The sequence below is a fragment of the Shewanella sp. M16 genome (assembly GCF_018224605.1).
Classification (GTDB): Bacteria; Pseudomonadota; Gammaproteobacteria; order Enterobacterales; family Shewanellaceae; genus Shewanella; species Shewanella oncorhynchi.
In genome coordinates this window covers 57672-115342 of record NZ_JAGTUL010000017.1, presented here as the reverse complement: position 1 = coordinate 115342, position 57671 = coordinate 57672, and the positions used below count along the sequence as shown (strand labels likewise).

The window sequence follows — 57671 nt, the reverse complement described above, 5'->3', positions numbered from 1 at the left end:
ACCCGCCTTAGTGAAAAGACAACAGGAGGAATACAACGGGCGCTTAGATAACTTAAGTAACCAACTTGAGATCCTCGTACGTCAAATTCAACAAAGACAGCAAGAAATTGATGATCTCGCCTCTAAAACAACGACATTAACGACGAGCATGCAACTAATATCCCGCGAGCTTGAACTCACTCGACCTTTAGCCAAAAAAGGTATTGTTCCTGAAGTTGAGTTACTCAAACTCGAACGCACGGTAAACGACTTGCAAGGTGAATTGAATTCAATGCGTTTACTCCGCCCTAAAGTAAAAGCGGCATTAGATGAGGCTATCTTAAAACGCCGTGAAGCCGTATTTGTTTACGCTGCAGAGCTGCGCGCGCAGCTCAATGAAACTCAAACCCGCCTCTCTCGCATGAATGAAGCACAAGTTGGCGCGCAAGATAAAGTCAGTAAGGCGATTATCACCTCCCCTGTTAATGGCACCATTAAAACCACGCATATCAATACACTGGGTGGTGTAGTGCAACCTGGGATCGATATTATTGAGATAGTACCATCGGAAGATCAACTGCTGATAGAAACTAAAATCTTGCCTAAAGATATCGCTTTCTTACATCCAGGATTACCCGCCGTAGTTAAAATTACCGCCTATGATTTTACCCGCTATGGCGGCCTTAAAGGAACTGTCGAACATATTAGTGCCGACACTTCTCAAGATGAAGAAGGCAATAGTTTTTATCTCATCAGAGTTAGGACAGCAGAATCTAGTTTAACCAAAAACGATGGCACACAGATGCCAATTATTCCGGGGATGTTAACTTCAGTTGACGTTATCACGGGGCAAAGATCCATACTTGAGTACATTTTAAATCCAATTTTAAGGGCTAAGGACACAGCGCTCAGAGAGCACTAAGCCTTTTTTTATTAACCGGGAGGTTGGTCATGAAGACTTCAGCAATACGACAATTTCAATGTTCAAAGATAGCCATAGTGCTGTCATTAATCCTGTTACCTTTATCGGCTCAAAGTCAGACGTTAGAACAAGCCGTTGCACATACGCTAGATACAAACCCAGATTTACGAGTGGCATTCAACCGCTTTAAAGCGCGAGAAGAACAAGTTAATCAAGCGATAGCAGGCTATATGCCAACTATTGATGTCAATGGTGGCTACGGTTATGAACAAACCGACAGCGTATCGACACGTAGACGACCCAATATCGGCGAAGTCGATAGCAAAGGGGTGGCTGAATTAAATCCCGGAGAGTTTGGTGTTAGCATAAAACAAATGCTTTTCGATGGTTTCTACACCAGCAGTGAAGTTGATCGTTATAGTTTTGAAGCTAGCGCAGACCAGTGGGCACTGCTTGCTGCAGCTGAAGATATGGCACTCGATGTCAGTAAAGTCTATCTCAACTATTTACGCACCGATGAAGTGTTAAAATTAGCCGAGAAAAACCTTAACAGCCATAAAGAAATTTATGACCAGATTAAACAACGTACTGACTCAGGTTTAGGCTCAATCGCAGACCTATCACAAATCTCGGGACGTTTGGCGCGTGCTAATGCTAACGTTATTTCTGCTCGCAACAATTTACTTGATGCAAAAGCACAGTACGTCAAAATTGTAGCGTCGGCTCCGGCAGACTTAATATTACCAGTGCCAGATGCAGACATGCTGCCAAAGGATCTTAGCTCTGGCATTATTGTTGCGCAAGAGAATCACCCCATACTCAAATCTGCAGCAAACGATATTAGTGCCGCTGAAAATGAACGCTCTTCAGTACAATCCAATTACTATCCTCAGGTTTCTTTAGAACTGAATGGTAACTGGAATAACGATATTAGCGGCGAAGATGGAATATCGGGTGCTGGTGCTTTCCGCAGTGATGTGGGTGGTCATAGTAACGATCTCGTCGCCATGGTGAGGGTGAGATACAACTTATTTGCGGGTGGTAAAGATCTTGCCCGTGAAAAAGAAACTGCTTACAAGTTAGGTGAAGCAAAAGAAATCCGCCAACGTGCCCAACGTGAAGTTGTTGAAGGGGTAAACCTAGCTTGGAACGCATTTGAAATGCTAGCGCCGCAAAAACAATATATTCGCGATCATGTCGTGGCCGCAAAGGATACTCAAACAGCCTATGCACAACAGTTCAACTTAGGCCAACGCAGTCTACTCGACTTATTAGATACCGAAAATGAGCTCTTCGAGGCGCGTAAAGACTACTTACAAGCTGAATATGATGAAGTTATTGCTAAGTATCGCGTGCTCAATTCTACAGGGCGATTATTAGACTCACTTAAAGTCACTAGACCTGATGCGTGGCGCGGAGAGCGCAATTATGAAGGAGGAGCTAACAAATGAAAACTCTCACATTTTTTCTAAGTGTCACTCTTTTAGCTGGTTGTTCGATGCGCGATACGGTTAATATTGACGAAATGGTCACAACTCAAACCTATGATCTATCTGATAAAGATAGCGATGGTGTCATTGAAGCCCGTGAACGCTGCAACGACACAGCCCAAGGGGCAGGTATTGATAACTATGGCTGTGGCAAAATAAAAGCGATTAACGAGCGAAAGGAAATAAATATTTTATTCCCGAATGACTCTGCTTATATTGCGCCTGAGTACTATCCTCAAATTGAAGAGGTGGCTATTTTTCTACGTCAGTATCCAACGACCAAAGTGACTATCGAAGGTCACACGAGTCGCACAGGAACCGATGAACGAAATACAGTATTATCTCAAGAACGTGCAAATGCTGTCACCGCAGTACTGGCTGAACGCTTTAGTATTGATAGAAGTCGATTAACTGCTATTGGATATGGGTCTAGCCGCCCAATTGTTTTAGAACAGACGCCGGAAGCAGAAATTCGTAACCGTCGTGTTGTTGCAGAAGTCACTGGTGATGATACGGCAGCAGACATGAAATGGACAATTTACTCGGTCGATGACAACTCAAAATAAAGGACTAACACATTAGGTTATGAACGGCAGACTTGATTATAAAGATTCATTATTGCGAGTCTGCCGCTTTAGCCTAATAGCGTCAGCCCTAGGCATATGTTGCCTATATGCGGCCCCCACACAAAACCTTGATGAAGTGAAGATAACTTCAACCCTAGAAAAACATTACGGCGAACGTGCTGGAATGCGAGCAAGGGCTTGGTTCAAAGTGTTATCGGAAGCGAGTACGCTAGATGAAAAAGAAAAGTTATTGAAGGTGAATAACTTTTTTAATTTATTCCGTTTTGTGGATGACAGTAAATTATGGGGAGACTCGAATTATTGGGCAACGCCGATGGAGTTTATTGGTGTGAATGGCGGTGATTGTGAAGACTTTTCGATCGCAAAATACTTCACCCTACTCCAACTTGGTGTTCAAGAGGACAAGATGCGGATCACTATGGTTAAAGCCACTACGGTTAATCAATACCATATGGTATTGGCTTACTATGAAACACCATCATCAATTCCTTTAGTGCTCGATAATCTTGACCATGAAATAAAACCCGCCACAAAAAGAAAAGATCTACTGCCTGTTTATAGCTTTAACGGTAAACAGTTATGGCTCAATAAAGAGCAAGGTCGAGGCGTACTGGCAGGGTCCTCAAAACGATTAGAAAAATGGAACGATCTTAACCATAGATTAGGTGTTGACCGTCTTAGGCAACCAAAATTAAAACTGGAGTAGCACCAAAAATGACACTGTTTAGACAGATTTATTCGCTGCTTTTTAGCCTGTTCTTGCTTGTAGTTGCAAGCCTTGGCTATGTGCAATTCACTGAGACTCAAAGCTTTTTAACAAAGCAAATGGAGTCCGATCTAAACAATGCCAGCACTTCACTCGGTCTAATGCTTACCCCAGCACTCGAAGCTGGCGATACCGCAGCGGCAGAAACCTTAGTGAATGTTATTTTTGAAGGTGGTTACTATCAAAATGTAAAATTGACTTGGATGGTCGATGGTAAGCAACAAGAGTGGAATAATCCTTTAAAAATTGAAGATGTCCCTCAATGGTTTATAAATCTAGATCTGTTTAAAACCATCAAAAAACAAAGCACTATCACCTCAGGTTGGCTGCAGCTAGCACAGCTTGAAATCACTGCTCATCCTGGTTTTGGTTATCATGAACTATGGCGAATCATGTCCAATACCATCATCGCCTTTTCACTACTTTTTCTCGTTGCTATTTTTACAGCAAGAGTAGGCTTAACATGGATATTGAAACCTCTCCACACCCTGTCTGAACACGCGAAAAGTATCGCAGCACGCCAATTTGGTCCAGACATGGCACTACCCAAAACAACCGAATTAAAAGACTTAGTGACTGCATTTAACAGCATGTCAGCTCAATTGAAACAAGTGTTCCATTCTCTTGACGAAGAGGTTGGCGCGTTACGTAAGAAGAATCTTGTCGATCCGGCGTCAGGCCTGCCTAACCGCCAATATGTAGTAAGCCGTTTAAATGGTTGGTTAAGTGAACCTAGCAGCGGCGCTTTATTCCTCGCCAAGCTCGACTGGCTCGAAGAAGTGCACAGTAAATATGGCTATCAAGTTCGAGATGAAACCATACGGATCCTCGCAGAAAAGTTTCAACAACAATTAAACGAAATAACGCCTTCGGTCATAGGGCGTATTGCAGCCTATGAATTTGCATTTTTAGTGACCGATGTTGAACACGATCAGATCAGCAAATATTTACAAACACTTATCCGTACCATCAATCAAGAAATGTCAAAAGCAGGCTGTAAGCCCAACGAAGACTTTGCTATCGGTATTGCGGAACGTATTGGGCAAATGAATGTGTCGGATATTTTGGCCCAAGCCGACAATGCCCTTCAAAAAGCGTTACAAGAAAATAAAACCTTCCACTGGTTTGAAACCACAGAGCAGCAATTATTCACCCGCGAGCAATGGCGCGATAACCTCAGCCATGCTATCAGCAATAAGAAGTTTAAGTTTAGATGGCAACCCATCCAATTTTGCGATGGTGATGGCATAGCGCAACGGGAATTGTATTGCCAATTAGAGCTTGGTGATCAACTCGCCCATGCAGGGCAATTTATGCCGTATATCGAGTTATTATCACTTGGTGCCTTACTCGATAAATGCTTAATTGAAACTGTCTACGAGCAAAAACTGCTCGAGCGGAGCTATGAACCGCTCGCAATTAACTTAACCCACCAAAGTATTAACGATCCTCAGTTCCATGAGTGGCTAAATCAATTTTTGCGAAATGCCACATTTATTGAGCGCATCTGCTTCGAAATCCCTGAGGCTGGTGTTTATAGTGATCTTAAGTCATGCCAGCACTTATGTAACATCATTCGCGATAACGGTGCTAAGTTTGGTATTGACCACTTTGGTCGTCAGTTTGGCTCTATGTCTTATCTACAGGAATTAAGACCTAGCTATGTGAAGCTGGATCAATCCTTCGCCTACTATGATGAGACACACCACAATAGCGAATTGTGCCGCGCCCTAATCAACGTAGCAAAAGGATTGGACATTCAAGTCATAGTGACGGGTATTCAAGAAAAGGCTCAGCTAGAACGTTTTAACGAGCTTAGAACAGATGCCTATCAAGGCTTTATCGCCCCGCCAGTGAATCTTGATTAAGCCGTATTCTTAAGAAGTCATTTTGCAAACAAAAAAGCTTCGTAAGGAGCTTTTTGTTTTTCTACGGTTGAGTGACTATGCCAATACAGTTCTGCAAGTCTGCCAGGTGTAATTAAGAACTGTAGCCAACTTCTATACTCATTGAGGATGCGCTATCAAGCGACAACAAACATGATAATGTCAGTGAGTAAGTTCCATTTCGCCAATGCAAAAAAGCCTCAGTGTATTCATTAATGAATGCTGAGGCTTTTCTACTTATTTGGTCGGTGATAGAGGATTCGAACCTCTGACCCTCTGGTCCCAAACCAGATGCGCTACCGGACTGCGCTAATCACCGTAAATTTTGCACTATTGTTTACATACGCTTTAGAAGGTTAACCCTCTCGTCCACTTTCATCCAAAACATCAGGATGCGCTATCGGACTGCGCTAATCACCGTAAAATATTAACTATTACCTAACTTACATTAAGCTCGCTAGTCATGCGAAGAATTTGGTCGGTGATAGAGGATTCGAACCTCTGACCCTCTGGTCCCAAACCAGATGCGCTACCGGACTGCGCTAATCACCGAGAATGAAAATCTTTATATCAAAGTAAATGAATGGGGTGACTGATGGGGCTCGAACCCACGACAACCGGAATCACAATCCGGGACTCTACCAACTGAGCTACAATCACCACTGATTTTCACTTACTTTGCTAACCTTAAAGCTCACAACTCTGTTCGGAAGTGGTGCGCCCAAAAGGATTCGAACCTTCGGCCTCACCCTCCGGAGGGGTGCGCTCTATCCAGCTGAGCTATGGGCGCTCGCCTTGGTTAGCGCCGCATATACTAGGGTCAAATCCCCTTTGAGTCTATAGCTGTTTTGCACTTTTTTTACTGACTGCTCAAGTTTTATCACATTAGCTGACTTTTAAAGCGGAATGCAGCCAAAATATGACTTGGATGTTACAGTATTTCATGCTAATTATAGACTTTGGTAAAAGCAAACATATATTTAACTAGTGAGTATCATGTTTAAGGATGAAGATGAAACTGGCCAGCCGCGTGTGAGTGAAACTGAACGCTTACGCAAAAAAATTATTCGCTTAAAACAATTAGCGCATAAATATAAGCATGCTGAGATCATTCAAAACGCATTACTCGAAATATCCAATATTGCGACCCATGCTTCTTCACTCGAAGAATTCTATGTCGGCGTACATAGCCATCTAAAACAGCTGATTCCCGCTGATAATTTTTTTATTTCAACCCTAGATACTCACACAGGTGAACTTGCCATCCCCTTTTTCGCTGATGAGAAAGATGCCCATCCAGCGGAGCTTTATCCTGAACAATCACTATCTACATTATTACAGCAAGGATTAACAGGCTACGTACTCAGAACTGGGAAAGCGTTGTTGTGTAACAATGACACAGTCAATGAACTGATTGCCGCTGGAGAAATTGTTAATTTAGGTTCTCCCTGTCATCTGTGGCTGGGCGTGCCCATCAAACAAGATGACATAGTAACGGGTGTGTTAGTGGTGCAAACCTATGACACAAACATCAGTTATGGTGAAATCGAACTCGAGTTAATGACGTTCATTTGTCACCATATTGCTGGGGTAATGGAACGGCTAAAACATCAAGAACAATTAGAACAAGCTATCCAGCAAAGGACAAAAGAACTCAGCCAAGCCTACGATAAGTTAAAACTAGAAGTCTATGAACGGCGTAGAGCTGAACGCTTACAAAAATCACTGTTCGAAATCGCCGAGCTAGCAAGTTCCAGTGCAGACAACCCAGACTTTTATGCCCAATTGCATAATGTTATTCGACACCTCATTCCCGCCAACAATTGCTATATCGCGCTTTTGGATGACACAGAAACCCACCTCACGTTTCCTTTTTATGTATCGCAATTAGCCAATAAGCACCCAGGCACTCGGCCGCTACAAGACGGCTTAACCGAATATGTGCTCAAACATAAGCGCCCACTATTGCTAGATCAAAGCAGTATCAATGCATTAATTGCCTCTGGTGAGCTGTATTCCCAAGCACCAGCGTTAAATCATACTCAAACCATGCATCAGTGGATCGGTATTCCGCTTTTTATCCATGATCAGGTTCGTGGTGCGTTAACGATTTACAGTTTTAGCATGACACAGAATTACCAAGTTAAAGACTTAGAATTACTGACATTTGTATCACAACATATAGGCTCAGCTATCGAGAAAAAGCTGTCCGCAGAGTCCTTACAACGCAGTTATGAAGAGCTAGAAGAAAAGGTTATTGATCGTACCAAAGCATTAGCCGAACTGAATAAAAGTCTTGAGAAAGAAATTCAACAACGCCGTAGTATGGAAGCCAAGCTAGTTCACGATGCCAAACATGATGCACTTACAGGCCTGCCTAATCGCGCTATGTTTATGGAGCGTTTATCTCAAGCGATCAAGCATGTTCGTCGCCATAGCTTAGAACAGTTTGCCCTACTGTTTATCGACCTCGACCGCTTCAAACAGATTAACGACACTATGGGACACCTAGAGGGTGATAAATTCTTAATTGAGACGGCAAGCCGCCTCAAGTCCTGCATTCGTGATAACGACACCTTAGCGCGACTCGGTGGCGATGAGTTTGTGATACTGCTCGATAGCATTAACAACATCAACGACGCGAAAGATATATCAGAAAGAGTGATCCAAAAAATATCCCAGCCCTATCGACTTGGCACAATGGAATTTAGTTCTGGAGCCAGTATCGGTATCACCATCAGTGGCAAGCACAGAATTGATACCAGTGAATCTATGTTACGTAATGCAGATACTGCCATGTATCAGGCGAAAGCCAATGGTAAAGGCTGCTATGTTATTTTTGATGATAACGCCCAACATCAGGCCATGCAGGATGTCGAGTTAGAAACTGAATTTAGACATGCATTACACCATGCTGAAATCCAGCTTAGTTACTTACCAGTAGTCAATTTTAAAACAGGTCAAGTGCATGCATTAGAAAGCCGCCTGTTCTGGCAACATCCGCAACGTGGGCTCTTACAGCAGGAACAACTTAGCACGCTTGCTGAACAGTCACACCTTACCGTTGAGCTCGATAAATATACGATCAGCATCATAGATAGCAGCTATCCCCAACTCCTCAAGCAATATGATGAATCTGTTGAATTACATGTCATGCTTTCGAGCCAACATCTCAAGCATAAGCATGTACTGCGCAGTTTGAAAAACACTCTCAAGCAAACCCAGTTAAACCTGAGCCATTTGTGGTTATTCTTCAATGAAAAAGCCCTAGTGCAGGAAACTGAAAATCATATCAATGGCTTTGAATTGTTGCAGAAACTCGGGGTAAAACTCGGCATCAGCCAATACGGTAGCGGCTATAGTGCCTTAAATAGCTTATTGTTTCTGCCGATAAAAGGCTTAAAACTCGATGCCAACCTCACCAAACAAATACAAGGCGAGCAACAGCTTAAGTTAATGTCTGCCTATCAAAAAACGGCATCAACCTTAGAACTGCAAACCTTTGTCGATGGCATTGATAACCCTGAACAAAAACGTATCTTCAGTGAACTGGGTTATCAACTGGGTCAGGGGGCTGCTTTAGCCGACACTTTTACCTTATGTGAAACCCAATCACAGAGCTGTGCTCAGCTCGAATATGCCTAGTAAAAAATAAGTAGCTGATTTAAAAGAATAGTAAGCGAAACCGCTCGCTATTTTTTAAACATATCTCTTAAGCTAGAAATATTTGCCCGCCCCGTTTGCATCCGTTCCTGTTCCGTTTGTTGTGGCTTACGATTTTCCCACACCACATCATCTTGAGGTAACTCAAGTAAGAAACGGCTTGGTTCACAACGCATGGTTTCACCAAATTGGCGCCTTTCGCGGCAGAGGGTGAACCAAAGCTCTCGTTGAGCTCGAGTGATACCCACATATGCCAACCGACGCTCCTCATCGACGTTATCTTCGTCTATGCTGGTTTGATGGGGCAAAATACGCTCTTCTACTCCAACCATAAACACGAAGGGAAACTCTAAGCCCTTAGAAGCATGCAAGGTCATCAACTGCACCTGATCGCCGCCTTCATCCTCACTATTGCGCTCCATCATGTCCCTGAGCGTCAATCGAGTCACCACCTCTGGTAGAGTCATAGCTTCATCTAACTCATCACCCGCGAGCATCTCAGTCACCCAACGGTAAAGCTCTGAGATATTCTTCATCCGCATTTCAGCGGCCTTGGCACTGGTGCTGGTTTCGTATAAATAATCTTCATAATTGATCTTACGGATCAAATGCTTCACCGCCTCGACGGGTTCACCACGTTCGGCATGATCCCCAGTCTCCACGATAAAACGACCAAACTGATACAAAGATGACATAGCCGCAGGCGGTAAATGATGATTCAGTTCAGGCTCAAAAATCGCCGCAAACATAGAAATATGCTTCTCGTTGGCAAAATTACCTAAACGTTCTAAGGTTGATGGACCTATGCCACGTTTAGGCAAATTAACGATGCGCAGGAAAGCATTATCGTCATCGGGATTCACCACGAGCTTTAGATAGCCCATGATGTCTTTAATTTCAGCACGAGCAAAAAATGACGTACCACCACTCAATTTATAAGGAATACGGTTCGTCATCAGTGCGCGTTCGAGTAACCGTGATTGATGGTTGCCCCGATACAGAATCGCATAGTCGCCAAACTGAGTACGGCCGACAAACTTGTGCCGCACAATTTCGGCAACAACACGTTCAGCCTCTTGCTCCTCATTGGCGGCAAACAGCACCCGCAACGGCTCACCATAGGCAAGCTCGCTAAACAGGGCTTTATCGTAAACATGGGGATTATTAGCGATAAGAATGTTAGCAGCCCGTAGGATCCGCTGGCTAGAACGGTAGTTCTGCTCCAGTTTAATCAGCTTAAGCTGCGGAAAATCTTTACCCAATAACACGAGGTTTTGTGGCTTAGCACCGCGCCATGAATAGATAGACTGATCGTCGTCCCCCACCACAGTAAAGCGTGCCCGATCACCCACTAACAGCTTTACCATTTCATATTGGCTGGTATTCGTATCTTGATATTCGTCCACCAGCAAATATTGGATCTTGGTTTGCCAGCGCGTCCGCACTTCTTCATGGTGGCGCAACAATAGGGTTGGCATCAGGATTAAATCGTCAAAATCTAAAGCGTTATAGGCTTTCATATGTTGAGCATAACGCTGATACAACATAGCAAATAAGTGCTGTTGCTCATCTTTAGCGATTTTGCGTGCATGCTCGGGAATAATTAAGCCACCCTTCCAGTTTGAAATCGTACTGGCAAGCGCTTTGAGTAAATCTTTATCTTCATCCAACTCGTCTTGGGTTAACTCTTTGAGCAGTGCCAAGGTATCTTGATCATCAAACAGCGAAAAACCCGGTTTTAAACCTAAGACCTTATGCTCGCGTTTAATGATCTCAAGCCCTAAAGTATGGAAGGTTGAAATCCACAGACCTCTGGCTTCCTTGCGGCCCATCGACTGAGCGACCCGCTCTTTCATCTCGCGGGCAGCCTTATTGGTAAAGGTCACCGCCGCGATATTACGCGCCTTATAGCCACATTTTTCGACCAAGTAAGCGATTTTATTGATAATTACGCGCGTTTTACCACTACCCGCACCCGCCAAGACTAGGCAAGGGCCTGAAACATAATGAACAGCATCGTTTTGGGCGGGATTGAGTTTCATCTTTGCGCAATATCCAAACAAGTCGACAGAAAGGGATGGGATCATAGCAGAATCGACAGTTTTAAGGCTAACAAATCCCCGCTTAGGTTGAGCAGAACTCAACTCTGTAGATAAGCTTCTCCGTGATATAAACCCCAACAACAGCCAACTAAAGTGTTCACGCGTCTGCTTTACTTTTGAAAGCTAACGTACTGAGTTACAATCGAGCTATTCAGTAAAGAGGCGGACAAGATTATGATCAATCCAAAGAAAATCGAAGAAATGGCGAAACAATTGAGCGAAAGTTTGCCCAGCGGTCTAAAGCAATTTGCCGGTGAATTTGAAGAGCGCAGTAAGCAAGTACTGCAAAATCAATTGCTCAAGTTGGATATGGTTTCCCGTGAAGAATTTGATGTGCAGCAACATGTACTACTGAAAACCCGCGAAAAATTAGAAGCCCTACAAGCTCAAGTCAATGAGTTAGAAAAAAAGCTCAACGCGGCGGGCTAACTTATCATGCATGTTTGAAAGAGCACAGTTAGCGATAGCGCAGCTGTGCTTTTTGTTTTTAACACTTCAAGCATTGAGTCACTTGGGGAAATAATGCAACAACTCGCCAGCTATATCCTTGCTATTGAAAGCTATCCAAGCCCTGTCTACGTGGTAAGCCAATCAAACGAGCAGCAAACCTATCACGATGATAATGTGGAGATTTGTGAGTCCATAACGCTTTATCACTTCGATAACGGGGTTGTGATTAGCAAGCTAAGCGAGCAAGATAAACAAGCTTATGAGTCAGACATGGTTTGTGAAGATTATTGGCTCAGCTATCGGGTTGTAACAGCTCATATTGCGATTTCGCCGCAGCAAAAATCCTTTAGCAATCTATGTCAGCAAAGCTTTTGGCTTAAGATGCAGCAAGGGCTGGCAGTAAAGCCACCGCTGCAACCAGAGCATAAACAGACTTAATGCTTTAGCGTCGAACAATCAAGGAATGAAGCTACAATGGATGTCACAATCAGCACACACTATCAGGACTATCTTCTTTGGGGATTATTGTTGCTTGGTGGCCTGCCGCTACTCACTTATCCCGGTGTGCTTCTCGCCAGTTTGATGGGACTGGCCAGTCAATCAAGCATTAAACCCGCTTTTATCTATCGATTGATGAATCAGTGTTTTCTATGGGGAAGCCTAATTTATCCCGCCGTGTATATCCCCTGTTATCGCATTACTAGCGATAGTGCTGCGACTTCTTCATCTTTAGTCATTGCTGCGTTGCCACTGCTGTATCTAATCTTACTGTATGGCTGCTTTAGCTTTATGGATGCTCCAACTAAAGAGACAAATAGTTAAAGCTTTTGTTGGCGAGCATACTTTTGCTTAAGGCCTTTATGGTTAGCCTTAACTAACTTCCAGCGGTCACAGCCATTGAAACGAGCATATTCACTGACTGCGATATCAAAGGCCGCACAGAAATCCTCATCTAAGCCATTCACCATCATGCCCTCTTCTAAGGTCAATTGCTGTAATAGCAATAGGTTAGCTTGGCGATCGGCTTTAACATCCACGCGGCCAACAAAAGTGTCGCGCCACAGAATCGCTAAAGAATAATAACCATACTGACGCTTTTCGGCTGGGACATAGACTTCAATTTGATAATCAAAATCAAACCATTGCTTTAATCTTTGCCGTTGGATCAATAAATTATCGAAGGGATTAAGCAGCCACACTTTATTAGGTAATAGTGCATTTAGCTGTAATGAAGGGCGATAAAAGTAGCTTTGGCCCGCCGTCTTAAAACACGCTAATAACCCGTGAGCTAACAACTCTGCCAATTCTTGGGCTACTGCTGATTTCATACCTTTGCGTAAATAAGCCATTTGCGCCGCAGTACCGAAGGCGTGGGCATCGAGATAACGATCAATCAAATAGCGCGTAAACTCACTATCTGTCGGTGCTTTGGCATTTATATCTTGTGGCAACACTCGCGCGGTAAGATCGTAAACCTTTTGAAATTTCTCCCGCCGCACCACCATCAACTCACCACGCATAAACAGCTGCTCTAGGGCTTTCTTCGCGGGCTTCCAATCCCACCAGGTACCGTTTTTAGCTTCACTATGTTCGAAATCACTGGCCTTGAGTGGCCCTTCTGCAAGGATTCGCGCCCGCACTTCCTGCATTATTTTATCGTCGGGCTCAAACCAATGCTTACCGCCATTTTGCAGCTGCTGTTTACGCTGCAAACTAAAACGGTAATCGGCAATCGGTAAATAAGCTGCCGCATGGGACCAATATTCGAAGACCTCTCCTTTGGCTAGAGCCATATCGAGCATCTTTGGCTGATATTCTGGCATACGACTATGCAGCACATGATGATGCGCTCGCTCAACCACGTTGATAGAGTCAATTTGTACATAACTGAGACGTGAAATTGCCTCGGTGACAGAGGTATATGGTTGCAATAATCCTTGCTGCTGCATATTTAATTGCAGCCACTCGCGAGGTGAAAAGGGATTAGACATCGATTCTCCAAATTCAACGACAAGCAAATACCAAACCAGAGTAAAAAACATAACATACTGAAAATAAAAGCATTTTGCACACTATTCAATGAGTAGGTTTGTGAAATGTACGCACAAGTCTACTCACTAGGCAGTATCTTCGGATAACATAAGCCATTTATACCTTAACGGCTATCGGTTTACCTGCCCGTTAGTTTCACGACTCGAAATAGAGCCTATCTGGCATAGGCTCTTCATTAAGGATTGATGATGAATATCTACTATCGCCAAGCACAACTCTGCGGCCGTAAAACGGGTAATGGCACTAAGCTGCCATTTTTGATGAATATCTTGTATTCACTTGCTGCTAAAAATGGCGATCACCAGCCCTTTTCAATGGATGACATTAACGCCGTACTGTTTAATCAGCATCAGTCGATTGGTTGCTCTATCGAGGCGCCGCTACCGATAGTGAGTTGGCGCACCGAAGCGATAGAGTATGAGTTATTTAAAGGCGAAGAGCTGGTGTACCTGCCCCAATGTATCATCTTTAGCAATGGCGCCATTGCCTATGTCATTGTCGTCATGGGTGATGAGTATGAGCTACGTATTTGGCCTGATTACAGTAACCGTGATCGAGAAAAACACCACTGGTTTTCCCACCATGCCGTAGTCTATTCCGCAGAACTTGACGTCTTTAAACAAAGCTTCGAAGCACTGCTCAAGCATATTAAAAAAGAAAATGACTACGAGAAAAAACACCCCAAATTTAGCAAAGACACCCCACTATCAGATTCATAAACTTGAATAATGAGTATAGGTTTAGCGGCAATCGCCATAATGTTGCCACTATTGATCAGCAACTTGCCCGCAACTTTTGTAAGAAAATCTGTTTTAATACCAGCCGTGATACCGAGTTAACTCTGCACAATCTTAGCGGATAAGTCTCGGTCGTATTTCATAGGGAATGAAATTCAATGTTCAGCATTATTTTCTGGGTACTCACCCTACTTAGTTTGGCCTTATTTGGTAGCGCAGCCTATTTAGTGGTGCGCGCACTCCTCAAAAAATTTAATCGAAGTCAAGGAATCGATATGTCAGCACAAGAACCGTTGGCAGTAGCCACCGCAAAGGGAACTGCATTAAAAAACACCACCTTATTAAAAGCCTTAACCATTGGCATACTGTCAATCCTCGCGTTGATCCCGCTGGGGATCATTATGGATATGACTTCTGATCGCCAAGCCCTTTACCACAGCGTTGTCGATGAAATCGGCCGTTCATGGGGTGAGCAGCAAACCCTCTCAGGTCCTGCGCTGGTGATCCCTTACAGCTATTTTGTGTTACAAGAAGAAGTCAGTAACGACGGTAAAACTCGCCATGAAGTGAAGCGTACCTATCAAGATGAGCTAGTGATCCTACCGAAAAAGCTCACCCTCGACTTAGACCTAAAACATGATTTTCGCACCCGTGGCATTTATCAATCGCTGGTGTATAACGCAGCTCTACAAGGTCAGGCCGACTTCAGCCTTAACCGTTATGATATTCCTAACCTTATCGCCTTCGATAACAAAAATGCCCGGTTAGTCTTTGGGGTGTCATCGAATCAAGCAATTGATAAAGTAGAAAAAATTGAAATCACCGGTGAATCGACATTACTCTCTGGATCACTGATGTCGGGCACGGGGTTAACCACTGGCGGTTTAGAAAAAGGCTTTAATCAAAAGATCCAAGTCAGCGAAGCGAGTGATTTTAGTGTGGATTTTGCCATGACACTACGCGGCTCTCAGTCTATCAGCGCATTGCCACTAGGCGAGCAAACGCTAATCAATATTCGCGCCGACTGGCCGCATCCAAGCTTTAAGGGATTATTACCCGCAGAACGGGACATCAACGCGCAAGGCTTTACTGCAAGTTGGAATATCAGCCACTTAACCCGTAACTATCCACAAGAGTTTATTAAGAGTAATCAATCGACTCTCACTGAAGTGTCGGCCAATGCGATTTTATTCGAACCAGTGACTCACTACGGCAAGATTGATCGCTCGGTAAAATACGGCCTACTGTTTATCGTGCTGACTTTTATCATGTTGTTTATCTTCGAAATCGGACAAAAAACCAGCCTAAGCACGATTCAATATGTGTTAGTCGGCAGCGCCATGGCCTTGTTCTATTTGCTACTACTCTCGCTATCTGAGCATCTAGCCTTCTTGCATGCCTATTTAATTGCCGCCTGTATTCCCGTGCTGTCGATATCGGCTTATGTAGGGAGTGCCACAGCAAGTATTAAGCGCGGTGCATTAGTGGGCATTATGCTGGTGAGTTTATATGCCGTGCTGTACTCGATACTGCAACTGGAAGATTACGCCCTATTGATGGGTTCAGGTTTACTGTTAGTCGTACTGTTGATTTTGATGTTCGTGACTAGGCATCACCCTAAGAACACGGCGCAATAGCGCCCTACCGATCCACCCTTGAAGACCCCCGACAGCGCCATCTTTTGCTGTCGGGATTTTTTTATTGGCAAAACCATTGCCGCGTTGTAGCCTATGGCGTTTTATGAAGAGGCTTATATTTTGACCCATAGCGTCTATCTTTTACGCCGTTTAGGTTTAGCTTGGATACTGTTGGCAACCATTCCGGGCTTACTATTACTGACACAGAATCAGCTGTTTCCACTGATCGATCTGCACTCTACCTTAGCCAAAACCTTATATTGGATTACCATGACTGGCACTGCACCCTATGGCGTCGCAACAGTCTTGTTTGTATTGGCGATCGTCTATCGTCATATGCCTAAACCACTCTTTATAAGTTTATTTTTTGCCATCAGCCTCAGCCAAGTTATCAGTTTAGGCTTAAGCCACACCCTCAAATCCTATTTTAAAGAACCCAGACCTAATCTCGTTTTTCTAGCAGAACAAGCACTGCCTAAGCATGAACCGCTTTCACTCGATGCCTTTTATCAATTGGATAAACAGTCACGTTCAAAGACAATTGCCAATGCACTCGATGGCTTGATCGCTGCAGAACCTGCCTTGAAACTCGACTCACGGATCCATCAGCATTGGGAAAATGAAATCGGCTATTCTTTTCCTTCGGGACATACCATTTTTGCTGTGACGCTAGTGCTTACCGCCAGCTACTATTTGCTACTCGCTGGATTACCTAGCTTAGTCATGGCGTTATGGAGCTGGGGATTTTTGATGGGATTAAGCCGTATGCTGCTTGGCATGCATTGGCCACAGGATGTACTGTTTTCAACCTTTTTAGCCGCCATCATCAGCGGATGTAGCGTGTTCTTTGTCAGTAAGTTGCGTCCACTCTCGCATGCGTTTGCTAAAGGATCTGAGCGCTAACGCTGTTAATTCAGCGTCTGGATTTGGCTGTCGACTCACATACGACAGCTTCAAACACTATGAAGTTAAATACTTAGGCATTGCTAAGCACTGCCTAAGTATTTTGCTACTAGAGCCTGATAAATTCCATTGGCCTTAATTCTAGCGAGCCCTTGATTGAAAGTATCCCGCGCCACTGAGTTGTGGAACACCATTCGATAGGATGTTGGGGGGAAAATAAAGTGGTAGCTTAATGCTTGCTGGGTATCAACATCATCCTCAACGAACTTATTCAGTTGAGCGAATATATAACGATCGGCAATCACAGTATTAATGCGACCTAAGTACAACATACGGTTCTGGCTTAATTGGCTATCGACTTCACGATAAATAGTCTGTTGCGCTACGGCATTAAACTCAGGGCCAAGTAAGAAGCGAGCATTTTCAAAAGCGGCGACACTGTACTTTTTAAGATCCACAATACGTGTTATTTCAAGGTGTTGTTCGGCCAAACTGATCGCCACATTGGTATATTCAACATAATCATTGGACCAATAACCATCAACGCCATTTGCAGGGTTCATCGTCATCACAGCATCTAATCGATCTTTATTGAAATATAAAACTTGGCGTTTACGAGAGTAGAATTTAAAGTTGACTGGCTGCCCCATTTCCTTAAACGCGGCCTTAATAATATCGATCTCAAGCCCTGATTCAGCATCTTCGATAATATAAGGCGGTCGATTTAGAGCGCTACCAATGGTTAACGATGCAGAAAATGCATAAGTCGGTAATATGAATAAGCAGATTAGCAACAAACTCAAGCGCATACAGTGTCTCACTCTTATTAGTATCATAACAATAGCGGTAAATAACGGGAGTTCCAAACAGCACGACTCCCAAAATCTCTATCCGTTATCACTGTCACAACCTTAAAATGTCTCATTTGATCAAGATTTTTGGCAAAGTCCGCTAAGACTGGCAAACTAGAGGCTGACTCAGTTAAACCTAAGCTTTCAATGACAGACACTCACCCCTACAAACTCGATCAACTCGATTTAACGATTCTGCGCTTACTGCAAACCCACGGCAGATTATCGAATCTCGAACTGGCCAATAAAGTCGGACTATCGCCATCTCCTTGCTCGCGCCGTGTTAAAGCCTTAGAAGAAGCGGGTTATATTGCCGATTATGCAACGCGTCTGTCGGCGGATAAGTTCAACCTGCATTTGACCGCGTATATCCATGTTCGAATGGAGAAACATACGCCGGCGATTCTCAATCAATTTGAAACCAATGCACTCGCCTACGAAGAAGTCCAAGAATGCGCGCTGATCACTGGCTCAGAGGCCGACTACCAACTTAAAGTGCTAGTACAAGATATGACGCACTTTCGCACTTTCCTGTTAGATAAACTCACGACCAACGTGCATATCGCAGGGGTGCATTCCAGCTTTGTCCTCAAAAAGGTTAAGGACCACACGGCCATTCCCTTAGGGCACGTCAACATTCAAGCATAAGCCAACACTCAACAGTCACAGCAAACACCACAAACAAGACATCGGCACAAGTAACAGTCATAGCACAAAATAGCGGTTAGACATCTGCCATACGGTATTTTTTGACCATAAGATCACAATTCAATGAATTTTTATCATCGCAATGATTCGCCAAATCTCGACCATCCGCCGCACCTGATAGCAATAAAATCTCGCACAAAACAGATAGGCAGCACACAACATTAACTTATAGCCAAAAAACGATAAATTATTGCCAATTAACACCAAATTAACGCACTAAAATTGCGTTGAAATCCTAATTTATCCGCCTAAGATACGCCTTCTTTTTACGGGAGGCACAATGCAATCGGCCAATACAAGTTCAACTAACCACTTCAGCTCACGCTTGGGTTTTATCATGGCGGCCGCAGGTAGCGCCGTTGGCGTCGGCAACATTTGGGGATTCCCCACCCAAGCAGCCACCCATGGTGGCGGCGCCTTTCTACTGGTGTACCTAGTGCTGATTTTCATCCTAGGCATTCCCATGCTGATGGCCGAACTTATGATAGGTCGCCACGGGCAAACCAACCCCGCCGATGCCATGGGCAAACTCGGCTTCAACTCGCTCACCCGCGGTTTAGGCAAGACCATAGGTTTGCTTTCCATAGTGACAGCGGGATTGATTTATACCTTCTACAGTATTCTCTCCGGCTGGTTTGTCAGCTTTGCCATCGCGCCTATCGCCACAGCCTTTGGCTCGAATGATACCGCCGCTTGGCTAGTGGATTTTTCGCTGTCACGTAATCTGGTGTTTACACTGATCTTCAGCACGCTGGTTTTTCTGGTATTACTGCAAGGCGTGCAAGAAGGCATAGAAAAATGGTCGAAACGCTTAATGCCGTTATTACTGATCATGCTGATCGCGGGCGTGGCGTATATCTTCACCCTAAATGGTGCGAGCGAAGGGATAAGCGCGCTACTAACGCCTAACTTTACCAAGGCACTGGCGCCAGATACCTTGATCAGCGCGCTCGGACAGACCTTCTTCTCCCTCACCATAGGCACAGGTGCCATGATGGTGTACGGCAGTTATCTGGGCCAAAAAGAGAATATTGCCAAACTGACCGTCTGGGTTGCCTTTACCGACAGCGGTATCGCCTTTCTCGCCGCCTTTTTAATCATCCCAGCCATGTATGTCGCCCAGCACAATGGCGTGCAGATTTTTAACGCTGAGGGCAAGTTACTCGATTCGGATGCATTGGTGTTTACTGTCTTACCCGCGTTATTTTCGACCTTAGGCGATACGGCCAACCTTATCATCAGCGTGATTTTCTTTATTCTGCTGATCATCGCAGGCTTAACCTCGGCCATATCCATCGCCGAAGTGCCGACTAGCTATGTGATGCAAAAATTCGGACTCAGCCGCCAACGCGCCACCTTGATCATAGGCCTATTACTGACCTCATTATCCCTATTACTGGCGGTATTTTTTGAGACGCTATTTAGTTTCACCGTCACGCTGACCACCCAAATCGCCCAGCCGCTGGTCGCCCTCGGTATTGCGGTTTACTTAGGTTGGATTTGGCGCCAAACCCAGCTGCTCAAGGCAATTCGTGGGCAGGAAGGCGTCGATAGCACAGGACTTTTTTGGCGCATTTGGCCAAGGTATGTGAAGTATGTTTGCCCTGTGCTGATTATCGCCATAGCCATCAGACAATTTGTGTAACCCTTTGAACAACTAAAAAATCCCCGCTAAGTGCGGGGATTTTTTATTTAGCAATTGATGCACTAATTAACTACTTTAAAATAATCAGCAAAGTCTTGCTGCCGCCAATAGTGAATGCGATGACAGCCGGATTTTTTCAATCTATCGATGACGTTGAACTGTTAGGGTAAGGCTGGATTGAAACGAAAGGGGATGTAAACAGCAGCCTTAAGAGATTAAGGCTGCTTTAAACACTGAGCTGATTACTGTTCGATACCCACAATTAACCAAGGTGAATTGGCTTGTGTTACGTTACGCTCTAAATGCCAGATTTCCTTAATGTCCTCTTCTACGCCTTCAACAGTATCGCGATAGCGGCCGCTAAATTTAACACTCACTTCCGCAAGATTTGCATTGTGTGTGGCGCGGACAAGTTCTGCATCCAAAAACATCACTTCTGTGTGCTGATCGCCAACTAACTCGCGACGTTGGTTGCTGAGTTCATTGTAAAGATCAATAGAAACATAGTCTTGGATTTTGCTTAAGTCGTTTTCATTCCAAGCCAATTGTAGAGTTTTGTAATGACTGCGAGCGCCTTCCAAAAAGCCGGGTAAATCAAAACCCGCAGGTAAATTAAAGGGCACATCACTTGTCGCTTGGCCAAAACCATTGCTGCCGCTGTTTGCATTGGTAGCAAAACCTGTTTGTTCAGTCTGTTGGCGTTGTAGATTAGGACTTGGCTGACTCGTCCCTGCATAGGCAGGTCTTGGCTGCGCACCCGCTTTTGAGGCCATCACAGTACGGACGATTTTGAATAGCACGAATGCCAGCAAACCGATAATCAAAATATCCATGATTTGAATATTTTCAAAACCACCGCCCATAAACAGCGCAGCCAATAAGCCACCTGCTAATAAACCGCCTAACATGCCGCCCATCATACCTTTTTTGCCCGGTGCTCCCGCTGGCGCAGTAGTCGGTGTGTTGGTCGCCGCTGGTTGAGCCGGAGCCGTTTGGTGACTCTTGCCGATAGACTTACTACCGCCGAATTTTTTCGCTTCAACGACAGGGCTAGTAACTAAGCTAACCGCAAAAATCATCGCCAGCATAATAAATAACTTTTTCATTTATAGGATCTTGTTCGTGTAATCTGAGGTGCTGCCATAATAGCGGGATGACATTATATGTCAATTAGCAAAAAGCGAAGGCTGATTGTCCTGTGCATATTTAGTGAGTTCCGATTAAGCACTGTCATTCCTGTAACTCACAGGCTTTAGTTATAAAAAAAATTCGACGAAGAGTACCTCAAAAGATGTGTATGTTCTGACTCTGTGACGTAAGAAGTGATTAAGCACTGTCATTCCAGTGACACGCAGCAAGCACATCCCTGTGTGCTCGACCGTGACATCCCTGTCACGAACGGTCACTTACATGCCAGTGCTTAATTCCGTTAACTATCATGTATCCTGATAGCCAGAACTACCCGAAGTCCAATGCCAAGATCGAGTTAACCACCTCCATAGACATATCTTTTGAATCAAGATTCAGAATAATAGCCATGAAGAAAAGATGTACTTCCCTATTTATCCTGCTATGTTGCAGTTTAATCTTGGATGTCCAGATTCATCGAAAATAACATTAGCTCTACACTTGGAATGTCTAAATGAAAAGATTACTTATAGCTATCATCAGTATTCTGTCTTCAACCCAAGCAATTGCAGAATTGAACATCACTGAGCCTTTTCAAGCTTGTAATTTAATGTCCGAGATTGGTTTAAAAACTGGTGGTTGGAAAAACCATTATGAGCAAGAATACGGATGTTCTAGTCCATATAAAGATATTGGAGAGGCATTTCCACTTCCAAATAATATTGCTTTTTATGCTGAAGGCGATAGAGATTCAGTAAAACTAGTTAAGCTTGTTCTAAATATTAATGACCCATCTTCTGAAACCATTGCAAATGAAGTACTACAATATACAGCATCAATTCTTATTCCTAAAATTTCAGGAGAAATGTTGTCTACCTCTATCCAAAGTGCAATTAGTCATGGAAATAATTTTTCAGAAAAAATTGGCACATCTATGGTTAATGTAGTTAGAGAAAACTGGCCGACTGGAAAAGGTTATGAAATTAAAGTTATCATTAACTAGAAGATGCTCATCAGCTAAATAATCAACCCTAAGTCAATGCCCTTTAATAGGAAACCATAATGCATCCAATGAAATACTTGACCAACGTCATCAATTTCCTCACTGTTTTGCATAGAGATTACAGACTACGGTTTCTCAAATGCCATCACCGATTAATCCGATGCCTTCTCTACTTAAAAATCTAGCATTACTTGAATATCCAATTAAATGACGCTATGTTGCTCTTTTATCTTGAATGCTAGATTGATCAATAGTAAATAATTTAAACTATTTTTGCAGTGTGGATTTATAGGGAGATAATTATGAGAATCACTGGTGTTATTTTATTTTTATTGCTCACAGGTTGTCAACCTAACGACTCAGACTTTGATACTAAAGTAAGTGAATTTAAAGCGACTGAATTAGGGGCTGATATTGCTAATAGTCGATTCATTCCTCCATACAATAGTTTTGATCCATTGATTGAGTATACAAAATGGTGCAACTCAGTCTTATGGGCTCAACAGTCTGCTGAGGAGAATTCAATTGATTTAGCATTTTTAAGAGAGGAAGTTTTTGTAATGACACCGCCAGAAATTATCGGCGCTAAAGGATTAGTAAATGAGTTCGTTGAGCGTAGCGGTGGTGTAGACTCTCTTTATCCCTATATTCATGGGGATGCTGCTTATCTTATGAAACCTTCTCGTTTAGCGATACCTGTTATTAAGAATATGTTAGATAACTACCAAAAAAGCGCTAGTTTTCAAAAGATGATTGAACTTAGTAAGAAGATACCAAAAAAGTCAAAGTCCTTCACTAATGCTGATAATTTATGCTTTAAAGCAGACATGTTGACTGGCATTTTAGGTGGGGAAAGCCGCTCAAGGAGTGTTATTAGTGAAGTTTCAGAATTAGTTCGTAAGAATACTTTAGCAAGCCGATAAATCCACATTGTTGGTATTCGGTAGTTTTTACCTAATTTGACCACGAATGCCGCAGGATACGATTTCCCTGCGAAGTTGCAGCGGGGCGTTGGAATAAATTGCGTGAGTCTCGGCATGCCCCAAAAAACTCGGACATACAAAAAGCACTTGGCATTAACAGTCAACACCGAGGCTACAGAAGTTCACCTCCCCTCGGAGTTGCCGCAGGGCGAATAGACAAATTGCGTGAGTTCGGTCATGGATGACCGACTAGCTTTCGCAGGTGCAGGGACGCATCCTTCGGAAGCGATAGCAAATTTGGCTATGAGCACAAGGGGCTTTCAACTCCGTTGGGGGCGTCTTGGAGAATCCAAGGAGGATAGGACGAGCAGTCCTCCTTGGTCGGGTGTGGGGTGAAGCCCCACGACCTTGATTCACCTCGGCCGTAAGGCCGCAAACATATAGACAGCCAACATTAAAACTCAATTATTACACGCACTTTCCATCCGATGAATCATCGGAAGAAAGTGCTCGACTGATGCCGCCGAAGATGACATTCAAGAAGCCGATACCGACATCTTTTTGTCGCTCATCTGCGCTGCCCGTATCGTGGCCGCTCGCCTCACGTATACTTTGATTATTGTTGGTTCCGCGCACAAAATCGCAGGAGACATTGCTCGTATTATTCACCGAGCAGGCACTGAGCAAAGCGATCATTAGCCCGCAAAAGGCAAGGCGTAATCTTGGCATATTAGTTCAACACCTCTTCTAATGCCTTGAGGCATAAGGCGACATTTTCACGACGGGCACCAAAACCCATGAGGCCAATGCGCCATGCTTTACCCGCAAGGGCGCCAAGGCCGGCGCCGATTTCGAGGTTATAATCTTTGAGCAAACGAGCCCGCACCGCGGCATCATCGACACCTGCAGGAATATAAACTGCGTTAAGTTGTGGCAGACGCGAATCTTCGGCCACCACAAAATTTAGCCCTAACTTTTCCAGCCCAGCACGCAGCACTAAGTGCATCTCGTGATGGCGTTGCCACGCATTCTCTAAGCCTTCGGCCGCCAACATACGCAGGGATTCATGCAGTGCATAAAGCGCATTCACTGGCGCAGTGTGATGGTAACTACGTTTGCCGCCCGCGCTAGTCCAATAGGCCATCACTAAGCTTTGATCGAGGAACCAACTTTGCACTGGGGTCTTGCGATTCTTGAGTTTTTCGACGGCAGCAGGCGAGAAAGACACGGGCGATAAACCCGGTACACAGGAAAGGCACTTTTGACTGCCAGAATAAATAGCATCTATGCCCCATTCATCGACTCTTAACTCAACGCCGCCAAGGGAAGTCACCGCATCAACTATGCTCAAACAGCCATAGGTTTTGGCTAATGCGCACAGAGTTTTGGCATCGGACAAGGCGCCAGTTGAGGTTTCGGCGTGCACAAAGGCTAAAAATTTGGCATCGGGATTGGCTTTCAGTGCCGCTTCAACCGCTGCAGGATCAACAGGTGTGCCCCACTCATTGTCCACCAGCACGGCAATGGCGCCCATACGCTCGACATTTTGGCGCATACGCTCACCAAACACACCGTTACGACAGACAATCACCTTCTCACCCGGCTCGACTAAGTTAACGAAACAGGTTTCCATGCCCGCACTGCCCGGCGCTGATACCGCCATGGTCATTTCGTTTTTAGTTTGGAAGGCGTATTGGATCAGGCTCTTAAGCTCATCCATCATGCCCACAAACAGCGGATCTAAGTGGCCAACTGTAGGTCTGGACTGCGCCGCAAGCACTTCGGGATAAACATCCGACGGGCCAGGGCCCATTAAAATACGGCGAGGAGGATTAAAAGCGGTAAAACGCGGTGCTGGTAACATCATGTCTCCTTAATGCGTGTAGGTCGAGGTCTAGTTATTATTCGTTAGCCAATACTTTTTAAAAGTCAGCCAATCGTCAGCGACTTAACTGTGGCGCGCTAATCGGCGGCTAGAGTATTAAGTCTACAAAACTACCACAAAAAGGAGCGCCTGTGCGCTCCTCCTTTAGCCTTAGTTATGACGAACATAACTATCACGCGCATGGTGCGCTAAGGTTGTAACGCCTTGTTGCCGTTACCCGCATTTAAAAACAGCTGATAGGCAGGACTTTGAGTTTCCTCTTGATAGACAAAACCCAACTCAGTTAAAAACTGTTGGAACGGCAAAGCATCACTCGCGGGTACTTCAAATCCCGCCAGCACTCGGCCAAAGGCCGCGCCGTGGTTGCGATAATGGAACAGACTAATGTTCCATTTGCTCTGCAAGGTCGTTAAAAACTTCAGCAGCGCGCCGGGATGTTCGGGGAACTCGAAGCTAAATAAACGCTCCTCTAAAGGCTCAGGTGGATGACCGCCAACCATATAACGCACATGCAATTTCGCGGTTTCATCCCCGGATAAATCCTGAACTTCAAAACCATTAGCCTCTAAGGTGGCAATGATTTGTTCTAGCTCACCTTGGCCTCGGCTTAAGCGAATGCCAGCAAACACCACGGCAAGATCACGACTGCTGAAACGATAATTAAACTCTGTCATCACCCGCTTATCAAGCAACTCACAGAATGTTAAGAAACTTCCCGGACGCTCAGGGACTTTCACCGCCAGTACCGCTTCTTTTTGCTCGCCAAGCTCACAGCGTTCCGACACATAACGCAGACTGTGAAAATTCACATTGGCGCCACTTAAAATCGCGGCGACTTTTTCACCATTGCCGCAATCTCCACTGGTATTAGTGCTGACGTATTTTTTAAGCCCAGCCAAGGACAAGGCCCCAGCGGGTTCGGCGATCGCTCGGGTGTCTTCGAAGATATCTTTCACCGCAGCGCAGATTTCATCCGAGGTGACAGTCACTACTTCATCGACATAAAGTTTCGCGACTCTAAACGGCTCAGTGCCGATACGTTTAACCGCCACGCCGTCGGCAAATAAACCGACTTGCGCCAGCGTCACAGGTTCGCCCGCTTCCATCGCTGCCTTTAAACAAGCGGCATCTTCTGGCTCGACGCCGACAATTTTCACCTGCGGCATCACCGCCTTGTAATAGGCTGCGATACCCGCGATTAAACCGCCACCGCCCACGGGCACAAATACCACTTCGAGATCGCGCTGCTGCTGCAACATCTCTTGGGCGATAGTGCCTTGGCCTGCGATCACAGCTTCATCATCGAAGGGCGCGATATAGACTCGGCCCTCTTCTTTAGCCATCGCCATCGCAAAGCCATTGGCTTGATCGAAGGCTTGGCCGTGCAATACCACGTTGCCACCTAAACGGCGCACCGCATCGACTTTAATATCGGGCGTCGTCTCAGGCATTACAATCACAGCATCCACACCGCGACTCGCCGCCGACATAGCCACACCCTGAGCATGATTGCCTGCCGAAGCACACACCACACCGCGCTGACATTCTTCTTTCGTCAGCTGGGCGATACGGTTATAGGCACCGCGTAACTTGAAGGAATGCACTGGCTGCATATCTTCGCGCTTCAAAAATACCTGACAACCTAAACGCGCCGATAACTTGTTCATACTTGAAAGCGGCGTCACTTTCGCTATGTCATACACAGATGACAACAGGATTTTTTGCAGATAGCTTTGTGCCAACTGAAAATGGGCTAAATCCGCCTGAGTTTGCAATGAGAGTGGCAACATAGATGCAGTAAACATAATTAGTCCTCCAGTTTACTGCGATCGCGCACCGCGCCCTTGTCGGCACTGGTGGCGAGCATGGCGTAGGCCTTAAGTGCGAGTGACACATAACGCTGGCGACCAATAGGTTTCCACGCCATTGGGCCAAGACTGTGCATTTTTTCGCGGCGAGCATTGAGTTCAACATCGCTTACTGCCAGCTTGATGCTGCGCTTGGGTATATCAATTTCGATGCGATCACCATTTTCAATCAAGGCGATTGTACCGCCAGCGGCCGCTTCGGGTGAGACGTGGCCGATAGATAAACCTGAAGTACCACCAGAGAAACGACCGTCGGTGATCAGCGCGCAGGCCTTACCTAAACCACGTGATTTTAAGTAACTGGTTGGATACAACATTTCTTGCATACCTGGGCCACCTTTCGGGCCTTCGTAACGGATAACCACCACGTCGCCCGCCACCACTTCACCGCCTAAAATGCCCGCCACTGCATCATCTTGGCTTTCATAAACGCGCGCCGAGCCGATGAAGGTCAGATTAGATTCATCTACGCCCGCCGTTTTAACGATACAGCCGTTTTCGGCCACATTACCCGACAATACGGCAAGACCGCCCTCTTGGCTGAAGGCAAACTCGCGGCTACGGATACAGCCTTCTTGTCTGTCATTATCCAGTGACGGCCAGCGACAATCTTGGCTAAAGGCTTTAGTGGTCGGAATCCCCGCAGGTCCCGCCATAAAGAAATGTTTTACTTTTTCATCTTGCGTCTGCATCACATCGTATTTCGCCAATACAGACTTCAAATTGCCACCTTCATCGGCCGCCACATGGAACACATCGGTATGCAGTAATCCGGCTCTGTCTAGCTCACCTAAAATCCCCATCACGCCGCCCGCACGGTGCACGTCTTCCATATGATATTTAGGCGTCGATGGCGCAACCTTACAAAGGTGCGGCACCAAGCGCGACATGCGGTCGATATCCGCCATGGTAAAATCAACATCAGCTTCCTGCGCGGCGGCCAATAAATGCAATACGGTATTAGATGAACCGCCCATGGCGATATCTAAGGTCATGGCATTTTCGAAGGCTTTAAAGTTGGCGATATTGCGTGGTAATGCCGATTCATCATCTTGATGATAATAACGTTTTGCCAGCGCCATCACGCGGCGCCCCGCTTCCAAAAACAGCTCGCGGCGATCCGCGTGGGTTGCCAGCATAGAACCGTTACCCGGCAGCGATAACCCTAGTGCTTCGGTTAAACAGTTCATTGAGTTGGCGGTAAACATGCCAGAGCAAGAGCCACAGGTTGGGCATGCGCTACGCTCGATTTTGGCACTGTCTTCATCGCTCACGTTCGAGTCGGCGCCCGCCACCATAGCATCGACTAAGTCGAGTTTGATGAGCTTATCTGACAGCTTAGTTTTACCCGCTTCCATCGGTCCGCCGGACACAAACACGACGGGAATATTGAGGCGCAGCGCCGCCATCAACATGCCAGGTGTGATCTTGTCGCAGTTGGAGATACACACTAAAGCATCGGCGCAGTGGGCATTAACCATGTATTCCACACTGTCGGCGATAAGCTCACGCGATGGCAGACTGTAAAGCATGCCGCCGTGGCCCATGGCGATACCGTCATCGACGGCGATCGTATTGAATTCCTTTGCGATACCGCCCGCTTCTTCAATGGCGCTAGCCACGAGTGAGCCCATGTCTTTTAAGTGCACATGACCCGGTACAAACTGAGTAAAGGAGTTAGCAATGGCGATAATTGGCTTACCAAAATCATTGTCTTTCACCCCTGTGGCGCGCCATAACGCACGTGCACCCGCCATATTGCGGCCTTCGGTACTGGTAGCTGATCGTAACTTTGGCATTGACTGTATCCTTTATCTCAAATCGAAAATCGTATTCTTAATTCACATGGCGAATGCTGCACTTACCGCATTCGTCTCAATATCTGGCACTCATAGTCACTCAACATCAGGGACTAAAATGAACCCAAGCAAGGCCTTAAGCATTCGCCGTTTGTTGCAAGCTCAGCGGTAACAATACCTTACATTGAGTCACATCAATCAGTTTATTCAGCTGATTACTTAGCAGTTCGATGGCACGTTCGCTATCGACCTCCATATCCAGTGATAGACTCGCATCGTCATTCATGCGCATCTGCATTTGGGTAATCGTAAAGCCACGGTGGCGAGTCACGCGCAAAACACGCTCAAGCACTTCGGGGCGTTGTTGAACCGTTAATTCCAGAGAGTGGATCATGTTTGTTTCTCCATTTCGTCCATCATATCGCTGTTTGATGCGCCTGGGGGCACCAGTGGCCAAACGTTAAAAGCATCGTCGATTGCAACGTGTAATAAATACGGGCCCTTAGCCGCTAACATTTCTGTTAAGGCTTCTTCCACTTCGTCGGAAGAGAAAATCGTGCGGCCGGGGATATCAAAGGCGGAGGCCAATAAAACAAAATCTGGGTTATCGGATAAATCCGTTTCGCTGTAGCGTTCTTCAAAGAATAGCTGTTGCCACTGTTTCACCATGCCAAGCTTTTGGTTATCAACCAGCACGATTTTCACTGGCAGCTTGCGGCGTTTGATGGTGGTCAGTTCCTGCACATTCATCATAAAAGAACCGTCGCCAGAGACAGTCACCACAGTCGCATCGGGACGGGCCACTTGCGCACCAATCGCGGCAGGCAAGCCAAAGCCCATAGTGCCTAAGCCCGCGCTGGACAAATGATCTTCTGGACGGCGGAACCACATATGCTGGGCCACCCACATTTGGTGCTGGCCCACATCGCAACAAACAACATTGTCTTCGGGTAATTTATTGGCTAAACGGCGCAGCAGCGCAGGCGCATAGATCAAACTGCCGGGGTGTTGATAATCCCATTGATGCTTACGGGATAAATGCTCCACCTCAGCCTGCCAAGGCGTAATGTTCATCGACATGGCTAAGGCGGGGAGGATTTGGCGTAAGTCACCGGCGATTGCCACCTCTGGCATACGTAACTTGCCCAGCTCAGCGGCGTCTATGTCTAAATGGATCACTTTGGCCTTGTCGGCAAAGCTCGCTAAACGGCCGGTGACTCTGTCGTCGAAACGGGCGCCCACCACGATCAGCAAATCACAATCCTGTACCGCTAAGTTAGCCGCCTTGCCACCATGCATGCCTAACATGCCTAAGTAACCGGGCGTGCCGTGGGCGATACTGCCAAGCCCTTTCAAGGTCGCGACCGAAGGTATACCCGTTATTTTGATAAACTCACGCAGTTGATCGACCGCGCCCGCCATGCCGACACCACCGCCGACATACAACATAGGCTGTTTAGCCTCAGCCAACAGTGCACGGGCAGCGTCGATATCACTTATCTCGGCTTGGGGTTCGTTCATCACGGCCAGCAAAGGTGTGCGATATTCCAATTGGGCGATTTGGATATCCTTCGGGATATCGACCAGCACAGGGCCAGGGCGGCCGGATGCGGCGATTTCGAAGGCTTGATATAAGGTTGGGATAAGATCGTTGATGTTTGTCACCATAAAACTGTGCTTAGTGCAGCTCAGTGACATGCCCAGCACATCGATTTCTTGAAACGCATCAGTGCCGATAACGGCGGTAGAGACTTGGCCCGTAATGGCCACGATAGGCACTGAATCTAACAGCGCGTCGGCTAAGGAAGTGATCAGGTTAGTCGCGCCTGGGCCAGAGGTCGCAAAGCACACGCCGGTTTTACCGCTGGCTCTTGCGTATCCTACGGCAGCAAAGGCGGCGCCTTGTTCGTGACGGCTTAAGAGATGTTCAACAGGGCTTCCATAGAGGGCATCGTATATTGGCATAATGGCACCACCTGGGTAACCAAACACTGTGGTGACTCCATGTGCTGCTAACACTTTGATTACCGCGTCTGCGCCTCTGATCATCTGCCCTGGTTCCATATTCTCTCTCGCTACGTTAGTCCTGAATTGCCGAAAATCGACGCTAATTTTTACTCTTTCGAAGCTTAGAACCTTACTCTAGGCCCTGAAACGAAGAACCCCCCGGTCCTTTCGGAGCGGGGGGTTCTTTCGAAACTTTTAACCTTTTAGGTCTATCAGTTCGCCATGCGCCGCCCCCGCTGTGATTTAATAATCACGACGGTAATAATCACGAGAATGAGCTTGGCAGCTTGGTTAAACATCAATATGGATTCCTAATCGGTGTTTCTAAAATTGGGATATTGCATGAAAGTTAGTTTCGCTTTGGACTTTGCCCTACCGCGAGTTATTAGCTTTACCATAAAGCGACAGCCAAACACAATAAAAAATATCTTTTGTCAAAAAAAATTCAGCTTCCCTGCCGAGACAATGCAAAACAACAAAGTAAAACGTTAACTGTTGAGCCTCAGTCGGCGCGATTCACCTACTGAACGATAGACTCACTAACTGTGTCGTTTTTGCCCGCTCGACAACCCACTGAACAGGAAAAAAATTTGTTTCTCACTAACTGATTTATCACTAAGCTGATTCATCACTAAGCAAGCTCAAGATGCGCGTTTCACTATCTTGAGCTTGCTTGGGAACTGAGCTGAGACCTAAGTCCTTTGAGTCTCAACCCTCTCCCCCAATACTGGGCTTAACTAACGATCAATTAAGCCTCAACAATGCTCTTCATATCTGTCATGTAACCGCGAAGCTCAGCACCAACATATTCCACTGCCGTTTCACGAATCGCTTCGTTAACAGCGATGAGCGTTAGGTTGTCGACACCGGTTGCGCTGTCTTTCAGGCCAGCACCTAAATACTCAGATGACATGGCATTAACATAGTCACGCAGCATAGGTACGGCAGCGTGATTGAACAGGTAGCAACCGTATTCGGCTGTGTCTGAAATCACTACGTTCATTTCGTACAAACGCTTACGGGCAATCGTGTTAGCGATCAGTGGGGTTTCGTGCAGTGACTCGTAATAGGCCGACTCTTCCACGATACCCGCAGACACCATAGTATCGAACGCCAGTTCCACACCCGCTTTGATCATAGCGACAAGGAAAATACCTTTGTCGAAATAGGTTTGTTCGTCGATATGCTCGCTCGATACGGGCGCATTTTCGAAACCTGTTTCGCCAGTTTCGGCTCTCCAACGCAGTAAGTTCGCATCATCGTTTGCCCAGTCTTCCATCATAGTGCGTGAGAATTCGCCGCTGATGATGTCATCCATGTGCTTTTCAAATAATGGTTGCAGAATTTCTTTTAAATCTTCTGCAATTTCAAATGCTTTAATCTTGGCTGGATTAGACAAACGGTCCATCATGTTAGTGATGCCGCCGTGTTTCAGCGCTTCAGTGACCGTTTCCCAACCTTGCTGGATAAGCTTGGCCGCATAGCCTGGCTCAACGCCATCGGCGATCATTTTCTCGTAACCTAAGATGGCCCCCGTCTGCAACATACCGCACAGAATGGTCTGTTCGCCCATCAGATCCGATTTCACTTCTGCGATGAAAGACGACAGTAAAACACCGGCTCTGTCTCCACCCGTTGCGCTAGCATAGGCTTTAGCAATCTCTAAACCGTCACCGTTTGGATCGTTTTCTGGGTGAACAGCGATAAGGGTAGGCACACCAAAACCACGTTTGTATTCTTCACGCACTTCAGTACCTGGGCACTTAGGCGCAACCATCACCACAGTGATGTCGGAACGAACTTGCATACCCTCTTCAACAATATTGAAGCCGTGTGAGTAAGACAAGGTAGAGCCTTGCTTCATCAGTGGCATAACTGCGTTAACCACGTTTGAATGCTGTTTGTCCGGCGTCAGATTAAGAACCAGATCCGCCGCAGGGATTAATTCTTCAAAGGTACCGACACGGAAACCGTTATCGGTTGCTTTTTGCCATGAGGCACGTTTCTGTTCAATCGCTTCAGGACGCAGGGCAAAAGAGATATTCAGACCCGAGTCACGCATGTTCAAGCCTTGGTTAAGACCTTGAGCACCACAACCTAAAATAACAATATTCCAATCTTTGATGTAGTTACAGCCGTCGCTAAACTCAGAACGATCCATGAAACGACATTGGCCAAGCTGTGCTAATTGTTGACGTAAATTCAGAGAGTTAAAATAGTTAGCCATCTGATATACCACCTATAAGTCAGAAATTTTGGACGCAACCAAACTAACATAATGTTACGACTTGGTTGTGATTGAAATCACTATAACCCATGCTTATCATTGCTTAAAATGATATATTCGGAACTTCATATTGCATTATGCGCAACGTCAGCCGCAATAACGCTCAGTAACACTGGCAGCAACATCGGCGGCAATATGCAGCACTCAAGCTCAGGCTAAACAGGATAAGTTATGGATATTCGTACCCTCAAATTGTACCTGCACTTATGTGACAGTTTGCACTTCGCCAAGACCGCGGAGCAGATGCATGTGAGCCCATCGACCTTAAGCCGAGCACTGCAAAGATTAGAAGAAGAAGTGAACGCTAAACTATTAGAGCGGGATAATCGCAGCGTGACCTTAACCCACGCGGGACACGAGTTTAAGCGATTCGCCGAGCAGACCTTGAACCATTGGAGCACACTCAAGCACAGTATCGATCTCAAGCAGGACGTACTGCGCGGTCGGTTAAATCTATATTGCTCGGTCACTGCTGCCTACAGTCATTTACCGGGTTTATTGGATCTATTCCGCCAAGAGCATCCCTTCGTCGAAATCGCCTTAACCACGGGAGATGCAGCCAACGCGCTAGCAGAAGTGCAGCAGAATCGCGCCGATATCGCCATCGCCGCCCTGCCCGATCCTTTCCCCAGCAGCTTACATTTTGCCAAAATCGACGATGTGCCACTGTCGATTATCGCACCGACGATCCGCTGTGCAGTACAGCAACAAGTGAGTCAAACGCCCATCGATTGGTCGAGCGTACCCTTTATCATCCCAGATCACGGCCCAGGACGGCGCCGCGCCGATAACTGGTTCAAACAAATGGGCATCAGCCCTAATATTTACGCCCAAGTCTCGGGACAGGAAGCGATCGCCTCTATGGTAGCGTTAGGTTGTGGCGTGAGCATGAGCCCCGAAGTGGTGATCAATAATAGCCCAGTGCGAGATCGCATTCAGCTGCTCTCGTCGCCAGTTGCGATTCCACCGTTCGAGTTAGGTTGCTGCTGCAAAGTGAAACGACTTGATGATCCCATCGTTAATGCGTTTTTGGATGTGATTTAAACGGGGAAAGTAATACACAATAAAAGTGCGAGTGAGAGTTTCAACGAGATAGAAACCGAAACGGCTCTCAAAAAGCTAAAAACTTAGCTAAAGAGAACCGCTTCACTATCGAACAGTTGCGATCAAATTGGTGCTAACGAGCTATTGCCACAAGATTCCTATCGCAAGGCAATCAACACAAGATGACAGGATTACACATCCGGCGAGTTGAGCTTATCAATAGGATCGATACGAGTCACCAATAGCTGATCGACCTTGTACGAATCGATATCGACCACCTCAAATTTATAGCCTGCATAGTTCACGAAATCCGTACGCTTAGGGATTTTACGCAGCATATACATCATAAAACCAGCAATGGTTTCGTAGTTCTGATTATGCGGAAACTCCTCAATACCAAAGGCGCGCATTACGTCGGTAATAGGCGTCACACCGTCGACTAACCAAGAGTTACTATCACGGGCGATGATCTGCTCTTCGCTCTCGTGCAATGACCAAGCCCCCATTACGGCGCGCTGTAGATCGTTAGTCGTGACAATCCCCACCACTAAGGCGTATTCGTTCATTACCACGGCAAAATCGGCGCGACTATTTTTAAAGTATTCCATCGCTTCTGACAGGCTCAGCGTATCGGGAATGATCAGCGAAGTATGGATTAAGTTACTGCCTTTTAAGATGATATTCTCACCGTTGATCACACGGATCAGCAATTCTTTCGCATCCACGAAGCCTTTGATCATATCCAACTGACCATCGCAGACGAGGAACTTAGTATGGGGATCTTCAGAAATTTTACGCTTGATATCTTCTTCACTGTCTTGCAGTAAAAAGTACACTAAGCTTTCACGGGCCGTCATGGCCGAAGTCACAGAAACGGTTTGCATTTCAAACACATTTTCCATCATCTGTTGCTCACCGCGATCTAGCACCCCAGCTTCGGCACCCGCATTCATGACGGCATAAATGTCGTCGGAGGTGATGGCATCGTTACGCACGGTTGGGATCTGCAGCAGTTTAAAGATACCACTAGCCATGCCATTGAAAAACCACACTAATGGGCGTAATAGCACAATACAGAAAGACATAGGCCCGACAACAGCTAAAGCGACAGGCTCAGGCATCGCCATGGCAATGCGTTTTGGCATTAAATCGGCGACTAAAATAAAGGCGCTGGTTACCGTTATGAAGGATAAAACAAAGCTCAATTGGCTCAGCCAAGGCTCGGCAACTAAAGGGGAAAGCAACTGATAGAAGTAAGGCCGAAATGCCGACTCACCCACAATACCGCCCATGATGGCAACGGCATTAAGACCAATTTGTACTACCGTAAAAAAGCTACCGGGAACAGCTTGTAACTGCAGCACTTTTTCTGCCCGTGCATCGCCCTCATCGGCTAACTGACGTAAACGAATTTTACGTGAAGCGGCAAGTGCAATTTCTGACATAGAGAAAAAACAACTCGCGCCGATTAGACACAATATAATCATCACGTTATCAAAGAGACTCATGTAACACCTTTCATTTAACACTGGACTAACTAGGACCAACTCGCGCTTTATTGCTCGCGAGTCAGTTGAATTCATTGTATTTGAGCAAAGTTTGCTTTGTCTGGTCGCTGCACAACAAGATTGTATTGACCACTTTCACCCCAAAGATGAATGAGCGCTTAGATGACAATCCTTAGGGTGCACTCAGTATATCTGCAAATTCACGAGTTATGCGTGACTCCGCTCTCGCAGCCCACGCATAGCGCTAATGCACTTGCATCATTTAACTAATGTTTTATGTCGAAGCGACTGAATATACAGCATTTAATTATTTTACTCGACTCGATGGCATTAGACATCCGAGCGCGGTGGCTTTGATATTGAGCTGCTAGAACGTACATTTAAGCCAATAGAATTAACTATGCAGTCGTGGCTTTGCTTAGTTGCGTTACGTAAAATACGTCCAGAATGGCAGCATGGATGTCACTCAGAGTGCATCGCTAAATCGACAATAGGCGACAGATTATATCTCATCTGCCGCCTAATATTACCTCACCTTGAGTAATTTTTATCTTAGCGACTTATCTACCGCTATGTTTCATACAAATGTTATCAATTAGTTAGCATGATTGAGGGCGTCTGTGGCGTGGTGATGCTAACCGAATATGTCTCCAATTTTGCAGCATAGCGCCTAGACTCTTGAAGCTCAGTAGCCAATCCAGCAACGCGTTGGGATATCTTGGCGAAAGAGTAACGTCACCTTCAACCGGCTCCCATTAAATCACTTCAACCTCGACTCTATTGCGACCTTTATCCTTAGCGCGATAGAGGCAAACATCGGCGCGGCGTAATACGTCGGCCATCTTAAATCCCGAGATCTTATCTAATGGCAAAAACACGCTGCCAATACTGATCGTCACCACAGCCAAGGGAGATACTTGATGGGGAATATTGAGTTGCTCAACGAGATAACACAGTTGCGTAGCAATAGCCGTTAACTGTGCTGGCGTGACCTGCTCGACGACCAAAGCAAACTCTTCACCACCAATGCGAGCCAATAGAGCATTATGCGGCAGGATATCGCACTGTGCTAAGGCATCTGCCACTCGCTTGAGCACAGTATCGCCTTCAAGATGACCATAAGTGTCGTTGTAGGATTTGAAATAATCGATATCCAACATTAACAATCCCGCTGGAGTGTTAGCTTGTAGCACTGTAGCTAATCTTTCAGTAAAGGGTCGTCTATTAGCTAAGCCAGTTAACTCATCGGTCTCAGCCATCACCTTTAACTGGCTATTCGCGGCAACCAGCGCTTGTTGTAGCACTATCATCTGACGCTCTTTCTGTTCGCGTAGCAGTAACTCGTTCAATGCGGAGGCGAATTGGGTCAGCATATTCTTTTTCTGGGCGTTCCAATTTAATGGCCGCGACACAGTCGACAGCGAGAGCAATCCCAATAACTCCCCAGCATTTTTAATCGCAAAGGCGGCAATCGAACATATCCCCACGGATTTCATTACCTCATATTCCTGTGGTGAAAAAGCCTTTAACGCCTCAAGATCCTCAATCACTAAGGTCGATTCCGTCTCGAATTTTTTAGCCAGTTGAGCAATATTATCTACCGAAATCACTTGGACCTTATTTGCGTGTAAGTCACTGGTCCAAAAGCTGCGGTAATAGGCATGCTGCTGATTGAATTCGAGAAGACTCACCCTTTCAACATCAAATAACTGACCTATTTTGTGGCATACTTCAGTTAAGGTTTTATCCACATTGCAGGTATCTATGCTCAAAAATTGCAACGAAATCTCAGCCAACAATTGATTCGACTGCGACTGCCAATCTAATTCTTTAGTTCGTTCTTTGACTAAGTCAGACAATAAATGCTGTTGTTGTTGCAGTGCACGTTGCTGACGTTTATTGATGGCTAGATCATTACGTATCCTTTGATACATGCCCTTAAGTGACAATGCCACATGGGCTATTTCATCGGGTCTTGCGGTTACCGTCTCGGGCACAGATAACTTTTTTAACGAGTTAAGATTGATTTTATTAGTGAAATCTTCCAGTGCCGACAATCTATCTGTCACCATGAGTCGCACTAAGGTCAAAATCAAATAAATCATCAATAGGGTCTTTAACCCATTACCGAGCACGATAAAAATCAACTGCCGCCACAGCTCGTAGTAAAGCCGATTGGTATCTAACCCTACGGTCAAAGTCGCTATCGACTGCTCTTGATAGGTCACAGGATAGTGAAATAGAGTTTGCGACTCGTCATCGGTTAACAAAGGTTTACCCAGATGCATAGTGACGCCATCGATACTGTCTAAATGTACACTCGACACTAATGGCATCATCCCCAGTCCAGAGAGCAAATCCGATAACAAGCTACGGTCGACGTCCCACAGTGACTTAGCCACGCTTGGCAAAATAGATTCTGAATACTCGCGGATATCCGAAGTCGCATTATCGATACTATCCTGATAGTTCCAAATCAACTGTACCAGCATAGTTAACACAGCAAAAAACGAGCTCACCCCAATAATAATCAGCGTCATCTTGTGGCTAATAGAATGATTACGATGCTTCATGTACACCTGTTATTACGCCTTGAGGGGCAACTTATTCAAAATCTGAGACTGGAAAATCTGTGGCCAATCTCGAGCAACTAACATTTGATAAAATGCCGAATCTGGTTGCAAAATACCGAACAAGGCAACATTGTCATAGGGGAGATATTTTTTATGCTGCTGATAATATTGCAATTCGACCAAACCTAAAGCGCCAACCAAAAAATGCCCGCCACCAATAACACTCACAGAGTGCTGGCGACAAAGCTGTAAAATCTCAGGTGACGTATTGATCGTACTGACAAATACATCCTTACCTGAGACTAAGCCTTTTTCCTTCAATGCCTTAAGCACCCCAATCGCCATACGATCACTGGCGGTCCAAATCACATTCAGATCGGGATAACGATTCAGCAGGGTTAACGCTTGACCATAAGCCACAGCGTCGCTCCACTGGCCATAAACCGTTTGAGTCAGAGTGGCATTGGCCTGCATAAAGAAATAATCACTGGCACCTTGGGTACGTAGCACTGAAGCAGGCGTCGATTTATCGCCCGAAATCAACAGAACTTTAGCCGCCTTTCCCTCTAAGTCATCCATTAAGGCCTTAGCGGTCGCCGAACCAATAGCGTAATTATCGGGAATAATGGCGGGTAACAGATATTCTTGCCAATGGGGATCTTGCAGCAAGGCATCACGCTCACCAGGGGAAATATCATTTAAAATCAATTGCACATAGACAGGGTGAGGATAAAGCGCCTGCAGCATTTTTATCGCGGATTGTTTTTCATTAACCAGAATAACGTAATTAGGTAACGCTTTTGCAGAAGCTAACAACTCATCGAGTTGAGTGATCATCTTGAAGTGATTGCGATCGGAATGAATGATATCGAGTTTAATATCGAATGTCGTCGATGCCGCCAACATCAATTGGTCGACATCTCCCCAAAAACTGTCATCGACAGCCCCAGGATTAAAGAAAACCACATCGAGTTTTGCCCATGCTGCCCCACCAAAACCCGCAGTACAGATAAACACACACGCTAACATCCACGAACGCATAGGCGAGTTCTCCTCGACCATGTTCCCTCAAATGTCATCCTTCACAAGAGGTCACTTTATTATTATCGATTCACAACCTTGTTACCGCATCGCCGCCCAAAATGTTGCTAAAATCGGCAGCAGATGTTTCGATTAAACCACAAAATGATACAAAGTATACTTTATATGCTGACTATTTATTCCGACACCCCATCGGTATAGGGAGATCGAGCGGCTCAGTAGCAGAATGTTTATGGGGATGTAAGTGGCGGCCTTATGGTCAGTCTTGCGACCTAACCACGGAGAAAATGACGGGGACTTAAAAGGAATACAAGTTAGAACTCAGACGTTAATGCAGCCTAGCGGTCAAGTTGAATCAAGGTCGTGAGGGGTACCATGATTTTCAGTGGAGGGTAAACCAAATGAGACTACTCATCGATGCCCTCATATAATGGCATAGGTTAACCAACCTCTATTAACTGATTGAAATAATTAAATATAATCATCAAGCGCTCAATCTATTCAGTCGTAATCATTTCTCCTAGAATCAATCATTTATAACTCATATTCATTCAAAGGCACTAAATTGTGCTTGCGACTCTTCTACTCCGTCGCAACATACATCTTCAATCGTCTCGGTGTACTCCAATTGCTGTGTAGCCCGCATCGCCAACCTTTCGATGAACTAATAATCATATATGCAGTAAATGCGATCGAATTTGCCTAGCGCTAAATCCGCTTGGTGGATAATAAAATTCAACTGCATAGAATGCTCACTGTAGACGACTTTGAACAGTACTAGATAATCTTCGGCATTGCCGCCTAATTCAGCTGCGGCGCGGAGTTCGGGTGCTTTATAGCGGCTATCACCATGGCCATTAATGCTGGCGATACCATCGTAATACGGCAGCGGCTGCTCGGGGACGAGCAATACCTGCAAGTTGGATGACTGCCAGTCGGTATTAGCCCATTGCGATTGAGTGAGAATCTGACCAGGGATAAACCCGTGCTCATTCAATTGTATCAGCTCATAGCCCTTGAGCTGATCTTGCCACTCTGGTGCCAATTCATCATCCACAACAGCTAGGGCCTCCAGCACCATAGCTTGTTGCGGTTCTGGTAGCGCTTGTAAACGTGCCTTGGCTAACTTTACTAAATGCGGGTTGTCACTATTAATCATGTCAGGGGCTATCATCTTAATGCTGGCAATTCCCTGAAGTTGATAAGCCTCTTCATACTCATAGTTTGCACATACCGCATCGTCGAACTTAGGTTCGGCAATCGCTTTTCCAGAGTTCAGTTGCTGATCCTCAGCGACATAATAGACATGGCCGCGAAGCATTTCCGAGAATCGCCAGCGCTCCAAAAAGAACAACAATCGCCCTTCTCGAGGCAAATAAGATTGAAACGCCTTCAGGTCGCTGCAGTTGAGCTGTGCGATAAATTGCATGGGCACACGGAAGGCTTGCGCCGCCTCGTCCCAGTCCCAAAGATGCGCTTCATCTGTCTCCCAATCGTCCTGCCAGTCCTCCCGCCAATGCTCATTAATAAACTCGCGGGTATGGCCAAAGCTCTCAACATAGCCATCAAGCATCTCCTCCCTTCCGACCAGAGTGACGGGGTAATCCATTCCCACAGGCAAATCCGGCAATCCACCCATCCGGCTGTTACCTAACTGAGCATAATCTTCGATTGCACAGGGATAGAGATCGACACTATTGCGAATAAATGCCGAAAGCGTATGGGCAAGATGTGGGTCTTTAAACTGCGCCAGCTTTTGCTCTAACAACTGCCGACGAATGGGGGAATTTTCTGCTAAAAATATATCCATATTTACCTCACGACTCCAATGTTTGTTTTTTATCATTTCTATCAACTATTTGCCATCTTCAAATAAGGCAAATTGCCAAGCCTATCACACGATTAGCAAAGCCAGAGTCAACGGCTTGCTAATGAGAAGGGCAACGACCTAGGCGATAGGAAACCCCTCCCATTAATTACTGCTACACTCAAATTCAGCGAAAAAGATCAACAAAAGGATTTGTTTATGGCGATTGCCTGTGTCAATACCCGAGCCAGTTGTGGGGTCGAAGCTCCACAAGTCACAGTTGAAGTGCATCTCAGCAACGGCTTACCAGCATTTAATCTTGTAGGCTTACCCGAAGCTTCGGTAAAAGAAGCCCGTGAGCGAGTACGCAGTGCCTTGATCAATGCGGGATTCGAGTTTCCGATGCGGCGGATAACAGTCAATCTCGCGCCAGCTGATTTACCTAAACAAGGTGGCCGCTACGACTTACCCATCGCCGTGGGCATATTGGCCGCTTCGGAACAGATTCCCATTAACAGTTTAAAAAATATCGAGTTTGTCGGCGAGCTGGCACTGTCAGGGCACATACGTTACTGCCAAGGGTTATTGCCCGCGATTATCGCGGCGAAGCGCCAAGACCATACCTTGGTCTTACCGCTAGATAACCGCCACGATGCAGAGCTAGTCGGCTATCCCAATGTGTTATTTGGTTCGCATCTGCAAAGTCTAGCCGCGTATTTACAAGGGCAAAACCAACTGCCAACACTGGCGCCACAGTTAGAATGGGTAAGCCAAGAGACACCCGAGTCCCATACTTGCCTGAGCGATGTGATTGGCCAATATCAGGCTAAGCAAGCACTCGAAATTGCCGCTGCGGGTAACCACAACCTCTTGATGCTAGGCCCGCCGGGTACTGGCAAGACCATGCTTGCCAGCCGCATGATGGCGCTATTGCCTGCACTCAATTATGAGGAAGCGTTAGAAGTGGCGGCAATTCATTCCGTTGCTGGACTCGACATTAAACCGCAGCATTTTTTACAGCGACCATTTAGGGCGCCGCACCACACGAGTTCTTCGATTTCCCTCGTGGGCGGTGGCAGTATCCCAAAACCAGGGGAGATCTCCCTCGCCCATCGCGGTGTATTATTCTTGGATGAAGTGGCTGAATTTCCGCGTAAAGTCTTAGATTGCCTGCGCGAACCGATGGAAACCGGCGAAGTAGTGATTTCCCGCGCCGCCGCTAAGCTGACATTTTTAAGTCGATTCCAATTAATCGCAGCGATGAATCCTAGCCCTAGTGGCGACTTGGATAGCCATCATAGAGCCAGCCCTGAACAAATCCAACGTTACCTTTCGCGGCTTTCAGGTCCGTTTCTCGATCGTTTCGACTTGACCATAGAAGTTCCCAAACTTCCCGCGGGCACTTTGACTCAAGCCGCGCCGCAGACAGAAACCAGCCAAGATATCGCCAAACGAGTTAAGCTAGCACGTGAGCTACAACTCGCCCGTGCTGGTGTGCTCAATAGCGAACTTACAGGGAAACAATTGAAACGCTTCAGCGGGCTCAGTGATGCTGATTTAGTATTTTTGGAGCAAAGCGTGGTGAAGCTTGGCCTTTCGGTTCGCAGTTTTCATCGTATACAAAGAGTCGCCCGCACTATCGCCGATCTTGAACAAGCACCTAACACCGAACGCCGTCATCTTGCCCAAGCACTGGGTTATCGTGCTATGGATAGGTTGCTGGCACGACTATCCCAGCAATATTGAGTCAGCCACTTTACAGTGAAGATGAACAAATGCACCGACCAGCAGTGCCTAAGATTGAGCCAAACGCCTACACCGAGTAACATAGGCCTCCAATTTTTGTCAGGGGGCTCGGATGGGAATGCTGTTTTCACAGATAAAAGGCTGTATTGCATTTTTAGGTTACGTTATAAATACCGTCTTTTGGACTATCCCAATCGTGTTAATCAGTTTTATAAAACTGATACCTATCAGTCCATTAAGGACTGCGACTAGTCATGTGCTCGACTTTTGTGCCAGTGCTTGGATCAGCGTCAATGGCGTGATTGAGCGTTGCTTGCATCCCGTTAAAATAGAACTGAGTGGTGACACCGACTTTTCCACTAAAGAGTGGTATATGGTGATTGCCAACCACCAGTCTTGGGTCGATATCCTGATCCTGCAGCGGATTTTTAACCGAAAAATCCCTTTCTTAAAGTTTTTCCTCAAGCAAGAGCTGATTTTTGTGCCTGTATTAGGCCTAGCTTGGTGGGCACTCGATTTTCCTTTTATGCGTCGTTATAGCACGGCACAGTTGCGTAAGAATCCTAAGTTAAAGGGCAAAGACATTGAAATTACACGTAAAGCCTGTACTAAGTTTAAGGCTAAGCCTGTGAGTGTGATGAACTTTGTCGAAGGCACGCGCTTCAGCAAGGCTAAGCATCAAAAACAAAACTCACAGTTCCAACATTTGCTAAAACCTAAAGCGGGCGGTATGGCCTTCGCGCTATCAGCCATGGGTGAACAGATCCACAAGCTAGTCGATGTCTCCATTTACTACCCAGACGCAGTACCGAGCTATTGGGACTACCTGACAGGCAAGTTGCCAAGCGTTAAAGTACACATTAAGGTCTCCGATATTGATCCTGCAATGCGCGGCGATTATATGAATGACCGCGATTTTAAAATTGGCTTCCAAGAACAACTGAATCAACTCTGGCTCACTAAGGATCAAGTGTTAAGCCAACTCGCTAGCCAAGCGAATAAAGAATAAAGGTAACGCCACTATGTTGAATTTCCTGCCTGGTTCAGTGTTGTTTATTCTGAGCTTAAGCTTGCTGATCATTAATACCGCCGTTTGGGGCTCGCTTATCAGCATTGGCGGAGTCGTAAAACTTGTGATGCCAGCACAAGGTGCGCGCAATGCGGTGACTGCGGTCATGAACCGTTTTATGTGGGCTTGGGCCTGCTGCAACGGTGGCATCTTGTATTTGATCGCTAAAATTGAGTGGGATGTCAAAGGGCTCGAAGGACTCGATAAAAACAGCTGGTATTTACTGATCAGTAACCACCTCAGTGGATTCGATATCGCCGCGCAAACTTACGTGTTACGTAACCACATCCCTATGCTGAAGTTCTTCCTCAAAAAAGAACTCATCTATGTGCCCATCATGGGCCTAGGATGTTGGGCGCTGGATATGCCATTTATGAATAGAACCAGCCCAGCAAAACTTAAAAAGAATCCAAAGCTTAAGGGCAAAGATTTAGCGACCACACGCCGCGCCTGTGCCAAGTTTAGCAATATGCCCACCTCAATCATTAACTATGTTGAAGGCAGCCGTTTTACCCAAGATAAACATCAGCGCCAAAACTCGCCTTATCAACATTTGTTACGTCCTAAAGCGGGTGGTATCGCCTTTACCTTATCAGCCATGGGCGAACAATTTACTAACCTGCTGGATATGACAATCGTCTACCCAGATGCGCCTGAAGATATTCTGTTTGGGGTGATGAATGGTAAGGTCAGTAAGATTATTGTGCGAATTAACGCCCTGCCCGTGCCTCAGGTCGATGCGGCGCGTTATTTCTCTGAGTCTGAGTACCGCGTCGAGTTCCAACGCTGGTTAAACCAAGTGTGGGCGGAAAAAGATCAACAAATTCATGCGTTACTGCAAACAAATCAAAATGTCGCGGATAGCGCCACCAGCACTAATCACACTCAAGCAAGCTAGCTCATCTCTAGCTTTGCTCTAGTTCAGCAACGCATGCCGCTGCTGCGGATAACTCCAATTCATTGAATACGGTTATTCCTGCGGCGCTGAGTTTTTCAGCCGTTAATCCTTGTCCCGCAATTAACTGTTTTACAAATTGACCATCGTAAATCTGCCTATTACCACAGGATGGACTGCGGGCTTTTAAAATCGCCACTTTAATCCCGTGTCGCTGCGCCAGCTTAAGCGCGAGATCGGCTCCCAGACTAAAAGCGTGGGTCACATCCTCACCTTGGGCAGTTAAGATGCGCTGTCCAATCCGCTCCGCTGGCGGTCTAGGTGTTGGCAAACCGCCTGCACATTCGGGACAAATCGCCACAATTCGCCCTTGCTCGAGCCACGTTTGCACCAGCTCGCTCTCCATCAAGTTATGGCCACCGTCGTAGCGCACCGCTTGTCCGAGTAAACAACTGCTCACTAACACTTTTTCCACTGTCATCCCCAAATGTCTCATTCCGCCCATAGCATAACGCGAAGGATAAACATGCCAAATGCATTTGGACGATTTCCCCCAAAACCATCAACATCCGCAACGAGGTTGGAAGGTTAAAACCACGTCATTGTTGACAATTTAATATTTAAATATTCATAACATAAAATATTAACAACGAGACAATTAAAATAAAATGATAAAAATCAATAATAAAAATAGAAACCCATTGAAATATAGACTTACGTCTAAGTAAACACATTGTTGACAATCTACCAAGGGAGGGTTATTTTTTACACATTGTCGACAATCCTATTAATAGTGATGCGCTCTATGTTGAAGCAAAACACGACGTTCGTTTCTGATGACACGCAAGTTCCCCACCTGCACAAGGTCAAATCGACCTCGGCAGATAAGACGTCGACCACATTAGCCGATCAAATTTTGGTGCAGATCCAAACCAGCATCATCAAGGGCGAACTGCCTGCGGGCAGCAAGATTAACGAGCAAGCACTGGCCGAAAAATACGGCATCAGCCGCGGCCCGACCCGCGAAGCCCTGCAAACCTTAGAAAGACAACGTTTAGTGGTGCGTGCGCCCCATGTTGGTGCCCGCGTCGCCCAACTGACGGTGAGTGAACTTAACGATTTATATCAACTACGTAGCGTACTTGAAGGCATGGCCTGCGAACTGGCCGCCAGCCGTATTACCCCAGAACAATTAGCCAAGCTAGAAGATCTGCTCGCAACGCAAGAAGCGGCGCTCGCCAAGGGCGATACTTACTTCCAAGAAGAAGGCGATGTCGACTTCCACTACCAAATTATTCAAGCCAGCGGTAACAAGCATCTGCAGGAAACCTTAGTCGGCGGCCTGTATCACCTGCTGCGCATGTACCGCTACCAGTGCACTAATAAAAATCGCCCCGTGAAAGCCATTGCCGAGCACAGACGCATAGTCGAAGCCATTGCCCAGCGCGATGGTGAGTTGGCCAGTTTGCTGATGCGTCGCCATATAGAGCAGGGGCGTAAAAATACCGAATTACGCTTAATTGAATTGCAAGCCAATGCAGCCGCAAAAGAAACCTTAGCCAACATTAGCTAAGTTCTTACGGCTCAATATGCCCACTTCCCATAAAATGGAAAAGGATAACACCATGACTCAAAGCGCAGGATTACGTTTTCGCCAAGCTCTTGCTAAGGCCAAACCGTTACAAATCGTTGGTACCACCAATGCCTATTTTGCCTTAATGGCAGAACAAACAGGCTTCCAAGCCTTGTATCTTTCGGGCGCTGGCGTTGCCAATGCTTCCTACGGTTTGCCTGACTTGGGCATGACCTCAATGAATGATGTGCTGATTGATGCTGGTCGTATCACCTCAGCCACACAAGTGCCTTTACTGGTCGATATCGATACTGGCTGGGGCGGCGCATTCAACATTGCTCGTACCATCAAAGAATTCGAAAAAATCGGCGTCGCTGCAGTGCACATGGAAGACCAAGTGTCGCAAAAGCGTTGCGGCCATAGACCTAACAAAGCGGTCGTGAGCATTGAAGAAATGGTCGATCGCATTAAAGCGGCCGTCGATGCCCGTACCGATCCTAACTTTGTGATCATGGCGCGTACCGATGCGGTTGCCGTGGAAGGTTTAGAAGCGGGTATTGAACGCGCGCAAGCGTATATCGCCGCCGGTGCCGACATGATCTTCGCCGAAGCCTTAACTGAGCTAGACCAATATCGCCATTTTAAAGCACAGGTAAAAGCACCGATTTTGGCGAACATGACTGAATTTGGCCAAACCCAATTGTTCAATAAAGAAGAACTCGCCGAGGCGGGCGCCGACATGGTGCTCTACCCACTCGGTACTTTCCGTGCAGCCAACCAAGCCGCATTGAACGTCATGCAAGCGCTGATGAATGATGGTCATCAACGCAACGTGCTAGACACTATGCAGACCCGTAAAGACTTGTATAAATACTTGGGCTACCACGCCTTTGAAGACAAGTTAGATCAACTGTTCAGCCAAGATAAATAGCTAAACAAGCGAGAAAGAAAAATACACAAGACCATGGATTGTCAGTAGAAGCGCAAGCTCATGTTGTTACTGAAACCCAGACGCTTTGCCCCAAGCAGCAAGGCGTCACCGAAAAGCTGCAACCCTACAGGGGTTGGCGTTAAAGCAGATTTAACGTTAAACAAATTAAATAAAAAGTGCAGCCTTAACCAATAAATGTCGGCGAATGAACACTCAAAAATAAGTGCATTCATCCGCCAGCAATAACCAAACAGAGTTAACGGAAGGGAAGGATTATGTCAGAAGCTAAAAAACTAAGCGGTGCAGGATTACGTGGCCAGAGCGCAGGCGAAACCGCATTAAGCACAGTAGGCGTGTCAGGCTCGGGCCTAACGTACCGCGGTTATGATGTGAAAGATCTCGGTGAAAATGCCACCTTCGAAGAAGTCGCCTACCTTATTCTTTACGGCGAGCTGCCCACGGCAGCCCAACTTGATGCCTACAAAACCAAACTCAAAGGCCTTCGCGGTCTGCCGCAAGCATTAAAAGAAGTATTGGAGCGCATTCCAGCCGACACTCATCCTATGGATGTGATGCGTACTGGCTGCTCTATGCTAGGCAACTTAGAAGCCGAGCACTGCTTTAGCGAACAGAGTGAAATTACCGACCGTTTACTCGCCGCATTCCCATCGATCATCTGTTACTGGTATCGCTTTAGCCACGATGGCGTGCGTATCGATACTGAAACCGATGACGATCAAATTGGCGCACACTTCCTCCACTTATTACATGGCAAAGCGCCGTCGGCACTGCATGCTAAAGTGATGGACGTATCGTTAATTCTTTATGCAGAACATGAATTTAACGCATCAACCTTTACCGCTCGCGTATGTGCTTCCACCCTGTCAGACATGCATTCGTGCGTCACTGGCGCCATTGGTTCACTGCGCGGCCCGCTGCATGGCGGCGCGAACGAAGCGGCGATGGAACTCATTCAAGATATGAAAGATGAAGCCGATGCGCGCGACATCTTAATGGGCAAACTCGAGCGTAAAGATAAGATCATGGGCTTCGGCCACGCAATTTACCGCGACAGCGATCCACGTAACGCCATCATCAAAGAATGGTCAGAAAAACTGGCGGCGGCCAACGGTGACGACCGCCTATACCGAGTATCAGTTGCCTGCGAAGCCCTGATGTGGGAACAGAAAAAACTCTTCTGTAATGCTGACTTCTTCCACGCCAGCGCGTACCACTACATGGATATTCCGACTAAGTTGTTTACGCCAATCTTCGTGTGTTCACGCGTCACTGGCTGGGCGGCGCACGTGATGGAGCAACGCTCTAACAACCGCATCATCCGTCCGAGTGCCGATTATGTGGGCGTTGCGCCACGCAGAGTGGTACCGATTGCCAACCGTTAAGCAAAATTGACCACACTTGGCGCGAGATTTCACTCAATGTAAGTCTTGCGCCAACTTCATTTTCCGAAATGGATGATGTTATGAGCACTGCTATGAATACCCAATATCGCAAGCCCTTACCCGGCACTCAACTCGATTACTTCGATACCCGCGAAGCCGTAGAAGCCATTCAAGCTGGCGCGTATGCCAAGCTGCCTTACACCTCGCGCGTTTTAGCTGAAAACTTAGTCCGTCGCTGCGATCCGGCCGTTTTGACCGACTCGCTAAAACAGATTATCGAATCTAAGCAAGAACTGGATTTCCCTTGGTTTCCTGCCCGCGTGGTGTGCCATGATATTTTGGGGCAAACCGCTTTAGTTGACCTTGCAGGTCTGCGTGACGCTATTGCCGCTAAGGGTGGTGATCCCGCCAAAGTGAACCCAGTTGTGCCAACCCAGCTGATTGTGGATCACTCACTCGCTGTCGAATTTGGAGGCTTCGATAAAGACGCCTTTGCCAAAAACCGCGCCATCGAAGACAGACGCAACGAAGACAGATTCCACTTTATTAATTGGACGCAAAAAGCCTTTAAAAACATTGATGTTATCCCTCAGGGTAACGGCATCATGCACCAAATTAACTTAGAACGTATGTCGCCTGTGGTGCATTCACGCAATGGCGTGGCCTTCCCCGATACCTTAGTCGGCACCGATAGCCACACGCCACACGTTGATGCGCTCGGCGTTATCGCCATAGGTGTCGGTGGCTTAGAAGCCGAAAGCGTCATGCTAGGGCGCGCATCCTATATGCGTCTACCGGACATTATCGGTGTCGAGCTCACGGGCAGACCACAGCCAGGCATTACGGCTACCGATATCGTATTAGCCTTGACCGAGTTTCTACGCGCACAAAAAGTCGTCTCATCCTACTTAGAGTTCTTCGGCGAAGGCGCAGCGGCACTGACATTAGGCGATCGCGCAACGATTTCGAACATGACACCTGAGTTTGGCGCTACTGCGGCCATGTTCTATATCGATCAACAAACCTTAGATTATTTAACCTTAACTGGCCGCGAAGCCGAGCAAGTTAAGCTGGTTGAAACCTATGCCAAAACCGCAGGTTTGTGGGCCGACAGCTTGACCGAAGTGCACTATCCACGCGTACTGCATTTTGATTTATCTTCGGTGGTGCGCACCATTGCAGGGCCATCAAACCCACATGCACGGGTGCCAACATCAGAATTGGCTGAGCGCGGAATTAGCGGCGTAGTCGAAAACGAGCCCGGCTTAATGCCCGATGGGGCTGTGATTATTGCGGCGATTACCAGCTGTACTAACACCAGTAACCCACGCAACGTGATTGCTGCAGGTCTCATTGCCCGCAACGCCAACGCTAAAGGCTTAAGCCGCAAACCTTGGGTCAAAACCTCACTCGCCCCCGGCTCAAAAGCGGTGCAGTTGTATTTGGAAGAAGCCAAGCTATTGCCTGAACTTGAACAACTCGGTTTTGGGATTGTTGGGTTTGCCTGTACGACGTGTAACGGTATGAGCGGCGCGCTGGATCCTGTGATTCAAAAAGAAGTGATCGACCGCGACTTGTACGCCACCGCTGTGTTATCGGGTAACCGAAACTTTGATGGCCGTATTCATCCCTATGCAAAACAAGCTTTCTTAGCATCGCCGCCATTGGTCGTCGCCTACGCAATTGCCGGCACCATACGTTTCGATATTGAAAAGGATGTGTTGGGATTAGATAAAGACGGCAACCCCGTCAAACTTATCGACATTTGGCCATCGGATGAAGAAATCGATGCCGTGATTGCGACCAGTGTTAAACCTGAGCAGTTCCGTAAAGTGTACGAGCCCATGTTCGATTTAGCCGTCGATTATGGCGAAAAAATCAGCCCGCTGTACGATTGGCGCCCGCAATCTACTTATATTCGTCGCCCACCTTACTGGGAAGGCGCATTGGCCGGAGAGCGCACGTTAAAAGGAATGCGACCACTGGCGGTGCTGGGTGACAACATCACCACAGACCATTTATCGCCGTCGAACGCCATTATGCTCGACAGCGCCGCAGGCGAATATCTGCACAAAATGGGCTTGCCGGAGGAAGACTTTAACTCCTATGCCACCCACAGGGGGGATCACTTAACCGCCCAGCGCGCAACCTTTGCCAATCCTAAGCTTAAAAACGAAATGGCAATCGTTGACGGCAAAGTGCAACAAGGCTCACTGACGCGTATCGAGCCAGAAGGTCAAGTGACCCGTATGTGGGAAGCGATTGAAACCTATATGGAACGTAAGCAACCTCTGATCATCATAGCGGGCGCAGATTACGGCCAAGGTTCGTCCCGTGACTGGGCTGCCAAAGGCGTGCGTTTAGCGGGGGTTGAGGCCATTGTTGCCGAAGGTTTCGAGCGCATTCATCGCACTAACTTAGTTGGTATGGGCGTGTTGCCTCTGGAATTTAAAGCCGGTGACAACCGTGCAACTTATGGTATAGACGGCACAGAAGTGTTCGATGTCCTCGGCACACCAGCGCCAAGAGCAAACTTAACTGTCGTTATCACCCGTAAAAACGGGGAGCGCATCGAAGTGCCAGTAACGTGTCGTCTCGATACCGCCGAAGAAGTGTCTATCTACGAGGCGGGCGGCGTATTGCAGCGTTTTGCTCAGGACTTTTTAGAGTCGAATCTGAAGTAAAACTCGCTTTCAACAGGTGGCGACTCCACACGTGAATCGCCACCTTTGATAGCAACGCTAACCTGTATCGCTATTCCCCTTGGAGTTAATAGCATGAGTAAGAATTTTTTCCCGCCACAAATCAAAGTCGCCGCGACTTATATGCGCGGCGGCACCAGCAAGGGCGTATTTTTCCGTCTGCAGGATTTACCTAAAGCCGCACAAGTTGCAAGTCCGGCACGTGATGCCTTGTTACTGCGAGTGATAGGCAGCCCAGACGCTTACGGTAAACAAATCGATGGCATGGGCGGAGCCACCTCGAGCACCAGCAAAACAGTGATCCTCTCCCCTAGCACCCAAACCGATCACGATGTCGATTACCTCTTCGGCCAAGTGGCCATCGATAAACCTTTTGTCGATTGGAGCGGTAATTGTGGCAATCTAACCGCTGCCGTCGGTGCCTTTGCCATCAGCAATGGCCTAATTGATACGGCCCGCATTCCACACAATGGCATCTGCACAGTGCGCATTTGGCAAGCCAACATAGGCAAAACGATTATCGCCCATGTGCCAATCACCCAGGGTGAAGTGCAAGAAACCGGTGATTTTGAGCTCGATGGTGTGACCTTTCCTGCCGCCGAAGTGCAAATCGAATTTATGAATCCGGCTGCTGACGAGGATAGCGGCGGTGGCAGCATGTTCCCTACGGGTAATGTTGTCGATGTGCTAGAAGTGCCGGGCATTGGCAGCTTTAACGCTACTATGATCAACGCGGGCATTCCCACCATTTTTATTAACGCAGAAGACTTAGGCTACACAGGCACTGAGCTACAGGATGATATTAATAGTGACAATGCCGCCCTGGCCAAATTTGAAACCATTCGCGCCTATGGCGCCGTGCGTATGGGCTTGATTTCGCATATTGATGAAGCAGTTGCACGCCAACACACGCCTAAGATCGCCTTTGTCGCTAAGCCTAAAGCCTATGTGTCATCGAGCGGTAAAACCGTCAATGCAGATGAAATTGACCTACTGGTACGCGCCTTGTCTATGGGCAAACTGCACCACGCTATGATGGGCACGGCTGCCGTTGCGATTGGTACGGCGGCGGCAATTCCCGGCACTTTAGTCAACTTAGCCGCAGGCGGAGACACTAAGGATAAAATTGATGCGGTACGTTTTGGCCATCCCTCTGGCACCTTGCGCGTTGGCGCCGAGGCAAACTTAGTGAATGGTGAATGGACAGTCGTCAAAGCCATTATGAGCCGCAGCGCTCGCGTGCTGATGGAAGGTTTTGTGCGAGTACCCGCTACGTAGCTTTATATATCCTTTATATCTTAATAAAACAGTTTAACCAAAGACCTTGCTTCTCCCCCTTCCGGCAAGGTCTTTTTTCTATTCTCGCCCATCATTTTAATCTGCTTCGCCCGTATTTGTCTTAGCATGATATGTTGACATACCTGAAACAATGCTAAGATCCTTTAGCAAAAACGCCAGAATACAAACTCGTCATAAAAAGAATATTGGCAGTAAAACGGTACAGTTAATATATTGCATGATCTATTACAGAATCGCGCCCATCGATTTTGGTTATTTTTAAACCAAGTCAGCAATTTAAGTCGCATTTTTACAGCAAAATGGCATGTAAGGTCTAGGCTAAGAACTAAACTAAATAGAAACCTAATCAGGATGGGTCCGTTTTTGGTAGGGGTAAATTTGAGTCAACTAATCCACAAGCTAATGCTAAGTACGCTTTTTATCCTAAGTTTGTGGGGGATCTCGTGCAATGGATTAGCTCAACCATTGAGCGCGGCTTCCACACAGCTCAAATTTGAACATATTCGCAGTGAAGACGGCCTTACCCAAAATACGATTACTAGCCTGTTTATGGACAATGCAGGTATGTTATGGATTGGCACTCAAGATGGTTTGCATGCTTATAACGGTCACAGCTTCAATATTTTCCCCCATTCACCCAATGATCCGAGGAGTATTTCTGAGAGCTATGTCTCTGACATTATTCAAGACTCAGAAGGTAATATCTGGGTTTCGACTTTCAGCCAAGGGGTAAATCGACTCGATTTGAGCACAGGGACCTTTGAACACTTTGGCCAAGAACAAGGGCTTACCGATCCGCGCACAACCAAACTCAGCGTTGTAGGCAATACACTCTGGATTGGTACTAAAGCAGGACTATTTTCCCTATCGACCAAAACCAAACGCATTACCCAAGTGAACTTAGGTAATAGTGTTCAACCCCACATCACCAGCTTAGCCAATGTTGAAGACACTTATCTGCTGGCAGGAACACAAGATAGCGGCACCTTTGCTGTCAGTGCCAATACTATTACTCGCTTAAATGTCCCGCAGAATCTCACTGCACATCAAATTAGGGCACATTCCGCTAATGCGATCACCTTAGCTCTGGGTGGGCAATTATGGCATTACAACTTGGCGTCACAGCAGGGCGAAATCCTCTGGCAGACAGACGATAATGTGCCTTACATTAAAGATTTTATCCAAACTGAGCAGGGTGACTTTTGGGTTGTTGGGCCAGAAGCCGGTCTTATTCAACTAGAGAGAAACGATAAGGCATTTACTGCGACCTACCACAGGTATGATCCTAAGCGTACCAACAGTATCAGTGAAAATAACATGCTGAGCTTACTGCAAGATCCCTTTGGCAATTTATGGTTAGGTGCCAGTTATTCTGGTCTAGATAAAATTAATACCCGTCGTCAGTATTTTCAGCATATTTACGAATCCACCCCTAACCTGTCGCAACAAAGTAACAACATTCGCACCTTGTTCCGCAGCCAAGATAATGCGCTATGGATAGGCACCGAAGGTGCTGGGCTTAAACGCATGTTGGCCAATGGAAAATATGAACACTACACGGAGCTCTTTGCTAACGCCTTAGGGATGCATCAACGCAACTTGAATCTTATCCTGCGAGATATAGACCAAGACAAAAATGGCGTGCTTTGGTTTGCCACTAACTATGGGCTAGGTCGACTGGCGCTAGATGGCCATTTCCAGTTACTCAAGGTGACAGAACGCACTGATCAAGGCGCAGAAACCAATTATATCCGTAGTTTAGATATTGATGAGCAAGGTCGCCTCTGGGTGGCAACAAACAATGCCCTCTACCGTAAGGCGATAGATACCGATGAATTTACTTTTATCTCATTGGCACATATTGATAATTTCTATCCGGCACAAAACCAGTTTTTAATCCTCAGAACACACAAAGACACGCTATGGATAGGTACTCTCGATGGCCTACTTAAACTGGATATGAAAACAGGTACAGGTAAATCCTACTTCCATCAATCCTCAGACAAAAACAGCCTGATCAACAACCGTGTCCGCGATATTTTAGTCACAAAGTCGGGCGAGGTATGGTTTGCCACCCATGGTGGGATCAGCAAGTTACCGTCCCAAGAGGCCGATGCTGGTTTTAGCCACTATACCCGCAATCAGGGATTACCAAGTGATACCATCTATGCCTTACTCGAGGATCAAGAACACAACATTTGGTTTAGTAGTAATGCGGGGATAGGAAAGCTCAATCCTAAAACCAATCGTGTCATCATATTTAACGAACAAGAAGGGCTACAAGCACTGGAGTTTAACGGTGGCGTAAAACTTGAAGACCGCGATGGCGATCTCTGGTTTGGTGGTATTAATGGCATAAATCGTTTCAATCCAAAGTCAATTCCAGATCAACGACCCGATGTTAAAGTCGCACTCACTGGCTATAGTATTGCGGGTAAAGGGCACACTATTCTCGATTTGAGCCATCCACCTAGCATAGTAATGGACTATAGCGATCAGCTGATCAGTTTTGAGGTGACCTCATTGGATTTCAGCTATACGGGTAAAAACCGCTTCAGCTATTTTCTTGAGGGATTTGATAACGAGTGGCATGAGCTCCCCACAGGTAATGAAATTACCTTTACCAATATTAATCCTGGTCACTACCAACTGCATGTTCGCCATGGGCTGCAATACAACTCTCAAGGTGACTACGCCCTTTCTGTCGATCTTCATGTACAAGCGCCCTTCTATCGAACTCAGTTCGCCTACGCCCTCTATAGCTTGCTCTCTCTATGGCTGTTGGCTTGGATCATTATCTGGCGTAAAAGAAAACGCCAGCAACAGCGCGAATTTGAAACCAGTATCCGCGCCTCAGAGGAGCGACTCAAACTTGCACTTTGGGCCTCTGGCGATGGCATGTGGGACTGGAACATACCAGAAAATCGAGTCTATCGTACCAATATGGATTCTTCAGTCCCCCATTGGAATAGCAGCAATATAGCCCATGAGAGCATGCACTCAGAGGATAGAGAAAGATTCAAATTTGAGCTTAACGAACACCTTCAAGGTCGTTCGCCTTTCTTCGAAGCAGAGTACCGAGTCGAACGTTCCCCCGGTAATTGGATATGGATTTTAGACCGCGGTAAAGTGGTGGAAAAAGATAGCCTAGATAATCCGATCCGCATGACAGGGACCAACCGTAACATTACCTCGCGCAAACTGATTGAAAACGAGTTGGTACTGTCATCACAAGTGCTCAACAGTATGAACGAAGCCGTTGTAGTGGGAGGATTAAACTATCGAATTCGTTCGGTCAACCCAGCATTTTGTGCCATTACAGGGTACACAGAACGCCAAATAACCGACAGGCATTTCATTCACTTAGCCTTTAGTCGCCAACAGCGGGAGTTGTTCAATACGATTGAACAACAGCTACTGCGTCACAAACATTGGGTCGGAGAACTGTGGATCCGCAATAAACAACGTCAGGCCATTTTAGTCTGGCTTGAAATCAACCAAGTGATCGATATCAAAGGCGAAACCAGTCACTTCGTTGCAGTATTTACCGACATCACAGAGCGGAAAAAAGCCGAAGAAGATCTGCGTTTCCTCGCCAGCTTCGACACATTAACTGGCTTACCGAACCGAACTTTATTTCAAGACAGGCTCAACCACGCGATTACTCAAGCGCACAGAGCGAATAATATCGTTGCCTTGCTGTTCTTAGACCTCGACCGCTTTAAACATATCAACGACTCTATGGGTCATCATGTCGGGGATTTGTTACTGAAAGCCGTGGCAAGACGACTGCAAAATGCAGTGCGTGATGGCGATACTGTCGCACGCTTAGGTGGCGATGAATTTACTATTATTTTAGAAGGTGTTGCGAAAACAAAAGCCGCAACCCTGATCTCAGAAAAAGTGCTCAGAGCATTCCAAACGCCCTTCCTATTGGACGATAAAACGCTGACCATCTCGACCTCAATTGGTATCAGCTTATACCCTAACGATGCGGACAATGCCGACTCACTGATTAAATTTGCCGATACCGCCATGTACCACGCAAAATCATCAGGTCGAAATAACTTTCAGTTTTATACCTCTAAGTTAAATGAAATCGCCACCCGTCATGTACAACTCGAAAGCGGTTTAAAGGAAGCTATCCAACGCAAAGAACTAAGCTTGGTTTATCAACCTAAATTCTGTTTACGAGATGGTTCACTCACAGGACTGGAAGCACTTTTACGTTGGTATCACACTGAACTTGGTCCTATTTCACCTGTGGAATTTATTCCACTCGCGGAAGAAACGGGTATCATCACTCAAATTGGCCACTGGGTGATCAACCACGCCTGCCAGCAATTAGCCGAATGGAATAGCCTAGGATTTAACGGGATCACTATCGCCGTCAACCTATCGGCTCGCCAACTGAAGGCGGACATTATCTCCACCATCGAAGTCGCTTTAGCCGTATCAGGTCTCCCGGCTCAATCCCTTGAGCTTGAGCTTACTGAATCAATGATCATGGGCAATCCGCAGGAATCGGTCAGCATCTTATCTAAACTCAAGGCCCTAGGATTGACCATAGCCGTGGATGATTTTGGTACGGGTTATTCGAGCCTAAGCTATCTCAAACGCTTCCCGATAGACACACTCAAAATCGATCGAGAATTTGTCAGAGACATCACCAACGATCCCGACGATGCCGCCATCACCAGCGCCATTATTGCCCTCGCTCACAGCTTAGAACTGAATGTCGTCGCCGAAGGCGTAGAGACCCAAGAACAGCTCAACTTCTTGGCGATGCAAGGCTGCGATCA

The 57671-nt window shown here is 46.4% G+C and carries 42 protein-coding genes and 4 tRNA genes (2 of these 46 cut by a window edge); 26 read left to right on the top strand and 20 right to left on the bottom strand.

Going from position 1 to position 57671, the window contains the following annotated elements; genetic code table 11:
* The 5 genes in view from KFE26_RS13085 to KFE26_RS13065 are tightly spaced (at most 29 nt apart) and all read left to right on the top strand, a layout consistent with a single transcriptional unit that may run on beyond the window.
* A protein-coding gene (locus KFE26_RS13085) for an HlyD family type I secretion periplasmic adaptor subunit (protein WP_131523362.1) crosses the window boundary here: on the top strand, nt 1-901 show its 3' portion. The gene continues 482 nt to the left of window position 1, outside the view; only the last 901 of its 1383 coding nucleotides appear in the window; its start codon lies off the left edge, out of view; it ends in the stop codon at nt 899-901.
* A 29-nt stretch (nt 902-930) separates the two neighbouring features.
* Nucleotides 931-2352: a TolC family outer membrane protein gene (locus KFE26_RS13080; RefSeq protein ID WP_212600653.1), complete on the top strand. Its 1422-nt coding sequence runs from the start codon at nt 931-933 to the stop codon at nt 2350-2352.
* On the top strand, nt 2349-2957 hold the full coding sequence (locus KFE26_RS13075) for an OmpA family protein (RefSeq protein WP_105250449.1): 609 nt from the start codon (nt 2349-2351) through the stop codon (nt 2955-2957). Before KFE26_RS13080 ends, KFE26_RS13075 begins: the two co-directional genes overlap by 4 nt.
* A gap of 19 nt (nt 2958-2976) precedes the next feature.
* Nucleotides 2977-3684, top strand: coding sequence for a transglutaminase-like cysteine peptidase (locus tag KFE26_RS13070; protein ID WP_105250450.1), 708 nt, complete (start codon nt 2977-2979; stop codon nt 3682-3684).
* 8 nt (nt 3685-3692) lie between these two features.
* Nucleotides 3693-5612 (top strand): EAL domain-containing protein, encoded by a 1920-nt coding sequence (locus tag KFE26_RS13065; RefSeq protein WP_105250451.1) that lies wholly within the window; start codon nt 3693-3695, stop codon nt 5610-5612.
* Nucleotides 5613-5872: 260 nt separating this feature from the next.
* Here the strand turns inward: KFE26_RS13065 and KFE26_RS13060 are convergent.
* From KFE26_RS13060 to KFE26_RS13045, 4 genes are all read right to left on the bottom strand, one after another.
* Nucleotides 5873-5949: transfer RNA gene (locus KFE26_RS13060), tRNA-Pro, on the bottom strand.
* A 156-nt stretch (nt 5950-6105) separates the two neighbouring features.
* Nucleotides 6106-6182 (bottom strand) — tRNA-Pro (locus KFE26_RS13055).
* Nucleotides 6183-6214: 32 nt separating this feature from the next.
* A tRNA-His gene (locus KFE26_RS13050) sits at nt 6215-6290 on the bottom strand.
* Between the two features lie 53 nt (nt 6291-6343).
* Nucleotides 6344-6420: transfer RNA gene (locus tag KFE26_RS13045), tRNA-Arg, on the bottom strand.
* Between the two features lie 206 nt (nt 6421-6626).
* Between KFE26_RS13045 and KFE26_RS13040 the strand changes: the two genes are divergently transcribed.
* Complete coding sequence (locus KFE26_RS13040) at nt 6627-9275, top strand: diguanylate cyclase domain-containing protein (protein ID WP_212600652.1); 2649 nt, start codon at nt 6627-6629, stop codon at nt 9273-9275.
* A 47-nt stretch (nt 9276-9322) separates the two neighbouring features.
* Here the strand turns inward: KFE26_RS13040 and rep are convergent, their stop codons facing one another.
* Entirely contained in the window at nt 9323-11335 is a 2013-nt protein-coding gene (rep, locus tag KFE26_RS13035; RefSeq protein ID WP_212600651.1) for a DNA helicase Rep, read from the bottom strand.
* A 234-nt stretch (nt 11336-11569) separates the two neighbouring features.
* On the opposite strand from rep, the gene ubiK reads away from it, so the two are divergent.
* The 3 genes from ubiK (at nt 11570) to KFE26_RS13020 (ending at nt 12667) form a co-directional block, all read left to right on the top strand.
* Nucleotides 11570-11824, top strand: a complete 255-nt coding sequence (gene ubiK / locus KFE26_RS13030) for a ubiquinone biosynthesis accessory factor UbiK (protein ID WP_006083441.1) — start codon at nt 11570-11572, stop codon at nt 11822-11824.
* 93 nt (nt 11825-11917) lie between these two features.
* Nucleotides 11918-12283: a hypothetical protein gene (locus KFE26_RS13025; RefSeq protein WP_212600650.1), complete on the top strand. Its 366-nt coding sequence runs from the start codon at nt 11918-11920 to the stop codon at nt 12281-12283.
* Between the two features lie 36 nt (nt 12284-12319).
* Nucleotides 12320-12667: a hypothetical protein gene (locus tag KFE26_RS13020; RefSeq protein ID WP_198573141.1), complete on the top strand. Its 348-nt coding sequence runs from the start codon at nt 12320-12322 to the stop codon at nt 12665-12667.
* Here KFE26_RS13020 and KFE26_RS13015 read toward each other — a convergent pair.
* Complete coding sequence (locus KFE26_RS13015; RefSeq protein WP_212600649.1) at nt 12664-13836, bottom strand: winged helix-turn-helix domain-containing protein; 1173 nt, start codon at nt 13834-13836, stop codon at nt 12664-12666. The two genes, KFE26_RS13020 and KFE26_RS13015, sit on opposite strands and share 4 nt — an antisense overlap.
* A gap of 249 nt (nt 13837-14085) precedes the next feature.
* Between KFE26_RS13015 and KFE26_RS13010 the strand changes: the two genes are divergently transcribed.
* The 3 genes from KFE26_RS13010 to KFE26_RS13000 all read left to right on the top strand — a co-directional run bounded on the left by KFE26_RS13010 (nt 14086) and on the right by KFE26_RS13000 (nt 17174).
* Nucleotides 14086-14616 carry a hypothetical protein gene (locus KFE26_RS13010; RefSeq protein ID WP_212600648.1) on the top strand — a complete coding sequence of 177 codons (531 nt, stop codon included), beginning with the start codon at nt 14086-14088 and terminating at the stop codon, nt 14614-14616.
* A 176-nt stretch (nt 14617-14792) separates the two neighbouring features.
* Nucleotides 14793-16271, top strand: coding sequence for a cell envelope integrity protein CreD (gene creD, locus KFE26_RS13005; protein WP_212600647.1), 1479 nt, complete (start codon nt 14793-14795; stop codon nt 16269-16271).
* Nucleotides 16272-16364: 93 nt separating this feature from the next.
* Complete coding sequence (locus KFE26_RS13000) at nt 16365-17174, top strand: phosphatase PAP2 family protein (RefSeq protein ID WP_212600646.1); 810 nt, start codon at nt 16365-16367, stop codon at nt 17172-17174.
* A gap of 83 nt (nt 17175-17257) precedes the next feature.
* Here KFE26_RS13000 and KFE26_RS12995 read toward each other — a convergent pair whose 3' ends face one another.
* Nucleotides 17258-17983, bottom strand: a complete 726-nt coding sequence (locus KFE26_RS12995) for an ABC transporter substrate-binding protein (RefSeq protein ID WP_212600645.1) — start codon at nt 17981-17983, stop codon at nt 17258-17260.
* Between the two features lie 189 nt (nt 17984-18172).
* On the opposite strand from KFE26_RS12995, the gene KFE26_RS12990 reads away from it, so the two are divergent.
* Both KFE26_RS12990 and KFE26_RS12985 read left to right on the top strand, forming a co-directional pair.
* On the top strand, nt 18173-18673 hold the full coding sequence (locus tag KFE26_RS12990) for an Lrp/AsnC family transcriptional regulator (protein WP_113940869.1): 501 nt from the start codon (nt 18173-18175) through the stop codon (nt 18671-18673).
* Nucleotides 18674-19013: 340 nt separating this feature from the next.
* Nucleotides 19014-20378 carry a sodium-dependent transporter gene (locus KFE26_RS12985; RefSeq protein WP_212600644.1) on the top strand — a complete coding sequence of 455 codons (1365 nt, stop codon included), beginning with the start codon at nt 19014-19016 and terminating at the stop codon, nt 20376-20378.
* Between the two features lie 242 nt (nt 20379-20620).
* Here the strand turns inward: KFE26_RS12985 and KFE26_RS12980 are convergent, their stop codons facing one another.
* Entirely contained in the window at nt 20621-21484 is an 864-nt protein-coding gene (locus KFE26_RS12980; protein ID WP_212600643.1) for a Tim44 domain-containing protein, read from the bottom strand.
* Between the two features lie 536 nt (nt 21485-22020).
* Here KFE26_RS12980 and KFE26_RS12975 point away from each other — a divergent pair.
* Both KFE26_RS12975 and KFE26_RS12970 read left to right on the top strand, forming a co-directional pair.
* Nucleotides 22021-22509: a hypothetical protein gene (locus tag KFE26_RS12975; protein WP_212600642.1), complete on the top strand. Its 489-nt coding sequence runs from the start codon at nt 22021-22023 to the stop codon at nt 22507-22509.
* A 302-nt stretch (nt 22510-22811) separates the two neighbouring features.
* Nucleotides 22812-23432 carry a hypothetical protein gene (locus KFE26_RS12970; RefSeq protein WP_249195724.1) on the top strand — a complete coding sequence of 207 codons (621 nt, stop codon included), beginning with the start codon at nt 22812-22814 and terminating at the stop codon, nt 23430-23432.
* 468 nt (nt 23433-23900) lie between these two features.
* On the opposite strand, the gene KFE26_RS12965 is transcribed toward KFE26_RS12970, so the two are convergent.
* The 7 genes from KFE26_RS12965 to ilvC form a co-directional block, all read right to left on the bottom strand.
* Entirely contained in the window at nt 23901-24161 is a 261-nt protein-coding gene (locus tag KFE26_RS12965) for a hypothetical protein (RefSeq protein WP_212600640.1), read from the bottom strand.
* 1 nt (nt 24162) lies between these two features.
* The gene (locus KFE26_RS12960) at nt 24163-25296 is read right to left on the bottom strand and encodes a pyridoxal-phosphate-dependent aminotransferase family protein (RefSeq protein WP_105250467.1); all 1134 of its coding nucleotides are present in this window, start codon (nt 25294-25296) and stop codon (nt 24163-24165) included.
* A gap of 209 nt (nt 25297-25505) precedes the next feature.
* Nucleotides 25506-27122, bottom strand: coding sequence for a threonine ammonia-lyase, biosynthetic (gene ilvA, locus KFE26_RS12955; protein WP_409437988.1), 1617 nt, complete (start codon nt 27120-27122; stop codon nt 25506-25508).
* Between the two features lie 2 nt (nt 27123-27124).
* Nucleotides 27125-28984: a dihydroxy-acid dehydratase gene (ilvD, locus tag KFE26_RS12950; RefSeq protein WP_212600639.1), complete on the bottom strand. Its 1860-nt coding sequence runs from the start codon at nt 28982-28984 to the stop codon at nt 27125-27127.
* A 136-nt stretch (nt 28985-29120) separates the two neighbouring features.
* On the bottom strand, nt 29121-29378 hold the full coding sequence (gene ilvM, locus KFE26_RS12945; protein WP_006083459.1) for an acetolactate synthase 2 small subunit: 258 nt from the start codon (nt 29376-29378) through the stop codon (nt 29121-29123).
* Complete coding sequence (ilvG, locus tag KFE26_RS12940; protein ID WP_212600638.1) at nt 29375-31048, bottom strand: acetolactate synthase 2 catalytic subunit; 1674 nt, start codon at nt 31046-31048, stop codon at nt 29375-29377. Before ilvG ends, ilvM begins: the two co-directional genes overlap by 4 nt.
* A gap of 691 nt (nt 31049-31739) precedes the next feature.
* Nucleotides 31740-33218 carry a ketol-acid reductoisomerase gene (gene ilvC / locus KFE26_RS12935; RefSeq protein ID WP_131524931.1) on the bottom strand — a complete coding sequence of 493 codons (1479 nt, stop codon included), beginning with the start codon at nt 33216-33218 and terminating at the stop codon, nt 31740-31742.
* 231 nt (nt 33219-33449) lie between these two features.
* Between ilvC and ilvY the strand changes: the two genes are divergently transcribed.
* The gene (gene ilvY / locus KFE26_RS12930) at nt 33450-34322 is read left to right on the top strand and encodes an HTH-type transcriptional activator IlvY (protein WP_105250471.1); all 873 of its coding nucleotides are present in this window, start codon (nt 33450-33452) and stop codon (nt 34320-34322) included.
* A gap of 191 nt (nt 34323-34513) precedes the next feature.
* On the opposite strand, the gene KFE26_RS12925 is transcribed toward ilvY, so the two are convergent.
* From KFE26_RS12925 to KFE26_RS12910, 4 genes are all read right to left on the bottom strand, one after another.
* On the bottom strand, nt 34514-35830 hold the full coding sequence (locus KFE26_RS12925; protein ID WP_105250472.1) for a hemolysin family protein: 1317 nt from the start codon (nt 35828-35830) through the stop codon (nt 34514-34516).
* A gap of 755 nt (nt 35831-36585) precedes the next feature.
* Complete coding sequence (locus KFE26_RS12920) at nt 36586-38370, bottom strand: GGDEF domain-containing protein (protein ID WP_105253010.1); 1785 nt, start codon at nt 38368-38370, stop codon at nt 36586-36588.
* 45 nt (nt 38371-38415) lie between these two features.
* Complete coding sequence (locus tag KFE26_RS12915; RefSeq protein WP_212600637.1) at nt 38416-39444, bottom strand: ABC transporter substrate-binding protein; 1029 nt, start codon at nt 39442-39444, stop codon at nt 38416-38418.
* 664 nt (nt 39445-40108) lie between these two features.
* Nucleotides 40109-41254 (bottom strand): DUF1963 domain-containing protein, encoded by a 1146-nt coding sequence (locus tag KFE26_RS12910; protein WP_212600636.1) that lies wholly within the window; start codon nt 41252-41254, stop codon nt 40109-40111.
* Between the two features lie 216 nt (nt 41255-41470).
* Between KFE26_RS12910 and KFE26_RS12905 the strand changes: the two genes are divergently transcribed.
* From KFE26_RS12905 to KFE26_RS12895, 3 genes are all read left to right on the top strand, one after another.
* Nucleotides 41471-42997, top strand: coding sequence for a YifB family Mg chelatase-like AAA ATPase (locus tag KFE26_RS12905; protein ID WP_212600635.1), 1527 nt, complete (start codon nt 41471-41473; stop codon nt 42995-42997).
* A gap of 112 nt (nt 42998-43109) precedes the next feature.
* Nucleotides 43110-44006: an acyltransferase gene (locus tag KFE26_RS12900; protein ID WP_212600634.1), complete on the top strand. Its 897-nt coding sequence runs from the start codon at nt 43110-43112 to the stop codon at nt 44004-44006.
* Nucleotides 44007-44019: 13 nt separating this feature from the next.
* Entirely contained in the window at nt 44020-44964 is a 945-nt protein-coding gene (locus tag KFE26_RS12895) for an acyltransferase (protein ID WP_212600633.1), read from the top strand.
* Between the two features lie 7 nt (nt 44965-44971).
* Here KFE26_RS12895 and KFE26_RS12890 read toward each other — a convergent pair whose 3' ends face one another.
* Nucleotides 44972-45466 (bottom strand): DUF523 domain-containing protein, encoded by a 495-nt coding sequence (locus KFE26_RS12890; protein ID WP_249195723.1) that lies wholly within the window; start codon nt 45464-45466, stop codon nt 44972-44974.
* 300 nt (nt 45467-45766) lie between these two features.
* On the opposite strand from KFE26_RS12890, the gene KFE26_RS12885 reads away from it, so the two are divergent.
* The 6 genes from KFE26_RS12885 to KFE26_RS12860 form a co-directional block, all read left to right on the top strand.
* Nucleotides 45767-46534 carry a GntR family transcriptional regulator gene (locus KFE26_RS12885; protein ID WP_212600632.1) on the top strand — a complete coding sequence of 256 codons (768 nt, stop codon included), beginning with the start codon at nt 45767-45769 and terminating at the stop codon, nt 46532-46534.
* Between the two features lie 52 nt (nt 46535-46586).
* Complete coding sequence (prpB, locus tag KFE26_RS12880; RefSeq protein WP_006084450.1) at nt 46587-47465, top strand: methylisocitrate lyase; 879 nt, start codon at nt 46587-46589, stop codon at nt 47463-47465.
* Between the two features lie 275 nt (nt 47466-47740).
* Entirely contained in the window at nt 47741-48868 is a 1128-nt protein-coding gene (gene prpC / locus KFE26_RS12875) for a 2-methylcitrate synthase (RefSeq protein WP_212600631.1), read from the top strand.
* Nucleotides 48869-48948: 80 nt separating this feature from the next.
* Complete coding sequence (gene acnD, locus KFE26_RS12870) at nt 48949-51552, top strand: Fe/S-dependent 2-methylisocitrate dehydratase AcnD (RefSeq protein WP_212600630.1); 2604 nt, start codon at nt 48949-48951, stop codon at nt 51550-51552.
* Between the two features lie 93 nt (nt 51553-51645).
* Nucleotides 51646-52848, top strand: coding sequence for a 2-methylaconitate cis-trans isomerase PrpF (gene prpF, locus KFE26_RS12865; protein WP_212600629.1), 1203 nt, complete (start codon nt 51646-51648; stop codon nt 52846-52848).
* Nucleotides 52849-53232: 384 nt separating this feature from the next.
* A protein-coding gene (locus tag KFE26_RS12860; protein WP_212600656.1) for an EAL domain-containing protein crosses the window boundary here: on the top strand, nt 53233-57671 show its 5' portion. 88 nt of this gene lie beyond the right edge of the window; 4439 of the gene's 4527 nt are visible here — the first part of the coding sequence; its start codon is at nt 53233-53235; its stop codon lies off the right edge, out of view.

Bases quoted from the DNA above. Each gene is read 5' to 3' on its own strand.
- ilvG (WP_212600638.1), bottom strand. From the start codon at position 31,048: ATGGAACCAGGGCAGATGATCAGAGGCGCAGACGCGGTAATCAAAGTG.
- prpB (WP_006084450.1), top strand. From the start codon at position 46,587: ATGACTCAAAGCGCAGGATTACGTTTTCGCCAAGCTCTTGCTAAGGCC.
- KFE26_RS12915 (WP_212600637.1), bottom strand. From the start codon at position 39,444: ATGCGTTCGTGGATGTTAGCGTGTGTGTTTATCTGTACTGCGGGTTTT.
- KFE26_RS13080 (WP_212600653.1), top strand. From the start codon at position 931: ATGAAGACTTCAGCAATACGACAATTTCAATGTTCAAAGATAGCCATA.
- rep (WP_212600651.1), bottom strand. From the start codon at position 11,335: ATGAAACTCAATCCCGCCCAAAACGATGCTGTTCATTATGTTTCAGGC.
- KFE26_RS13070 (WP_105250450.1), top strand. From the start codon at position 2,977: ATGAACGGCAGACTTGATTATAAAGATTCATTATTGCGAGTCTGCCGC.
- KFE26_RS12975 (WP_212600642.1), top strand. From the start codon at position 22,021: ATGAAAAGATTACTTATAGCTATCATCAGTATTCTGTCTTCAACCCAA.
- KFE26_RS12900 (WP_212600634.1), top strand. From the start codon at position 43,110: ATGGGAATGCTGTTTTCACAGATAAAAGGCTGTATTGCATTTTTAGGT.
- KFE26_RS12970 (WP_249195724.1), top strand. From the start codon at position 22,812: ATGAGAATCACTGGTGTTATTTTATTTTTATTGCTCACAGGTTGTCAA.
- ubiK (WP_006083441.1), top strand. From the start codon at position 11,570: ATGATCAATCCAAAGAAAATCGAAGAAATGGCGAAACAATTGAGCGAA.
- KFE26_RS12985 (WP_212600644.1), top strand. From the start codon at position 19,014: ATGCAATCGGCCAATACAAGTTCAACTAACCACTTCAGCTCACGCTTG.
- KFE26_RS12885 (WP_212600632.1), top strand. From the start codon at position 45,767: ATGTTGAAGCAAAACACGACGTTCGTTTCTGATGACACGCAAGTTCCC.
- KFE26_RS12905 (WP_212600635.1), top strand. From the start codon at position 41,471: ATGGCGATTGCCTGTGTCAATACCCGAGCCAGTTGTGGGGTCGAAGCT.
- KFE26_RS13065 (WP_105250451.1), top strand. From the start codon at position 3,693: ATGACACTGTTTAGACAGATTTATTCGCTGCTTTTTAGCCTGTTCTTG.
- KFE26_RS13015 (WP_212600649.1), bottom strand. From the start codon at position 13,836: ATGTCTAATCCCTTTTCACCTCGCGAGTGGCTGCAATTAAATATGCAG.
- KFE26_RS12990 (WP_113940869.1), top strand. From the start codon at position 18,173: ATGACAGACACTCACCCCTACAAACTCGATCAACTCGATTTAACGATT.
- KFE26_RS13075 (WP_105250449.1), top strand. From the start codon at position 2,349: ATGAAAACTCTCACATTTTTTCTAAGTGTCACTCTTTTAGCTGGTTGT.
- ilvA (WP_409437988.1), bottom strand. From the start codon at position 27,122: ATGTTTACTGCATCTATGTTGCCACTCTCATTGCAAACTCAGGCGGAT.
- creD (WP_212600647.1), top strand. From the start codon at position 14,793: ATGTTCAGCATTATTTTCTGGGTACTCACCCTACTTAGTTTGGCCTTA.
- ilvC (WP_131524931.1), bottom strand. From the start codon at position 33,218: ATGGCTAACTATTTTAACTCTCTGAATTTACGTCAACAATTAGCACAG.
- KFE26_RS12980 (WP_212600643.1), bottom strand. From the start codon at position 21,484: ATGAAAAAGTTATTTATTATGCTGGCGATGATTTTTGCGGTTAGCTTA.
- KFE26_RS12965 (WP_212600640.1), bottom strand. From the start codon at position 24,161: ATGCCAAGATTACGCCTTGCCTTTTGCGGGCTAATGATCGCTTTGCTC.
- KFE26_RS13020 (WP_198573141.1), top strand. From the start codon at position 12,320: ATGGATGTCACAATCAGCACACACTATCAGGACTATCTTCTTTGGGGA.
- KFE26_RS12920 (WP_105253010.1), bottom strand. From the start codon at position 38,370: ATGACGCTGATTATTATTGGGGTGAGCTCGTTTTTTGCTGTGTTAACT.
- KFE26_RS13025 (WP_212600650.1), top strand. From the start codon at position 11,918: ATGCAACAACTCGCCAGCTATATCCTTGCTATTGAAAGCTATCCAAGC.
- KFE26_RS12925 (WP_105250472.1), bottom strand. From the start codon at position 35,830: ATGAGTCTCTTTGATAACGTGATGATTATATTGTGTCTAATCGGCGCG.
- KFE26_RS12960 (WP_105250467.1), bottom strand. From the start codon at position 25,296: ATGTTACCAGCACCGCGTTTTACCGCTTTTAATCCTCCTCGCCGTATT.
- KFE26_RS13040 (WP_212600652.1), top strand. From the start codon at position 6,627: ATGTTTAAGGATGAAGATGAAACTGGCCAGCCGCGTGTGAGTGAAACT.
- KFE26_RS13000 (WP_212600646.1), top strand. From the start codon at position 16,365: ATGGCGTTTTATGAAGAGGCTTATATTTTGACCCATAGCGTCTATCTT.
- ilvM (WP_006083459.1), bottom strand. From the start codon at position 29,378: ATGATCCACTCTCTGGAATTAACGGTTCAACAACGCCCCGAAGTGCTT.
- KFE26_RS12910 (WP_212600636.1), bottom strand. From the start codon at position 41,254: ATGGATATATTTTTAGCAGAAAATTCCCCCATTCGTCGGCAGTTGTTA.
- prpF (WP_212600629.1), top strand. From the start codon at position 51,646: ATGAGTAAGAATTTTTTCCCGCCACAAATCAAAGTCGCCGCGACTTAT.
- ilvY (WP_105250471.1), top strand. From the start codon at position 33,450: ATGGATATTCGTACCCTCAAATTGTACCTGCACTTATGTGACAGTTTG.
- prpC (WP_212600631.1), top strand. From the start codon at position 47,741: ATGTCAGAAGCTAAAAAACTAAGCGGTGCAGGATTACGTGGCCAGAGC.
- KFE26_RS12995 (WP_212600645.1), bottom strand. From the start codon at position 17,983: ATGCGCTTGAGTTTGTTGCTAATCTGCTTATTCATATTACCGACTTAT.
- KFE26_RS13010 (WP_212600648.1), top strand. From the start codon at position 14,086: ATGAATATCTACTATCGCCAAGCACAACTCTGCGGCCGTAAAACGGGT.
- ilvD (WP_212600639.1), bottom strand. From the start codon at position 28,984: ATGCCAAAGTTACGATCAGCTACCAGTACCGAAGGCCGCAATATGGCG.
- KFE26_RS12895 (WP_212600633.1), top strand. From the start codon at position 44,020: ATGTTGAATTTCCTGCCTGGTTCAGTGTTGTTTATTCTGAGCTTAAGC.
- KFE26_RS12890 (WP_249195723.1), bottom strand. From the start codon at position 45,466: ATGGGCGGAATGAGACATTTGGGGATGACAGTGGAAAAAGTGTTAGTG.
- acnD (WP_212600630.1), top strand. From the start codon at position 48,949: ATGAGCACTGCTATGAATACCCAATATCGCAAGCCCTTACCCGGCACT.